Source organism: Mycobacterium sp. NGS50, from assembly GCF_059812545.1.
The window spans coordinates 1-55,926 of the sequence record NZ_JCALCW010000025.1; the positions used below are offsets into that span (position 1 = coordinate 1).

The 55,926-nt window shown below is 68.7% G+C and carries 55 protein-coding genes, 2 tRNA genes and 2 pseudogenes (1 of these 59 only partly in view); 34 read left to right on the top strand and 25 right to left on the bottom strand.

Features of this window, described 5'->3' with window-relative positions:
• Positions 1-39 precede the first annotated feature (39 nt).
• Positions 40-762, bottom strand: coding sequence for a PadR family transcriptional regulator (locus AC5Y36_RS17435; protein WP_500042194.1), 723 nt, complete (start codon positions 760-762; stop codon positions 40-42).
• Positions 763-858: 96 nt separating this feature from the next.
• Positions 859-1,689 (bottom strand): RDD family protein, encoded by an 831-nt coding sequence (locus AC5Y36_RS17440; RefSeq protein WP_500042195.1) that lies wholly within the window; start codon positions 1,687-1,689, stop codon positions 859-861.
• A 94-nt stretch (positions 1,690-1,783) separates the two neighbouring features.
• On the opposite strand from AC5Y36_RS17440, the gene AC5Y36_RS17445 reads away from it, so the two are divergent.
• A complete protein-coding gene (locus AC5Y36_RS17445; protein WP_500042196.1) occupies positions 1,784-2,776 on the top strand; it encodes a stage II sporulation protein M in 993 nt (330 codons plus the stop codon).
• 6 nt (positions 2,777-2,782) lie between these two features.
• Here the strand turns inward: AC5Y36_RS17445 and AC5Y36_RS17450 are convergent, their stop codons facing one another.
• From AC5Y36_RS17450 to AC5Y36_RS17470, 5 genes are read right to left on the bottom strand one after another with little or no spacing between them, the layout of a single operon-like run.
• Complete coding sequence (locus AC5Y36_RS17450; protein ID WP_500042197.1) at positions 2,783-4,105, bottom strand: DUF58 domain-containing protein; 1,323 nt, start codon at positions 4,103-4,105, stop codon at positions 2,783-2,785.
• A complete protein-coding gene (locus AC5Y36_RS17455; protein ID WP_500042247.1) occupies positions 4,105-5,154 on the bottom strand; it encodes an AAA family ATPase in 1,050 nt (349 codons plus the stop codon). The genes AC5Y36_RS17450 and AC5Y36_RS17455 overlap by 1 nt, the downstream gene beginning before the upstream one ends.
• Positions 5,085-6,221, bottom strand: a complete 1,137-nt coding sequence (locus AC5Y36_RS17460) for a DUF4350 domain-containing protein (protein WP_500042198.1) — start codon at positions 6,219-6,221, stop codon at positions 5,085-5,087. The genes AC5Y36_RS17455 and AC5Y36_RS17460 overlap by 70 nt, the downstream gene beginning before the upstream one ends.
• Positions 6,218-6,868 (bottom strand): DUF4129 domain-containing protein, encoded by a 651-nt coding sequence (locus AC5Y36_RS17465; RefSeq protein ID WP_500042199.1) that lies wholly within the window; start codon positions 6,866-6,868, stop codon positions 6,218-6,220. The genes AC5Y36_RS17460 and AC5Y36_RS17465 overlap by 4 nt, the downstream gene beginning before the upstream one ends.
• A 13-nt stretch (positions 6,869-6,881) precedes the next feature.
• Complete coding sequence (locus AC5Y36_RS17470) at positions 6,882-8,111, bottom strand: DUF7847 domain-containing protein (protein ID WP_500042248.1); 1,230 nt, start codon at positions 8,109-8,111, stop codon at positions 6,882-6,884.
• Positions 8,112-8,257: 146 nt separating this feature from the next.
• Here AC5Y36_RS17470 and AC5Y36_RS17475 point away from each other — a divergent pair, with 146 nt between their 5' ends.
• The gene (locus AC5Y36_RS17475) at positions 8,258-8,722 is read left to right on the top strand and encodes a GatB/YqeY domain-containing protein (RefSeq protein WP_500042200.1); all 465 of its coding nucleotides are present in this window, start codon (positions 8,258-8,260) and stop codon (positions 8,720-8,722) included.
• Positions 8,723-9,051: 329 nt separating this feature from the next.
• Positions 9,052-9,531: a hypothetical protein gene (locus tag AC5Y36_RS17480; protein WP_500042201.1), complete on the top strand. Its 480-nt coding sequence runs from the start codon at positions 9,052-9,054 to the stop codon at positions 9,529-9,531.
• 241 nt (positions 9,532-9,772) lie between these two features.
• On the opposite strand, the gene AC5Y36_RS17485 is transcribed toward AC5Y36_RS17480, so the two are convergent.
• Positions 9,773-9,846: transfer RNA gene (locus AC5Y36_RS17485), tRNA-Pro, on the bottom strand.
• A gap of 193 nt (positions 9,847-10,039) precedes the next feature.
• On the opposite strand from AC5Y36_RS17485, the gene AC5Y36_RS17490 reads away from it, so the two are divergent.
• On the top strand, positions 10,040-10,186 hold the full coding sequence (locus tag AC5Y36_RS17490) for a hypothetical protein (RefSeq protein ID WP_500042202.1): 147 nt from the start codon (positions 10,040-10,042) through the stop codon (positions 10,184-10,186).
• A 4-nt stretch (positions 10,187-10,190) separates the two neighbouring features.
• Here the strand turns inward: AC5Y36_RS17490 and AC5Y36_RS17495 are convergent, their stop codons facing one another.
• Entirely contained in the window at positions 10,191-11,147 is a 957-nt protein-coding gene (locus AC5Y36_RS17495) for a metallophosphoesterase (protein ID WP_500042203.1), read from the bottom strand.
• Between the two features lie 111 nt (positions 11,148-11,258).
• Between AC5Y36_RS17495 and AC5Y36_RS17500 the strand changes: the two genes are divergently transcribed.
• From AC5Y36_RS17500 to AC5Y36_RS17510, 3 genes are read left to right on the top strand one after another with little or no spacing between them, the layout of a single operon-like run.
• Positions 11,259-12,056: a prolipoprotein diacylglyceryl transferase gene (locus tag AC5Y36_RS17500; protein ID WP_500042204.1), complete on the top strand. Its 798-nt coding sequence runs from the start codon at positions 11,259-11,261 to the stop codon at positions 12,054-12,056.
• Complete coding sequence (locus AC5Y36_RS17505) at positions 12,053-12,466, top strand: hypothetical protein (RefSeq protein WP_500042205.1); 414 nt, start codon at positions 12,053-12,055, stop codon at positions 12,464-12,466. The genes AC5Y36_RS17500 and AC5Y36_RS17505 overlap by 4 nt, the downstream gene beginning before the upstream one ends.
• A gap of 8 nt (positions 12,467-12,474) precedes the next feature.
• Positions 12,475-14,085: a radical SAM protein gene (locus AC5Y36_RS17510; RefSeq protein ID WP_500042249.1), complete on the top strand. Its 1,611-nt coding sequence runs from the start codon at positions 12,475-12,477 to the stop codon at positions 14,083-14,085.
• Here AC5Y36_RS17510 and ponA2 read toward each other — a convergent pair.
• Positions 14,036-16,456, bottom strand: coding sequence for a transglycosylase/D,D-transpeptidase PonA2 (ponA2, locus tag AC5Y36_RS17515; protein ID WP_500042206.1), 2,421 nt, complete (start codon positions 16,454-16,456; stop codon positions 14,036-14,038). The two genes, AC5Y36_RS17510 and ponA2, sit on opposite strands and share 50 nt — an antisense overlap.
• 320 nt (positions 16,457-16,776) lie before the next feature.
• Here ponA2 and AC5Y36_RS17520 point away from each other — a divergent pair, with 320 nt between their 5' ends.
• Entirely contained in the window at positions 16,777-17,109 is a 333-nt protein-coding gene (locus AC5Y36_RS17520; protein WP_500042207.1) for a WhiB family transcriptional regulator, read from the top strand.
• On the opposite strand, the pseudogene bagB reads toward AC5Y36_RS17520, so the two are convergent.
• Together bagB and bagA are read right to left on the bottom strand one after the other, a co-directional pair.
• A pseudogene (bagB, locus tag AC5Y36_RS17525) lies at positions 17,082-18,303 on the bottom strand (ATPase BagB). The gene AC5Y36_RS17520 and the pseudogene bagB overlap by 28 nt on opposite strands.
• Entirely contained in the window at positions 18,300-19,322 is a 1,023-nt protein-coding gene (bagA, locus tag AC5Y36_RS17530) for an ATPase BagA (RefSeq protein WP_500042250.1), read from the bottom strand. Before bagA ends, bagB begins: the two are co-directional and overlap by 4 nt.
• 101 nt (positions 19,323-19,423) lie before the next feature.
• Here bagA and sp36 point away from each other — a divergent pair, with 101 nt between their 5' ends.
• From sp36 to AC5Y36_RS17545, 3 genes are read left to right on the top strand one after another with little or no spacing between them, the layout of a single operon-like run.
• Positions 19,424-19,585 carry a Sp36 family protein gene (gene sp36 / locus AC5Y36_RS17535; protein ID WP_500042208.1) on the top strand — a complete coding sequence of 54 codons (162 nt, stop codon included), beginning with the start codon at positions 19,424-19,426 and terminating at the stop codon, positions 19,583-19,585.
• On the top strand, positions 19,582-20,037 hold the full coding sequence (locus tag AC5Y36_RS17540) for a RidA family protein (RefSeq protein WP_500042209.1): 456 nt from the start codon (positions 19,582-19,584) through the stop codon (positions 20,035-20,037). The genes sp36 and AC5Y36_RS17540 overlap by 4 nt, the downstream gene beginning before the upstream one ends.
• Positions 20,034-20,804 carry an MBL fold metallo-hydrolase gene (locus AC5Y36_RS17545; RefSeq protein ID WP_500042210.1) on the top strand — a complete coding sequence of 257 codons (771 nt, stop codon included), beginning with the start codon at positions 20,034-20,036 and terminating at the stop codon, positions 20,802-20,804. The genes AC5Y36_RS17540 and AC5Y36_RS17545 overlap by 4 nt, the downstream gene beginning before the upstream one ends.
• Positions 20,805-20,881: 77 nt before the next feature.
• On the opposite strand, the gene crp is transcribed toward AC5Y36_RS17545, so the two are convergent.
• Together crp and AC5Y36_RS17555 are read right to left on the bottom strand one after the other, a co-directional pair.
• Entirely contained in the window at positions 20,882-21,556 is a 675-nt protein-coding gene (gene crp, locus AC5Y36_RS17550; protein ID WP_500042211.1) for a cAMP-activated global transcriptional regulator CRP, read from the bottom strand.
• 242 nt (positions 21,557-21,798) lie between these two features.
• Positions 21,799-21,879: pseudogene (locus tag AC5Y36_RS17555) on the bottom strand (hypothetical protein); the annotation flags it as partial.
• Between the two features lie 176 nt (positions 21,880-22,055).
• On the opposite strand from AC5Y36_RS17555, the gene nth reads away from it, so the two are divergent.
• From nth to marP, 4 genes are read left to right on the top strand one after another with little or no spacing between them, the layout of a single operon-like run.
• Complete coding sequence (gene nth / locus AC5Y36_RS17560; RefSeq protein ID WP_500042251.1) at positions 22,056-22,736, top strand: endonuclease III; 681 nt, start codon at positions 22,056-22,058, stop codon at positions 22,734-22,736.
• Between the two features lie 2 nt (positions 22,737-22,738).
• A complete protein-coding gene (locus AC5Y36_RS17565) occupies positions 22,739-23,380 on the top strand; it encodes a TlpA family protein disulfide reductase (RefSeq protein WP_500042212.1) in 642 nt (213 codons plus the stop codon).
• Positions 23,381-23,407: 27 nt separating this feature from the next.
• Entirely contained in the window at positions 23,408-24,169 is a 762-nt protein-coding gene (locus tag AC5Y36_RS17570) for an NUDIX hydrolase (protein WP_500042213.1), read from the top strand.
• The gene (gene marP / locus AC5Y36_RS17575) at positions 24,166-25,353 is read left to right on the top strand and encodes an acid resistance serine protease MarP (protein ID WP_500042214.1); all 1,188 of its coding nucleotides are present in this window, start codon (positions 24,166-24,168) and stop codon (positions 25,351-25,353) included. The genes AC5Y36_RS17570 and marP overlap by 4 nt, the downstream gene beginning before the upstream one ends.
• Before the next feature lie 57 nt (positions 25,354-25,410).
• Here marP and AC5Y36_RS17580 read toward each other — a convergent pair whose 3' ends face one another.
• Both AC5Y36_RS17580 and AC5Y36_RS17585 read right to left on the bottom strand, forming a co-directional pair.
• The gene (locus AC5Y36_RS17580; protein WP_500042215.1) at positions 25,411-26,361 is read right to left on the bottom strand and encodes an alpha/beta fold hydrolase; all 951 of its coding nucleotides are present in this window, start codon (positions 26,359-26,361) and stop codon (positions 25,411-25,413) included.
• Positions 26,362-26,874, bottom strand: a complete 513-nt coding sequence (locus AC5Y36_RS17585; protein WP_500042216.1) for a phage holin family protein — start codon at positions 26,872-26,874, stop codon at positions 26,362-26,364. It abuts the gene before it with no gap.
• Between the two features lie 174 nt (positions 26,875-27,048).
• On the opposite strand from AC5Y36_RS17585, the gene AC5Y36_RS17590 reads away from it, so the two are divergent.
• Positions 27,049-27,747, top strand: a complete 699-nt coding sequence (locus AC5Y36_RS17590) for a S1 family peptidase (RefSeq protein ID WP_500042217.1) — start codon at positions 27,049-27,051, stop codon at positions 27,745-27,747.
• Positions 27,748-27,821: 74 nt separating this feature from the next.
• Here the strand turns inward: AC5Y36_RS17590 and acs are convergent, their stop codons facing one another.
• Positions 27,822-29,819: an acetate--CoA ligase gene (gene acs, locus AC5Y36_RS17595; protein WP_500042218.1), complete on the bottom strand. Its 1,998-nt coding sequence runs from the start codon at positions 29,817-29,819 to the stop codon at positions 27,822-27,824.
• Between acs and AC5Y36_RS17600 the strand changes: the two genes are divergently transcribed.
• The 5 genes from AC5Y36_RS17600 to AC5Y36_RS17620 all read left to right on the top strand — a co-directional run bounded on the left by AC5Y36_RS17600 (position 29,818) and on the right by AC5Y36_RS17620 (position 35,684).
• A complete protein-coding gene (locus AC5Y36_RS17600; protein WP_500042219.1) occupies positions 29,818-31,440 on the top strand; it encodes a peptide ABC transporter substrate-binding protein in 1,623 nt (540 codons plus the stop codon). The two genes, acs and AC5Y36_RS17600, sit on opposite strands and share 2 nt — an antisense overlap.
• Positions 31,437-32,363, top strand: a complete 927-nt coding sequence (locus AC5Y36_RS17605; RefSeq protein ID WP_500042220.1) for an ABC transporter permease — start codon at positions 31,437-31,439, stop codon at positions 32,361-32,363. Before AC5Y36_RS17600 ends, AC5Y36_RS17605 begins: the two co-directional genes overlap by 4 nt.
• Complete coding sequence (locus AC5Y36_RS17610; protein ID WP_500042221.1) at positions 32,356-33,225, top strand: ABC transporter permease; 870 nt, start codon at positions 32,356-32,358, stop codon at positions 33,223-33,225. The genes AC5Y36_RS17605 and AC5Y36_RS17610 overlap by 8 nt, the downstream gene beginning before the upstream one ends.
• Positions 33,222-34,844 carry a dipeptide ABC transporter ATP-binding protein gene (locus AC5Y36_RS17615; RefSeq protein ID WP_500042222.1) on the top strand — a complete coding sequence of 541 codons (1,623 nt, stop codon included), beginning with the start codon at positions 33,222-33,224 and terminating at the stop codon, positions 34,842-34,844. Before AC5Y36_RS17610 ends, AC5Y36_RS17615 begins: the two co-directional genes overlap by 4 nt.
• 93 nt (positions 34,845-34,937) lie before the next feature.
• Positions 34,938-35,684, top strand: coding sequence for an oxidoreductase (locus AC5Y36_RS17620; RefSeq protein WP_500042223.1), 747 nt, complete (start codon positions 34,938-34,940; stop codon positions 35,682-35,684).
• A 383-nt stretch (positions 35,685-36,067) separates the two neighbouring features.
• Here AC5Y36_RS17620 and AC5Y36_RS17625 read toward each other — a convergent pair whose 3' ends face one another.
• On the bottom strand, positions 36,068-36,925 hold the full coding sequence (locus AC5Y36_RS17625) for an HAD-IB family hydrolase (protein WP_500042224.1): 858 nt from the start codon (positions 36,923-36,925) through the stop codon (positions 36,068-36,070).
• Positions 36,926-37,354: 429 nt separating this feature from the next.
• Between AC5Y36_RS17625 and ssd the strand changes: the two genes are divergently transcribed.
• The 7 genes from ssd to AC5Y36_RS17660 are packed head-to-tail and all read left to right on the top strand — an operon-like array spanning position 37,355 to position 41,872.
• A complete protein-coding gene (ssd, locus tag AC5Y36_RS17630; protein ID WP_500042225.1) occupies positions 37,355-38,449 on the top strand; it encodes a septum site-determining protein Ssd in 1,095 nt (364 codons plus the stop codon).
• Positions 38,446-39,609 carry a TadA family conjugal transfer-associated ATPase gene (locus AC5Y36_RS17635; protein WP_500042226.1) on the top strand — a complete coding sequence of 388 codons (1,164 nt, stop codon included), beginning with the start codon at positions 38,446-38,448 and terminating at the stop codon, positions 39,607-39,609. Before ssd ends, AC5Y36_RS17635 begins: the two co-directional genes overlap by 4 nt.
• A complete protein-coding gene (locus tag AC5Y36_RS17640) occupies positions 39,606-40,409 on the top strand; it encodes a type II secretion system F family protein (protein WP_500042227.1) in 804 nt (267 codons plus the stop codon). The genes AC5Y36_RS17635 and AC5Y36_RS17640 overlap by 4 nt, the downstream gene beginning before the upstream one ends.
• Positions 40,406-40,984 (top strand): type II secretion system F family protein, encoded by a 579-nt coding sequence (locus AC5Y36_RS17645; RefSeq protein WP_500042228.1) that lies wholly within the window; start codon positions 40,406-40,408, stop codon positions 40,982-40,984. The genes AC5Y36_RS17640 and AC5Y36_RS17645 overlap by 4 nt, the downstream gene beginning before the upstream one ends.
• Positions 40,985-41,011: 27 nt before the next feature.
• The gene (locus AC5Y36_RS17650) at positions 41,012-41,218 is read left to right on the top strand and encodes a DUF4244 domain-containing protein (protein WP_500042229.1); all 207 of its coding nucleotides are present in this window, start codon (positions 41,012-41,014) and stop codon (positions 41,216-41,218) included.
• A gap of 23 nt (positions 41,219-41,241) precedes the next feature.
• On the top strand, positions 41,242-41,544 hold the full coding sequence (locus tag AC5Y36_RS17655; protein WP_500042230.1) for a TadE family type IV pilus minor pilin: 303 nt from the start codon (positions 41,242-41,244) through the stop codon (positions 41,542-41,544).
• A 31-nt stretch (positions 41,545-41,575) separates the two neighbouring features.
• Positions 41,576-41,872 (top strand): Rv3654c family TadE-like protein, encoded by a 297-nt coding sequence (locus AC5Y36_RS17660; RefSeq protein WP_500042231.1) that lies wholly within the window; start codon positions 41,576-41,578, stop codon positions 41,870-41,872.
• Positions 41,873-41,885: 13 nt separating this feature from the next.
• Here the strand turns inward: AC5Y36_RS17660 and AC5Y36_RS17665 are convergent, their stop codons facing one another.
• Positions 41,886-42,923, bottom strand: a complete 1,038-nt coding sequence (locus tag AC5Y36_RS17665; RefSeq protein ID WP_500042232.1) for a PAS domain-containing protein — start codon at positions 42,921-42,923, stop codon at positions 41,886-41,888.
• 148 nt (positions 42,924-43,071) lie between these two features.
• The gene (locus AC5Y36_RS17670) at positions 43,072-45,405 is read right to left on the bottom strand and encodes a DEAD/DEAH box helicase (RefSeq protein ID WP_500042233.1); all 2,334 of its coding nucleotides are present in this window, start codon (positions 45,403-45,405) and stop codon (positions 43,072-43,074) included.
• Positions 45,406-45,773: 368 nt separating this feature from the next.
• Here AC5Y36_RS17670 and AC5Y36_RS17675 point away from each other — a divergent pair, with 368 nt between their 5' ends.
• From AC5Y36_RS17675 to AC5Y36_RS17690, 4 genes are all read left to right on the top strand, one after another.
• Positions 45,774-45,977, top strand: coding sequence for a cold-shock protein (locus AC5Y36_RS17675; RefSeq protein WP_003925183.1), 204 nt, complete (start codon positions 45,774-45,776; stop codon positions 45,975-45,977).
• Positions 45,978-46,108: 131 nt separating this feature from the next.
• Positions 46,109-46,687 carry a hypothetical protein gene (locus tag AC5Y36_RS17680; protein ID WP_500042234.1) on the top strand — a complete coding sequence of 193 codons (579 nt, stop codon included), beginning with the start codon at positions 46,109-46,111 and terminating at the stop codon, positions 46,685-46,687.
• Between the two features lie 133 nt (positions 46,688-46,820).
• Positions 46,821-49,631 (top strand): type I DNA topoisomerase, encoded by a 2,811-nt coding sequence (gene topA / locus AC5Y36_RS17685; protein ID WP_500042252.1) that lies wholly within the window; start codon positions 46,821-46,823, stop codon positions 49,629-49,631.
• A 199-nt stretch (positions 49,632-49,830) separates the two neighbouring features.
• A complete protein-coding gene (locus AC5Y36_RS17690; RefSeq protein WP_500042235.1) occupies positions 49,831-50,133 on the top strand; it encodes a hypothetical protein in 303 nt (100 codons plus the stop codon).
• A 19-nt stretch (positions 50,134-50,152) separates the two neighbouring features.
• Here the strand turns inward: AC5Y36_RS17690 and AC5Y36_RS17695 are convergent, their stop codons facing one another.
• Positions 50,153-51,736: an adenylate/guanylate cyclase domain-containing protein gene (locus tag AC5Y36_RS17695; RefSeq protein WP_500042236.1), complete on the bottom strand. Its 1,584-nt coding sequence runs from the start codon at positions 51,734-51,736 to the stop codon at positions 50,153-50,155.
• Between the two features lie 105 nt (positions 51,737-51,841).
• Here AC5Y36_RS17695 and AC5Y36_RS17700 point away from each other — a divergent pair, with 105 nt between their 5' ends.
• Positions 51,842-53,056, top strand: a complete 1,215-nt coding sequence (locus AC5Y36_RS17700; RefSeq protein ID WP_500042237.1) for a DNA polymerase III subunit delta' — start codon at positions 51,842-51,844, stop codon at positions 53,054-53,056.
• Between the two features lie 30 nt (positions 53,057-53,086).
• Positions 53,087-53,162 (top strand) — tRNA-Thr (locus AC5Y36_RS17705).
• A gap of 51 nt (positions 53,163-53,213) precedes the next feature.
• Here the strand turns inward: AC5Y36_RS17705 and AC5Y36_RS17710 are convergent.
• The 4 genes from AC5Y36_RS17710 to AC5Y36_RS17725 form a co-directional block, all read right to left on the bottom strand.
• Positions 53,214-53,981 carry a maleylpyruvate isomerase N-terminal domain-containing protein gene (locus tag AC5Y36_RS17710; RefSeq protein WP_500042238.1) on the bottom strand — a complete coding sequence of 256 codons (768 nt, stop codon included), beginning with the start codon at positions 53,979-53,981 and terminating at the stop codon, positions 53,214-53,216.
• A gap of 113 nt (positions 53,982-54,094) precedes the next feature.
• On the bottom strand, positions 54,095-54,751 hold the full coding sequence (locus AC5Y36_RS17715; RefSeq protein WP_500042239.1) for a maleylpyruvate isomerase family mycothiol-dependent enzyme: 657 nt from the start codon (positions 54,749-54,751) through the stop codon (positions 54,095-54,097).
• 142 nt (positions 54,752-54,893) lie between these two features.
• Positions 54,894-55,184, bottom strand: coding sequence for a YiaA/YiaB family inner membrane protein (locus tag AC5Y36_RS17720; protein WP_500042240.1), 291 nt, complete (start codon positions 55,182-55,184; stop codon positions 54,894-54,896).
• A gap of 49 nt (positions 55,185-55,233) precedes the next feature.
• On the bottom strand, positions 55,234-55,926 hold the 3' end of the coding sequence (locus AC5Y36_RS17725; RefSeq protein WP_500042241.1) for a hypothetical protein. 1,095 nt of this gene lie beyond the right edge of the window; 693 of the gene's 1,788 nt are visible here — the last part of the coding sequence; its start codon lies beyond the right edge, outside the window; its stop codon occupies positions 55,234-55,236.

Here is a 55,926-nt window from a genome sequence, read left to right on the forward strand (position 1 = left end):
TGAGGCGTCGTGAAAGTGCCACTCGGCGCGCAAAGAGGATCAGTCTTCGCCGAGGATGTTGTACACATCGCGACGAGCACTGTTGAGGATCTCGACGATGCGCTGCTGCTGCTCGGGTGTGGCGGCGTGCGCCGACTGCCCAACCGCTCCGAAGAGCTGCCCGACGGCCTTGCGCAGGCTCAGGTGGCCCGGGTCGGCGCCTTCGGCGATCTCCTCCCAGGGCGGGGTTTCGATCTTCTCGGCCGCGGCGCGGCCCTCCTCGGTCAGCTCGAAAAGCTTCTTGCTGCCGCGGGTGTCGTTGCCGACGATCAGGCCTTCATCGACCAGCAGCTGCAGCGTCGGGTACACCGAGCCGGGGCTGGGCCGCCAGAGGTCCTGGCTGCGTTCGGCGATCTGCTGAATCATCTCGTAGCCGTGCATGGGCTGCTCGGCGAGCAGGGCGAGGATCGCGGTGCGCACATCGCCGCGGCGACCGCGGTGGCCGCCGCGGCCGCCGCGACCGCGCCGTCCACGGGGCCCGGGACCGAAGCCGAAGCCCGGGCCGAACCCGGGACCGAAATCCGGGCCGAAGCCGGGACCGAAGCCCAACGGCGGGCCGTCGTGGCCGGGGCCGTGGTCACGCAGCTGGGCCCGCAGATCGCGGCGGGCCTGACGCCGGGCCTGGTGCAGCACACGCCGCTGCGCGGGCCCGAAGCCGAAACCGAAGTCGTCGCCCGGACGGTCCGCGAAGGGGCCGCCGAACGGGGGAAAAGGAGTGGTCATAGAGGTGTCTCACTTCTGGGTAGGGAAGCGCCGTCTGCGCCTCCGATATGATCACGATATATCGGAAACTATCGACTGGCAACCCTGGGCGACCGGCTACCCGGGTGGAACGAAGCCCTCGGAGGTCGCGACCGGTACCGCGGGCTGTGCGGGAGGTGGCGACCAGCTGGCCGGATCGGATGGCGGTGTCGGGCGCAGTCGCATCAGTTCCCGACGATGCCGTTCAGCCAGCACCGCCGCCAGCATGTACTGCGGCGGCGTGCCGGGTGGCGGGGGCGGTGAGATGCGGGACACCACCTCGCCGGCCAGCTGGTAGGCCAGTTGATCACGCATGCGGGGGTCGAGTTGTGGTGCGCGGGCGAGGAATTGGCGTGCTCGTTCGGCCTGGTCGGAACTGAGCCCGGACAACTGCAACGAGGATGCCCACACCGCCAGCGACGGCGGCATCACCGGAGGAGGCGCCATCCGCGGCCCGCGCTCGCTGATCACGACCGTGCCCGCGAAGATGTCACCGATCCGCTTGCCGCGCGGCGACAGCAGGCTGCAGATGACCGCCGGGCTGCCGGCGAAACCCCAGATCTCCACCACCGAGGCCAGTGCGCGAAACAGCGCTTGCCGGAAGCGTTCCGGGCCGCCGTCATCAGAGACCACGCGCAGACCCATCACAAGCTTGCCCAGCGTGCGGCCGCGGGTCGCGGTTTCGAAGACAACCGGATAGCCGATCAGGGCCAGCACCGTGAAGATGATCAGCAGTGCGGCGGACAGCGCGTCGTCGAACTGGCGCAACGTGAACGCCCACAGCGTTATCCCGACGAAATACGCCGTGAAGATTACCGCGATGTCGATCACCGCCGCGACCGCGCGAACCGGCAGCTGGGCGACCTTCACGTCGAGTTCGACGGCGTCCCCGGTCACCACCTTCGACATACCGACACGGTACCGCCAGCCGACTACGCCGTGTCGGCGCCGACTCGCTGCGCTCGGCTGCGCCGCGCTGGCCACTCCCGTTAGGCTTGCCCGCGTGGACGTCGACGCGTTCGTGCTGACGCACCGCGGCACCTGGGACCGGCTTGACGGGCTGATCAAACGCCGCCGGCGGTTGGACGGCGCCGAGATCGACGAGCTGGTCGAGCTGTATCAGCGGGTGTCGACGCACCTGTCGATGTTGCGGTCCGCGTCGGCGGATTCCGCGCTGATCGGTCGGCTGTCCAGCCTGATTGCCCGTGGGCGGGCGGCGGTCACCGGCGCCCACGCGCCGCTGAGTCAGGAGTTCATCCGGTTCTGGACGGTGTCGTTCCCGGTTGTGGCCTACCGCGCCTGGCGGTGGTGGCTGGCCACGGCAGTAGCGTTCTTCGCGGTGGCCGTGGTGATCGGGTTCTGGGTGTCGGGAAGCCCCGAGGTGCAATCGGCGATCGGGACTCCGGCGGAGATCGACGACTTGGTCAACCACGACTTCGCCTCCTACTACAGCGAACACCCCGCGGGGGCGTTCGCGCTGCAGGTCTGGCTCAACAACTCGTGGGTGGCGGCGCGCTGTATCGCCTTCGCCGTCCTGCTGGGAATTCCCATCCCGCACCTACTTTTTCAGAACGCCGCCAACCTCGGACTGATCGGCGGGCTGATGTTCGACGCCAACAAGGGTGACATCCTGCTGGGCCTGCTCACCCCGCACGGCTTGCTGGAGTTGACGGCGGTGTTTCTAGCCGGCGCCGTCGGGATGCGGTTGGGCTGGACGGTGATCGCTCCCGGGAACCGGCCCCGCGGCCAGGTGCTCGCCGAGCAGGGTCGCGCCGTGGTCGCGGTTGCCGGGGGACTGGTGGTGACGCTGCTGGTGTCGGGCCTGATCGAGGCATTCGTCACGCCGTCGCCGCTGCCCACCTTCGTGCGCATCGGTATCGGGGCGCTGGCCGAGGCGCTGTTCCTCGGTTACATCGTGCATTTCGGGCGCAAGGCGATCGCCGCGGGTGAGACCGGCGACATCGACGACGCTCCCGACGTGGTGCCGACGGGTTAGCGCGCGCTACAACTTGCCGGTGGCTTTCATCGCCAGGTAACGATCGGCCAGCGCGGGCGCGATGTCTTCGGGCGGGGCGTCGACAACCTCCACGCCGGCGGCCCGTAACCGCGAGGCCATCGCCCGCCGGTCGTTGCGGGAGCGTTCGGCGGCCGCGGCGTCGTACACCGCCGCGACATCGGATCGCCCGCCGGCCAGCCGGTCGACGCGGGGGTCGGCGACCGCGGCCAGCAGCACGTGGTGTTTGGCCGACAATTGCGGCAGCACCGGCAGCAGTCCCTCGTCCAACGCGGCCGGGTTGAGGTCGGTGAGCAGCACCACCAGTGCGCGGCGTCGCACCCGACGTCCGATGGCGGCGACCATTGCGGTGGCGTCGGATTCGACCAGCGTCGGCTGCAGTGGGGCCATCGCCTCCACCAGCCGGGCCAGCAGTTCGGTGCGCGACGCCCCGAACACCCCGGCCCGTGTCACCCGGTCGTGGGCGAGGAAATCGACGTGGTCACCGGCGCGGGCGGCCAACGCCGCCAACAACAGCGCAGCATCCATCGACCAGTCCAACCGAGGCCACCCGCTCGGGTCTCCGGCGGTCGGGTCCACGCCGACGCGACCGGCCGCCGTGCGGCCGGTGTCGAGCACGATCACCACCCGCCGATCCCGTTCCGGGCGCCAGGTGCGCACCACCACGTCCGAGCGCCGGGCGGTGGCCCGCCAGTCGATGGAGCGGACATCGTCGCCGACGACGTATTCGCGCAGCGAGTCGAACTCGGTGCCCTGGCCGCGGATCAGCACCGGCAGCAAGCCGTCGATCTCGCGTAACCGGGCCAGCCGGGACGGCAAATGCTTGCGGGACAGGAACGGTGGCAGGATCCGCAGCTGCCCAGGCACCGACGTTGCGCGCTGTCGGCCCGCCAACCCCAGTGGCCCGATCGAGCGGGCGGTGACCGCGGCAGCGCGCTGGTCACCGCGACGGATCGGGCGTAGCCGGGTGCTCACCTGCCCGCCCGAGCCGGCCGACAGGTCGACGCGGTGGCTGCGTGGTTCGGCCCGCGCACTGGGCGCCCAGGCGTCGCGAATCTGCCCGCGGAACCGGCGACGGCCGCCGTTGCGGATCGTCAGCGCGGCGTCGACCGGCTCGCCGAGGCGCGCCGAGCCGTCCGGGGACCGGCTGAACTGCAGCGCCCGCGGACTGGCCGCCAGCGCGACGTCGAGGCCCACCAAGATCAACAGTGCGGCCAGCAGCACCACGAAAGCCGTCTGCGGCCAGGGTGATACCACGATCGGCCACCCGCAGATCAGTGCGACCAGCGCGGTACGTCCGGTCAGGATCACTAGCGGGGTACCGGGACCGACGCCAGGATGCCGTCCAGCACGGCATCGGGGGTGGCGCCTTCGAGTTCGGCCTCCGGGCGCAGCGCGACCCGGTGTCGCAGCGTCGGGCGCGCCATCGCCTTGATGTCGTCGGGGGTGACGTAGTTGCGGCCGGACAGCCAGGCCCACGAGCGTGCGGTAGCCAGTAGCGCGGTCGCCCCGCGCGGCGAGACACCCAGTTGCAGTGCGGGGGACACGCGGGTCGCCCCGACGATGTCGACGGTGTAGGCGAGCACGTCGTCGGCGACCAGGACATGGCGAACCGCGTCGCGGCCGGCAGCAAGCTCGGCCGGCCCGGCCACCGGGCTGATCGCCGACAGGTCGCGCGGATCGAACCCCTGAGCATGCTGGGCCAGGATTGCGATCTCGGCGTCCCGCGACGGCAGCGGCACATTGAGTTTGAGCAGGAACCGGTCCAGCTGGGCTTCGGGAAGTTGGTAGGTGCCCTCGTATTCGATCGGGTTCTGCGTGGCGGCCACGATGAACGGATCGGGCAGTGGCCTCGGCTCGCCGTCCACGCTGACCTGACGTTCCTCCATGGCCTCCAGTAGCGCGGCCTGAGTTTTCGGTGGGGTGCGGTTGATTTCGTCGGCCAGCATCAGGTTGGTGAACACCGGCCCGGAGCGGAACGTGAACGCCGCGGTGCGGGTGTCATAGACCAGCGAACCGGTGATGTCTCCGGGCATCAGGTCCGGGGTGAACTGCACCCGTTTGAACTCCAGCCGCAGCGCGGCGGCCAGCGCGCGAACCAGCAGCGTCTTCGCCACACCCGGGACGCCTTCGAGCAGCACATGACCTCGGCACAGCAGGGCGATCACCAGCCCGCTGATGATGGGATCCTGCCCGACAACCACTTTGGCGATCTCTGCGCGCAACGCCAGCAGCGCTTGGCGTGCCGCCTCGGCTGCCTGAGGGTCGCTGGGGGCCGACGGAGTTTGGGTCACGAGCGGCTGACCTGCCTTTCGATGTGGTCGAGTTGGTGGGCGAGCTGAACCAGGGCAGCGTCGGATTCCGGTGTCGGCCCGAAGAGTTGGTGGTGCAGCACGGTGGGGTCGACGCCGCTGCGGGCGGCCGCCGCCATCACCACCGCCGGAGGCGGGTCGTTGACCGCGAGTCCGAGCCGGGGTCGAAGCCGCTGCAGTGCGGCGGTGCGCAACGCCTGGGCGGCGCGATCCCGGGCGCGTCGGGACCGATACAGCCGACCGCGGCCTTCGACGGTTTCCGACGCGCGCACCACCACCGGGAGCTCCTCGGTCACCAGCGGGCCGATCCGTCGTCCCTTCGCCAGCGCCAGCAGCACCACCACCAGGGTGAGCTGCCAGACCAGCCAGGTCACGGCATCCGGGATCAGATCAGAAAGGGTTGCCGCATCCGATGATTCGCCCTGTGCGTGTTGGGGTGCATACCACAGCAGACGGGACTTGGCGCCGGCGAGATTCATCGCCAGCGCCGCGTTCCCGTCGGTCAGCAGGCCCTCGTTGGTCAGGAAGTAGTCGCTGCCGACCACCGTTACGGTGCGTCCGTTGTCGCGGTATTGGACCAGTACGCCATCGTAGCAGCTGGTCACCGGCACGGCGGCCCGGTAGGTCTGGGCGGTGCGAAAGTCCACTGTTCCGGCCCGGTTCGCCGCGCGCAGCCCGCAATCGGGCTGATGGGTGAACATCAGGGTTCCGTCGGTGTCGATGGCGGGGGCCAGTGCTTTGCGGGCACGGCTGGTGGGCTCCACCAGCAGCAGGTCGCCGGGAACGTGCGCCAGCCGCCGCATCAATCCGTCGTCGGACAGTCGACGGGTTTCAGCGATCAGCAGCAGTGTGTCGGTGCGGGATTCGCGTTCGACGTCGGCGAGTTCGTCGGCGACGACGACCTGCACGCCGTGATCACGCAGCAGCGCAACCAAAGCGTGGGTGCCCTGGGGCTCGGTGGATGCCGGGTCCATGCGGCCGCCGGAGCGGGGGGCACTGAGGTAGGCGCCCAGAGCCGCGGCCGCGGTGATCATCGCCACCGCGATCGAAACCCACAGCCAGGTGCGCCATCGGCCGGTGCGTGGGGACGGTTTCCGTTGCGCGACATCGGTCATCGGACGTGCGCCCAGGTCTCTGGGGTCGGATGCGCGGTGGCGGGCTCGCCGGCGGGTGCCCGCGACCGCAGATGGTCGTCGAGGTCGACGATCATCCGGTAGCCGGTTTCGGTGCCCGGCACAGAGCCGTAGGTAACGTCGTTGAACGTGTTTGCGGCGCTGACCAATTCGGAGGCCAGCTGGGGGAGCGCGGCGCCCGCATCCTGGGCCAGCTCGTTGGCGGTGCGGCCCGGCACAGGGCCGAGCACCGCGGACTCCTCCAATTGGCGGGCCACCGCGCGCAGCCGGTGCCGAATTGCAACGGCCCAGTCCCCTGCCGCCGCATATCCTTCGGCGGTGGCGCGATGTTGAGCCGCACTGAGCACCGTCGGCCCGAACAACTGGCGGTTGCCGCCCCGGTTGGTCCGCAAGGTGTTGCGTGCGATCCGGATTGCCACCACGGCGGCGATCACCAGCAGGATCAGCAGGACGGCGAGGGTGAACCAGCCACCGGGGACCTTGGCGCTCTGCACCAGGATGTGCCGCAGCAGCTCCTCGACCCAGTTGATGAATTGTTGGGATAACGAGTCTTTGGGATAGATCGGTTTGGCGAGCTCGTGCTGCGCCGCATCGCGGGCGCCGTCGCGGTCGATGTCGATACCGGACATGCTCAGCGGAGCCTCACATCGGCCGGGTCAGCCACAGGCTGTCGCTGGACTGCGTCTCGGCCGGCCCGCGCGCGGCGCCGGTCTGCAGCACCAGGTCGAACGCTTCGGCGCGGATTCGGCGGTCGGTGTAGAGCAGCACCGTGACGCCGGCGGTAAAGGGAGCGGTGATGATCTCGCCGATCGTCGACCCCACCGCGGACAGCACGGCCGAGGCTATCGTCGGCCCGGGCGCGCCGGCGTTGACCGTCATCAGTGCACCGGCGATGGTGAACGGTGAACCCACCACACCGGCGATCAGTGATGCCACCAGACCGGCCAGCACGATGATGCCCAGCACCCGCCAGAAGCTGTTGCGTACCAGCTTGAACGACCGCTGGATGGCGGCCATGATCGGCAGCTGTTCCAGCACGATCACCGGCGACGCGAAGCACATCATGATGGCCAGGTAAACGGCGCCGGCGATCGCCGCGGGGACCAGCAGGATGCCCAGCAGGATGGCCGCGGGTGGCCCGCCCGCGGCGGCTGCGGCGATCAGCACCAGTCCCACCACTCCGGCGAGGACGCCGGCGCCGACGGCGATCAGCGCCGCCAGACCGATGAGCGGCAGCAGTCGGCCGCGGACTTTTTCCCATGCCTCGCCGATGGTGATCGACGACCCGAACACCGCGCGGCCGACGACCACGGTCAGCATGCCGCTCAGCAGGATGCCGCCCAATCCGGTGGTGATGAACCCGGCGAGGGCGGTGGCGGACTGGACCGCCAGATCGGTGCCGGAGTAGGTGGCCGAGGGATCCATCGCCGACCGGCGCAGGCTGGCCAGCGGCCCGATCTGGACCACGAGCATCGCCAGCTGCATGACCACCACCACGACGACGGTCAACCCCAGGGTGGTCTTCGGGTTGGCCCGGACGTAGCCGACCGCACCGTTGAAGATGTCGCTCAACGTCAGTGGACGCAGCGGGATCACACCGGGCTTAACCGCCTGTGGGGGCCCGTAGCCCGGTGGTGGGTAACCCGGGGGTGCTCCGTAACCCGGCGGTGGACCATACCCCGGCGGCGCGCCGTACGGCCCGTAACCCGGGGGCGGATAGCCCGGCCCGTAACCCGGGGGTGGATAGGCGGGCGCGTAGCCCGGCGGCGGACCGTAGCCAATCGCCGGGTAGTTCACCGGCGGCCCATAGCCGGGCGGTGGCCCATAGCCGGGTGGCGGTTCGGTGGGATAGCCGGGTGGCGGCGGGCTCACCACGCGGGGCGGCCAGCGGGGTCGACGGCGGAAACCATGGCTCCATCCTGTCGATCGCGACGGCATTTCTCAACGCCCCGGCGACGCGGCCCCTACCGACCGGAGGTGTCGCGGGGCTGTGTGCACACCGGCGTAGCGTTCCTGGCATGGCGGATCTCAAGGCCCAATTGCGGGCGGACCTGACGGCGGCGATGAAGGCTCAGGACAAACTGCGCACCGCGACGTTGCGGATGTTGCTGGCCGCGGTCCAAACCGAGGAGGTGTCGGGAAAGCAGGCGCGAGAACTCTCCGACGACGAGGTGCTCAAGGTCTTAGCCCGGGAATCGCGCAAGCGTGCCGACGCGGCCGAGATCTACACCCAGAACGGCCGCGGTGAACTCGCCGCCGCCGAACACGCCGAAGCCCGCATCATCGACGAGTACCTCCCCACGCCGCTGACCGACGCTGAGGTGGCTGACGTCGTGGATACCGCGGTCGCTCAAGTGGCGGAGCAACTGGGTGAGCGACCGGGCGTCAAGCAGATGGGCCTGGTGATGAAGGCGGCGACCGCCATCGCGGCGGGCAAGGTCGACGGCGCACGGCTGGCCGCCGCGGTCAAAGACCGCCTCTGAGCGCACCTGGCCGATCCCGCAACGGGAAAGCGGTGGACAGCCCAACCGCCCGCTTAAGGCATACACTCGCGACATCATGACCAGTGTGAACGAGCCGTGCCCCGACGGTTTGCAAGGCTAACGCCTGATGTGATGGAAACCGATTTGGATTCCGAGGGTTTGTTTCGGCGCTGGGCCCTACACGGCAGATGGGTAGTGGGCAATGCCGGTGTCGACGATTACGACAACGTCGGCCCAGGCAGCCCATTCAGCGGCCTCAACGATATGCATCGCGCCGGATGGGCGCAGAACTTTGGTGTCATCGGCACCCCCACCCCCAGGGCCACCGCATGGGCTTGAACAAACGCCTCGCGTGGGTCATGACGCTGCTGATTGCCTGTCTGCTGTCTGGGTGCGACAACTTTCGCAACTGGCACGGCGACCAATGGGCAAACCCCGAGTATGTCTTGAAAATCGATATTCCCTCGGAAGCAACAGATGCCGAAAAGCAGTTTGACCCTGCCATCGCTTACGACATCAAGTTTCTGATGCCTGATGACCAGTGGCGCAACTACGCCGCCAAGTATTACTCGGCCGACGAGCTCACCGCGAAACAGATTGCCGGCGAGGAACTTCCTCCGGTGTGCTCCCCACGAGACCGTGTGAAACTCACCGAATGGTCCGCGTCCGGGCGCACCCCGTACATGAAGTCCGCGGACATCACGGCGCGCCGCTTCCTGTGGACGCTGCCGGGCTGCAAGCCGGGCCAGGCGTACGTGCACTGGAGGCTTATACCGCCCAAAGAGACGACCACATCTCGGAGCACCTGACGGGACTCTGTCGCGGGACCAGTACGAGCGCAGGTCTTCAACACGTCGGTCAGCCACCGTGAAGGGGTTTCCGGTGGTCACACCGCACGACCTCCGCCGCCTCGCGGCTTCCCTGGCAACCAATGCAGGCGCCAACGTCGAGGCTGTCCAGACCATGCTCGGTCACACCTCGGCAGTGCTGAACGCAAGAAGGCCCCGACCGGATTGACCGGTCAGAGCCCTCTACCTGCAACAACCTGAGTCGGGGTGGCGGGATTCGAACCCACGACCTCTTCGTCCCGAACGAAGCACGCTACCAAGCTGCGCCACACCCCGCGTGAAGCCACGACAGCGTATCGCACCGGCCCGCCGCCGCACCAAATGCGGTGCTGGGCTGCGCCGACGCGACGCGGGTCACACCGGCGAAGCGGCGGGAAATGCCTCACAGTACGGCGCGGGAACAGAGCTCTGACCGGCGGTGTTGGGCAGACTAGTGGATAGCGCTTGAGTCAGGACGAGGGAGCGGATCATGACGGTTTTAGGCGGAGCCCTCTACGCCGGATTCTTCGGCGTGGCAGCCCTGTGGCTGGCGGCGACATCTCCCGACCGCGACACCACCGACACCGGGGAAGACGTCCCCCAGCCGGAACCGGTTCGGGTCGGGTCGGGCCGCTAGACCCTCAGCGCACCGAGACGGTGGGCTGCGACTGGTCCAGCGTGGTCACCGAGTCGAAACCACCGGTGGGTGCGCCGACCAGGGTGAGCAGGGTCGCTTCCGGGCGACAGCAGAACCGCACCGGCGCGAACGGCGAGGTGCCGATCCCCGCAGACACGTGCAACCCCATCGTCGCCCCCCACCGCGACGCGCCTTTGGCGCGAGACCGATCCAGCCCGCAGTTGGTGACCAGGGCGCCGTAGAACGGCAGACACAGCTGCCCGCCGTGCGTGTGCCCGGCCATGACCAGCTGGTAGCCGTCGGCGGCGAAGCGGTCCAACACCCGCGGCTCGGGGGCGTGAGTCAGTCCCAACCGCAGGTTGGCGGCAGGACCGGCGGGGCCCGCGATGGTTTCGTAGCGATCCCGTTTGATGTGCGGGTCGTCCACCCCGGCCGCTGCGATGTGCAGCCCGGCCACCTCGAATTCGCGGCGGGTGTGGGTCAGATCCAGCCAGCCGCGCTCGGTGAACGCCGCCCGCAGATCCTGCCAGGGCAACGGCTCACCGTGTATCCGATGGGTGGGCTTGACCAGGTAGTTGGCCGGATTCTTCGGCCGCGGCCCGAAGTAGTCGTTGCTGCCGAAGACGAACACGCCCGGCACCGAGAGCAGGTCGCCCAGCGCCTGCACGACGGCGGGCACGGCCTTGGGGTGCGACAGGTTGTCACCGGTGTTGACCACCAGGTCGGGCTCCAGACGGGCCAGTTCCCGCAGCCAGGCCTGCTTATAGCGCTGTTGGGGCCGCATGTGGATGTCACTGATGTGCAGCACCCGCAGCGGTGACGAACCGGGCGTCAAGACCGGCATGGTCACGTGGCGCAGCGCGAACGCATTGCGCTCGATGACCGAGGCGTAGCCGATTCCGAGCGCTGCCACTCCCAGTGCGGCGGCGGCGGTTCGTGTCAAAGCGGGTGGTGCGGACATGGAGAAATCCTACTGCCTGGCGGGGACCCGCGTGGCCGCTCGCGCGGCGACTCGGATGACCGGGCCGCCGGCTTGGGCGGTGCCCGGCCCCACCGCCCATAAGCTGTCGGAATGATTCCGCACTGGCGGATCGGCCCGCTCACGCTGCCCGTCCATGGGGTGTTCGTCGGCCTGGGTGTAGTGGCGGCCCTGGCGGTGTTCCTCATCGAGGCCCGCCGTCGTGGCGCGATGAGTGAGCAGTCGCTGGTCGCGGTCACCGGCGCGCTGGTCGGTGGGGCGATCGGGATACGGCTCTCGGGTTGGGCGCGGCATCTGGATGTGCGGCTGAACCCGACGCTGGTGCAGGCGTGGGAGTTCGGGGCCCGCAGCATCCTGGGCGGGTTGCTGGGCGCCTACCTGGGCGTCCTGATCGCCAAACGACTTGGCGGCTATCGCGGCAAGACCGGCGACCTGTTCGCCCCGGCGGTTGCGCTGGGCATGGCCGTCGGCCGGATCGGCTGCCAGCTGACCGAGGCGCCCGGACGCCCGACCAGCCTGCCCTGGGGGATTCACGCCCCCGCCGACACACCGCACTGTCCGGGATGCCTGTCCGGGCAGCCGATGCATCCCTCGTTCCTCTACGAGATCGCGTTCCAGCTGTGCGCATTCGCCGTTTTGCTGTGGCTGCGTCCCCGGGTCGCCCAGCCCGGTGAACTGTTCGTTCTCTACCTCGCCGGCTACGCGGTGTTCCGGTTCGCGGTCGAGTTCACCCGAGCCAACGACACCGTCTGGCTGGGACTGACCCGCCCGCAATGGTTTCTGCTGCCGTCGCTGGCCATCGTCGCCGTCCGGCTTGGCTACGGCTACCGGCGCGGCTTCTACGACAGACTCTGGAACACACGGCCCACCCGGGAGGAAATCCCCGCATGACCAATCCGCCGCCCCCCGAGGGTTGGCCACCCCCGCCCGGCGGGTGGCCGCCACCTTACGGCTCGCAGCCGCCCTACCCGTACGGCCCACCGCCACCCCCGTCCAACGACACCGCCCTGGTCGTCGGATTGGCGGTCGTCGGCGCGTTCATCTACTTCGTCATCAACTTCGTCGCCGGGCTGATCGTTCTCGTCGCCGCGGATGCCGCCGGCAATCAGCAGGCGGTCATCGCAGCCGGAGCGGTGCTGTTGGCGCTGCTGGCGTTCGGCGGCGGCGGGGGTCTGCTGGCGCTGCGCAAACCCTGGACGAAAGGACTGGGACTCGGTTTGATGATCGGCTGGGCGCTGACGTCGCTGGTCACCGTGGGTATTTGCACCGGCCTGAATCCCTCGCTCTACCAGGGCCTCTGATGGGCGGCATGGAACTGCGCGGTGACCGGATCCTGCGCTATGTCAACGCGTTCTGCCCGCGCTGCCATGACGCACAGCCCGACCGGCCGCTGGCCGAGGTCGCGCGGCTCAGTGGCCGGCTGGCCGAACGTGACGGGCGGGTGTGGCTGGAGCGGGGCTGCGCCACCCACGGCATGGTGCGCACCCTCTATGACGAGGATCCCGAGATCCTGGCGTATCTGGAGGAGTGGACCGCACCGACCAAAGCCCACATTCCTGACGCCGCAGGCAATTTCGACCCGATCCCGTCGGCGTATCTGCGTGGACTGCCGGAAATGCAGACCCAGCACACCTGCATCCTGCTGCAAGACATCACCGAAACCTGCAATTTGCGCTGCCCCACCTGCTTCACCGACTCCTCACCCGAGCGGTCCAGCGTCGTCGCGCTCGCCGATGTACTCGCCAACGTCGACCAGCGCATCGAGCGGGAGAACGGCCACCTCGACGTGCTGATGCTGTCCGGTGGCGAACCCACCCTGCATCCGCAGTTGCCGCAGCTACTCGCCGAGCTCACCGCCCGGCCGATCACCCGAATCCTGGTCAACACCAACGGTGTCCGGATCGCCTCCGACGATCGGCTGCTCGATCTGCTGAGCGAACATCGGGAACGCGTCGAGACCTACCTGCAGTTCGACGGTCTGTCGGAGGCGGCGCATCGCCACCACCGGGGCGGCGACCTGCGTCGCACCAAACAGCAAGCACTGCACCGACTCTCCGACCGAGAGATCTTCACCACCCTGGTGATGACGGCCGCGCTCGGCGTCAACGACGGCGAGATCGGGGATGTCGTCCGGGTGGCGCTGGACACCCCCTTCGTGGGCGGAGTGTCGATCCAGCCGCAGTTCGGCTCCGGACGCTCGGGCGTCATCGACCCGCTGGACCGGCTCACCCACACCGGGGTGCTCAAGCGGCTCGGCCCGCAGACCGGCGGCCTGGTCGGCTGGCGCGACCTGACCGCGCTGCCGTGCTCGCATCCGCACTGCTGCTCGGTGGGCTACCTGCTGCGCGACGACAGCAACCGGTGGCGGTCGTTGGTTTCGCTGATCGGCCATGACGTGCTCAAACAGAAGCTGGGGCTGGTTGCCAACCGCATCGCCGACACCGACGTTCCCCGGGAACTGCAACTGGCGGTGCGGGAATCGCTGCTGGGTCTGCTCTCCGAGCGCTCCTCGCTGTCGGACCCGCAGATCGGCCAGATCTGGCACACCATCTGCGCCAACTGCGACCTGGGCCCGGCCACCTTGCTGACGCTGGCATCGACCGCCCTGCCCGGGCGCCGGCGCAAGCTACGACGAATGTTCGGGGAGCGGATGGTCCGGATCACGGTCAAACCGTTCATGGACATGTCGACGATGATCGAAGAACGCCTCACCCAGTGCTGCGTGCACGTCGGCACCCGTGCAGCTGAGGGTCCCGGATCGTCCGGCGAGCAGTGTGCGCCGTTCTGCGCGGTGCAGGCGTGGGGGCCGTTGAGTCGTCAGCGGGTATCCGCGGCGCGGACACTGCCGATATCCGCTGATCCGGCGCCGGTCAGGGCGGCGGGTTGGCGCCCGGCGGCGGGGGCAGGATCGGCACCGTGATCGGGGGCAGACCCGGGATTTCGATGACCGTCATCTCCGTCGGCGGCAGGTCCATCGGCGGTGGCGGCGGTGGCGGCGGGATCCCGTTGCTGATGTCGATGGTGATGATCGAACCCGGAATGGTCTGTCCGCTCGGCGACGTCCCGACCACCGTGCCCGACTTGGCGACGCTGTTCACCCAGTTGGACTGTTCGGCGACCTGGAATCCGGCTTCGGTCAACCGCTGCCGGGCCTGATCGATCTCCAGCCCGCTAACGCTGGGCACCCGGGAGTTGGGGCCGCCCTCGACGTAGCGCGGGTCGGTCGGCGGCAGGGCCACGTCACCGAAGGAGGTCGCGATCGGCTTCATCGCGGCGAACCAGGTCCGGGCCGGCTCATTGCCGCCGAACAGATTGCCGTCACCGCAGTGGCGCAGCGGGAAGGAGCACAGGTCGCCCGGGGACAGCGAGTCGTCGTAGACGTAGTTGGCGGCCGCGTATTGGTTGGTGAACCCGACGAAACTCGAGGAGCGGTGCGCCTCGGTGGTCCCGGTCTTGCCCGACATCGGCAGATCCCAGCCGACCGAACCGGCGGCACCCGACGCGGTTCCGCCCCCCTGGGAATCCTTGCTCAACGCGTTGGCCAGCGTGTTCGCCAAGCCTTGGGGCACCACCTGCTCACAAGCTTCGGAGTTCACCGCAACTTCCTTGCCGTCGCGGTCGAGCAGCTTGTCGATCGGGCTCGGCGGGCACCACATACCACCGGACGCCAGCGTGGCCGCCACATTGGACAATTCCAAGGCGTTCACCTGAATCGGCCCCAACGTGAACGACCCGATGTTCTGCCGCTTGACGAAGTCGGCCAGACTCTCGTCGCTGTCGGGGTCGTAGGCGCGCGCGGTACCGGGGTCGCTGTAGGACCGCAGCCCGAGTTTGACCGCCATGTCGACCGTCCGCGGCACGCCGACCTGTGAGATCAGCTTGGCGAACGCGGTATTGGGGGAGGTGGCCAGCGCGTCGGTCACGCTCATCGGCGAGCGGTAGTTCCCGGCGTTGACCACGCACCAGGTCTCCTTCGGGCACCCCTTGGCCCCGCCGCTGCCCATGCCCTTGGTCTGGAACCGCGGCGGCACGTCGAGTTGGGCGTTGATCCCCATCCCCATTTCCAGGGCGGCCGCGGTGGTGAAGATCTTGAACACCGACCCGGCCCCGTCGCCGACCAGGGAGAACGGCTGCGGCCGCATCGTCTCGTCCAGGTCGGAATTGAGCCCGTAGGTGCGGTTACTGGCCATCGCCACCACCTGGTGGCTGGTCTTGCCCGGCTTGATCACGCTCATCACGCTGGCCGCGCCCTCGACGGTGGGGCTGGCGAACTGGTCGACCGCGGACTTGATCGGAACCTGCACGTTGGGATCCAACGTGGTGCGGATCTGGTAGCCGCCACGGGAGAGCTGTTCCCGGCTGATCCCGGCGCGGGCCAGATACTCCTGGACGTAGTCGCAGAAGAACGCCCGGTCACCGGCGGCGATGCAGCCGCGGGGCAGCTGGTTGGGCTGCGGCAGGATGCCGAGCGGCTGCGCCCGCGCAGCGCGCAGGTCGGCGACCGGTCCGGCCTCGTTCTCGATCATGGTGTCGAGCACGACATTGCGCCGGGCCAGCGCCCCTTCCGGGTTGGTGTAGGGGTTCAATGCACTGGTCGACTGCACCAACCCGGCCAACAGCGCGGCCTGATGCCAGTTGAGGTCGGAGGCGTCCACCCCGAAATAGGTCTGTGCGGCGTCCTGGATACCGAAGGCGCCGTTGCCGAACGACACCAGGTTCAGGTAGCGCGTCAGGATCTCGGGTTTGGTCAGCGTCTTGTCCAGGGTGAGCGCCATCCGGATCTCGCGCAGTTTGCGTGCCGGGGTGGTTTCGATCGCGGCGCGCTTCTCAGCGTCGGTCTGGGCGGTGACCAGCAACTGATAGTTCTTCACGTACTGCTGCTCGATCGTGGAGCCGCCGCGGGTGTCGACGTCACCGGATGCGTAACCGGCCAAGCCGGTCAGGGTGCCCTTCCAGTCCACCCCGCTGTGTTCGGCAAACCGCTTGTCCTCGATCGAGACGATTGCCAGCTTCATCGTGTTGGCGATCTGGTCGCCGGGCACCTCGAACCGGCGCTGTGAATACAGCCAGGCGATGGTGTCGCCGTTGGCGTCGAACATCGTCGTCACCGCCGGCACCTCGCCCTCCAGCAGCTGAGCCGAGCCGTTGGCGACCACGTCCGAGGCGCGATTGGACATCAGGCCGATGCCGCCGACCGCGGGGAACAGCAGCGTCGCGACAAGAACGCCGGCGAGCAGGCAGCAACCAGCGAGCTTGATCACCGTGACACCGGCCGCGGGGCGCTCCGACATGGGTACTACAGTAGCGACGCGCCTTCACCGGCCGTGCGGATGACCCCGGCCAGATGGGCCCTCGGATGTCCAGCGCATCACCGGCCGGCGCGTCGTCAGCCGCTCAGGGTATCTCCCGGGGGCCATCTTCATGATCGGACGGCACGGTCGTCCCAAAAAAGAGCTTTCAAACTGTTGCGCAAATGCAACCTGACCACCTAACTTATACACACACTGCGATTCAGGTAACACTGAACTGTGTAATGTGGCGCAGATCGCACTCAGGGTCTGCACGACGTCGGGTAGCCGTCCCAGCGACGGCCTAGAGGAAGGGGTTGCTGGTGTCAGCTACACGGCCCGTGGTGAGCAGGACAACCGTCCAAAGCGCCGAGTCCGAGACCCGAATCGCCTGGGTGTCCAAGGCCTTGTGCCGGACCACCGACCCTGATGAACTCTTCGTCCGCGGCGCTGCTCAGCGCAAGGCCGCGGTGATCTGCCGCCACTGCCCGGTGATCCTGGAATGCGGCGCCGATGCGCTGGACAACCGGGTCGAGTTCGGCGTTTGGGGCGGCATGACCGAGCGCCAGCGCCGTGCCCTGCTCAAGCAGCACCCCGAAGTCGTCTCGTGGGGAGACTTCTTCGCTGGTCAGCGCAAGCACCGCAGCGCCGGCTGACCTCGCTCAACCTGGCGTCCCGCGGCGATGCCGCGGTCAGGCGCTTGCGGTGAGCTGGTCGGCGATCACCCGCAGCGCCTCCAGATCGGAGACCTCGAACGGCAACGACGGCACCCCGACGATCGAGACGTGCGGGTTGGCGCCGGTGAACCGTGACAACAGCCGGACCTCCCGCTTGGCGGTCAAACCCCGGTTGGCATGAATCCGCAGCACCGCCGCGGCCAGCGCGTTGGCGTCGGCGCCGTCGGTGGCGCTCTCCGATGAGCTCTGCAGCGTGTCGATACCGTCGACGGCCCGCTCGACGGGCAACTCGCACAGGGTGGGATGGGTGCGGTTCAGGATCAGGCCGGCCAGCGGCATGTTCTCCTGCGACAGCCGGTCGACAAAGAACGACGCCTCGCGCAGCGCGTCCGGTTCGGCGGCCGACACGACCACGAACTGGGTGCCGCGCCGCTTCAACAGGTCATAGGTGCGGTCGGCCTTTTCCCGGAACCCGCCGAACGTGGCATCCAGGGACTGCACGAAACTGGCTGCATCGGAAAGCATCTGTGAACCCAGAATGGTCGACATGGCCTTCATCGCCAGCCCGACGGCACCGGCGACCAGCCGCCCGATGCCCCGCCCGGGCCCCAGCAGCATCTTCCATAGCCGGCTGTCCATGAAGCTGCCCAGCCGCTTCGGGGCGTCCAGGAAGTCCAGCGCGTTGCGCGACGGCGGGGTGTCCACCACCACCAGATCCCAGCGGTCCTGGCCGAGCAACTGGCCGAGCTTCTCCATCGCCATGTACTCCTGCGTGCCGGCGAGCGAGGTGGCCACGGTCTGATAGAACTGGTTGTTCAAGATCGCGTCCGCCCGTTCGGGTCCGGAGTACTGAACCACCATCTCGTCGAACGTGCGACGCATGTCGAGCATCATCGCGTGCAGCTCGCCGGGAGTGTCGTCGGGCAACGGCACCCGTTGCGGCGTGTTGCCGAGGTCGTCGATGCCGAGCGCCTGCGCCAGCCGTTTAGCCGGGTCGATGGTCAACACGACGACGGTGCGGCCGTACTCGGCGGCCCGCAACGCCATCGCGGCAGCGGTGGTCGTCTTACCGACACCGCCGGCCCCGCAACACACCACCACCCTGTTGCTGGTGTCGGCCAGGATCGAGCCGATGTCCAGGGCTGCGGGTTTGGCACTGCTTTGCGGCGTCATCGAACCCCCTGTTGGGCGAGAATTTCGGAAAGCTCGTAGAGACTGCCGAGGTCGACGCCGTCGGCGATGGTCGGCAGCTCCAGCCGCGGCACGTGCAGGTGCTCGAGTTGCTCGGCGGCCTCGGCGCGGGCGCTGATCCGGGTGGCGTGCTGGATGGCTTCGGTGAGCAGACCGGCGAAATCGGCGTCGTCGAGGGTGATGCCGGCCGCGGTCAGCCCGGCCCGCACCCGGTCGGCGTCCACCACGCCCTCGGCCGCCTTGGCCAGGTCGTCGGGCGCCAGGTAGGCCGGGATGGTGCGGTTGACGATCACGCTGCCGATCGGCAGGTCCAGTTCCCGCAGCTCGTCGATCGCCTCGAGCGTCTCCTGGATGGGCAGCGCCTCCAACAGGGTGACGAGGTGGATCGCGGTCTGCTCGGAGTGCAGCAGCTTGACCACTCCGTCGGCCTGCGAATGCACCGGGCCGCCCTTGGCGAGGTCGGAGACCGCCTTGGTGACGTCCAGGAATCGGGCGATCCGGCCGGTCGGTGGGGCGTCGACCACGATCGCGTCATACGTCGGCTTCTTGTTCTTGTCGACGCTGCCCACCGCATATTTGATCTTGCCGGTGAGGATCACGTCACGCAGACCCGGTGCGATCGTGGTGGCGAACTCGACGGCCCCGATGCGCCGCATCGCCCGGCCCGCCAGGCCGAGGTTGTAGAACAAATCGAGGTACTCCAGGAACGCGGCCTCGATGTCCATCGCCAGCGCATCGACTTGACCACCGCCCTCGGCGGTGGCGATCTTGACTTCGCCATACGGCAGCGGCGGCACGTCGAAGAGCTGCGCAATGCCCTGGCGCCCTTCGACTTCCACCAGCAGAACCTTGCGACCGCCGGCGGCCAGGGTCAGCGCCAGGGCTGCCGCGATCGTTGACTTGCCGGTGCCACCCTTGCCGGTGACGAAATGCAGACGCGCTTTGGACAGCCGGGAGGGCCAGCCGACGGCGCTCTCGGTGCTGGATGTGGTTGCCACCAGTGCATGCTAACCAAACTGCCCGGCTTCTCCTCCCGCCGCTACGCGGCGCGCATCGGCGCCGGGCGCCAAGCAGGTCCCGCTGCTACCGATAAGCTCTGGCTATGAGCCAACCGACGCAGTGGGAGTACTCGACTGTCCCGCTGATCACACACGCGACCAAGCAGATCCTCGACCAGTGGGGCGAGGACGGCTGGGAGCTGGTCTCGGTGCTGCCGGGCCCGACCGGTGAGCAACTCATCGCGTTCCTCAAGCGACCGAAATGACCGCGTCCGCCCGGCTGGCCGAACTCGGTATCGAACTGCCCGAGGTGGTGACGCCGCTGGCGTCCTATCTTCCGGCGGTGCGCACCGGCAACCTGGTCTACACCTCCGGCCAGGTGCCGATGCAGGCCGGCAAGCTGGCCGGCACCGGCAAGGTGGGCGGTGATGTGAGCCCGGAGGAGGGCGCGGCGCTGGCGCGCATCTGCGCACTCAACGCGCTGGCCGCGGTGGACGCGCTGGTGGGTATCGACGCGGTGACCCGGGTCGTCAAGGTGGTCGGCTTCGTCGCGTCCGCGCCGGGATTTCACGGCCAGCCGGGTGTCGTCAATGGAGCGTCCAATCTGCTCGGTGAGGTGTTCGGTGACCGCGGGGCGCACGCCCGATCGGCGGTCGGTGTCGCCGAGCTGCCGCTGGACGCACCCGTTGAAGTCGAATTGATCGTCGAGGTCGAGTGACCCATCCGGCGTACGGTCTGCTGCGGCCGGTCACCGAGACCGCCTCGGTGCTGCTCGCCGACAACCCGGGCCTGATGACGCTGGACGGAACCAACACCTGGGTGCTGCGCGGACCCGGCAGCGACGAGGTGGTCGTCGTCGACCCGGGTCCCGACGACGACGCGCACATCTCCCGGATCGTCGAGGTCGGCAAGGTGGCGCTGGTGTTGATCAGCCACCGCCATTTCGACCACACCGACGCGATCGACAAGCTGGTCGACGCGACCGGTGCCACCGTGCGCTCGGTGGGCAGCGGATGGCTGCGTGGGATGGGCGGACCGTTGAGCGACGGCGAGGTGATCGACGCCGCCGGGCTGCGGATCACCGTGATGGCCACGCCCGGGCACACCGCCGACTCGCTGTCCTTCGTGCTCGAGGACGCGGTGCTGACCGCCGACACCGTGCTGGGCCGCGGCACCACCGTCATCGACACCGAAGACGGCAACCTGGGCGACTATCTGGAGTCGCTGCACCGGCTCGGCGGGCTGGGCCCGCGGATGGTGTTACCCGGACACGGGCCGGAGCTGCCGGATCTGCGTGCGGTCGCAGCGGGTTACCTGGCGCACCGCGAGCAGCGACTGAACCAGGTTCGCGGAGCGCTGACCGAGCTGGGCGAGGACGCCACGGCGCGCCAGATCGTCGAGCATGTCTATGTCGACGTCGACGAGGAACTGTGGGGCGCCGCCGAATGGTCGGTGCAAGCCCAGCTGGACTACCTGCGCCGCTAGCCCCCCAGCGCGAGCGTGCGCAGAATGCCAGATTTTCGGCGCGCGAGCGTGCAACTGCGCACGCTCGGGGGAAGGTGTTAGCGGGCGCGCCTCGCCAACCGCTCCGAGTCGGAGATCAGCACACTCTTGCCCTCCAGGCGGATCCAGCCGCGGTGGGCGAAGTCGGCCAGCGCCTTGTTCACCGTCTCCCGCGAGGCGCCCACCAGCTGGGCGATCTCTTCCTGGGTCAGGTCGTGGGTGACCCGCAGCGCGCCACCCTCCTGGGTGCCGAAGCGCTGGGCCAGCTGCAGCAGCTGCTTGGCGACCCGACCGGGCACGTCGGTGAAGATGAGATCAGCCAGGTTGTTGTTCGTGCGACGCAACCGGCGGGCCAGCACCCGCAGCAGTTGCTCGGCGATCTCGGGGCGGTCGGCGATCCAGGCGCGCAGCGCGTCGCGGTCCATCGACACCGCCCGCACCTCGGTGATGGTGGTCGCGCTCGACGTCCGCGGCCCCGGGTCGAAGATCGACAGTTCACCGAACATATCCGACGGTCCCATGATGGTCAGCAGGTTCTCCCGCCCGTCGGGGGAGCGGCGACCGATCTTCACCTTGCCGGTGATGATGATGTAGAGCCGGTCGCCGGGCTCGCCCTCGGCGAACACGGTGTGCCCGCGCGGAAAGTCGACGGGTTGAAGTTGCTTGGTCAGCGCGGCGACGGCGCTGGGCTCAACCCCCTGGAAGATTCCGGCCCTGGCCAGGATCTCGTCCACGTTGCCCCTTAGATGCTGTTCTGACGGTGTGTCACGCGACGGCTCAACCACTGCCGCTTAGAGAATCTAAGCATAAGAGGCAGGGCTGTTGATCGACGTGCCAACGCTACACACGATCAGCCTGGTTAGTTGCGTGAAACTACAGATTCGCTCGCGAATGTGTACCCCGGGTGTGGAACGGCGAACACCTGCCCGGTGCGGCTGCCCTCCTCGGTCGAGGAGAACAGTTCGGTGACGTCGTCGAGGCCGGTTTCGAGTCGTTCCAGCCCGATGGCGGCCGCCATCAGCAACCCCGGGATGAGAGCCACGAGCAACCAAGACACACGCAGCAGTAAACACGCGCAAAGTCTCAGCGGGATCACGAATCAGTACCCTGTCGTAGGTGATTGTGGACAAGCCTTCTTCGGGTGCGCGAGCGGCGCGCGCCCAGTCCGCTGGGGTCGCCGCCCGGCGGTTCGCCGGCGAAACCCGGCTCGGTCTGGTCCGTCGAGCGCGCCGGATGAATCGTGCGTTGGCGCAAGCGTTTCCGCACGTGTACTGCGAACTGGATTTCGCCAGCCCCCTCGAGTTGACGGTGGCGACCATCCTGTCGGCGCAGAGCACCGACAAACGCGTCAACCTGACCACGCCCGCGCTGTTTGCGCGCTATCAGACCGCGCTGGACTACGCGCAGGCGAACCGCGCCGAGCTCGAAGAGCTCATCCGCCCCACCGGTTTCTTCCGTAACAAGGCAACGTCGCTGATCGGGCTCGGTCAAGCTCTGGTCGAGCGGTTCGACGGGGAGGTGCCGGCCACCATGGCCGAGTTGGTCACCCTGCCCGGGGTCGGCCGCAAGACCGCCAACGTCATCCTCGGCAACGCGTTCGACATCCCCGGGATCACCGTCGACACCCATTTCGGTCGGCTGGTGCGGCGCTGGGGTTGGACCACCGAGGAGGACCCGGTCAAGGTCGAACACGCGGTCGGCGAACTGATCGAACGCAACCAGTGGACGCTGCTCAGCCACCGGGTGATCTTCCACGGCCGCCGGGTGTGTCATGCCCGCAAACCCGCCTGCGGCGTCTGCGTGCTCGCCAAGGACTGTCCATCATTCGGCACCGGCCCCACCGATCCGGTGATCGCCGCGGCCCTGGTGAAGGGACCGGAGACCGACCACCTGCTGGCGTTGGCCGGACTGTAGCGGTGCGCATCCCGATCCGGTGGACGATCGCGGCCGTGACCGTGGTGGCCGTCCTGATCGCGGCCCTGCTCGTCGCGTTGCGCGATACCCCGGACGATGCGGCGACCGGCGGATCGCCCGCGGTCGCCCGCGAACACCGCGACGCCGACACCGCCGCGGCGCTGGCTGAACCACGCCGTCGCGCCGACCTGCCGCCGTGTCCGGCCGGGTCGCACGCCCCCGGCCCGAGCGCGCTGCGCGGGGTCACAGCCGAATGCGCGGCTGACGGTACGTCGGTGGATGTCGCGCCTGCGCTGGCCGGCAGACGGGTGGTGCTGAACCTGTGGGCGTACTGGTGTCAGCCCTGCCGGGACGAGCTGCCGGCCATGGCCGACTATCAACGGCGCGCGGGCCCGGCGGTGACGGTGCTGACGGTGCATCAGGACGAGAACGAGACCGCCGCCCTAATGCGGCTGGCCGAGTTGGGGGTGCGGCTGCCGACCCTGCAGGACGGGCAGCGTCGGATCGCGGCGGCGCTGCGGGTTCCCAACGTGATGCCCGCGACGGTGGTGTTGGCCGCGGACGGTAGCGTTGCCCACGTCCTGCCGCGAGCCTTCGCCAGCGCTGAGGAGATCGCCGAGGCGGTCGAAGGCGGGGACCGATGAAACCCGAAAAAGAGAGGTGAGGCGTCGGTGAGCGCTAAGGCGATTCAGCTGACGCCCGACGCTTCGCCGACCTGGCTGCGCCGACTCGTCGACAATATCGGCGACATACCGGCCGTCTACCGGCGTCGCCTGCCGGCCGACGTCCTGGCCATGGTCACCGCCGCCCGAGCCAGCGCGGCGATACGCGGCCACGGCCGCGACGCGGCGGTGCTGGTGCTGTTCTCCGGGCCGGACTCGCCCGACAGCGGTCCCGAGGACGCTGATCTGCTGGTGACGGTTCGGGCGTCGAGTCTGCGTAATCATGCGGGTCAGGCCGCGTTTCCCGGGGGAGCCTCCGATCCCGGCGACGGCGGGCCGGTGGCCACCGCGCTGCGTGAGGCATGGGAGGAGACCGGGGTGGACCCGGGCCGGCTGCACCCGTTGGCCACCATGGAGCGGACGTTCATCGCACCGTCGGGGTTTCACGTGGTCCCGGTGCTGGCGTATTCGCCCGATCCTGGACCGGTGACCGTGGTTGACGAGGCCGAGACGGCGATCGTGGCGCGGGTTCCGTTGCGGGCCTTCATCAATCCGGAGAATAGGCTGATGGTGTACCGCAGCGAACACGGTCGGCGCTGGGCTGGTCCGGCATTCCTGCTCAACCAGATGCTGGTGTGGGGATTCACCGGTCAGGTGATTTCGGCAATGTTGGATGTGGCCGGCTGGGCCCAGCCGTGGGATACCACCGATATGCGGGAACTGGATTCGGCGATGGCGCTGGTCGATAACGGAGGCGGTACTGCGCGATGACCTCGTCACAGTGGTTGGACATGGCGGTGCTGGCGGTCGCGTTCATCGCGGCCGTGTCCGGGTGGCGCTCCGGCGCGCTCGGCTCGGTGCTGTCGTTCATCGGAGTGGCGCTGGGCGCTGTGGCGGGTGTGCTGATGGCCCCGCACATCGTCAGCCACGTCAGCGGGACACGGCCCAAATTGTTCGCCGCGCTGTTCCTGATCCTGGCGATGGTGGTCATCGGTGAAGTGGCCGGTGTGGTGTTGGGTCGCGCCGTGCGCGGGGCCATCCACAGCCCCGGCATCCGCGGCCTCGATTCGCTGATCGGCGTCGGGCTGCAACTGGTCGTGGTGTTGCTGGCGGCCTGGCTGCTGGCGACCCCGTTGACCTCCTCGGACCAGCCGAGTCTGGCGGCGGCGGTGCGTGGTTCGCGGGTGCTGGCGGAGGTCAATCAGGCTGCCCCGGCCTGGCTCAGGATGGTGCCCAAACGGATCTCGGCACTGCTGAACAACTCCGGCCTGCCCGATGTGCTGGACCCCTTCAGCCGCACCCCGATCGCGGCGGTGGATGCGCCGGACGCGGCGCTGGGCGGGGACCCGGTGGTGGCGGCCACCGAACCCAGCGTGGTCAAGGTTCGCGGCGTCGCACCCAGCTGCCAGAAGGTGCTGGAGGGCACCGGATTCGTGGTGGCTCCCAACCGGGTGATGACCAACGCGCACGTGGTGGCGGGCTCCAACGAGGTCAGCGTGGACGTCGGGACCAAGTCGTATGACGCCACCGTGGTGTCCTTCGATCCAGACGCCGACATCGCGATCCTCGCCGTCGCCGATCTGCCGCAGGCACCGCTGGTGTTCGCGGACTCGCCGGCCAAAGCGGACACCGACGCGATCGTGCTGGGCTATCCGGGTGGCGGCATCTTCGAAGCGACGCCGGCCAGAATTCGCGAGATCATCCAACTCAACGGTCCCGACATCTACCAGAAGGACACCGTCACCCGCGAGGTGTACACGATTCGTGGCCTGGTGCGGCAAGGGAATTCCGGCGGTCCGCTGATCGACGTGAACGGCAAGGTGCTCGGCGTGGTGTTCGGTGCGGCCGTCGACGACAGCGACACCGGGTTCGTGCTGACCGCCAAGGAAGTGGCGCGCCAGATGATCCGGATCGGCGACACCGCTGCGGTGTCGACCGAGACGTGCATCGGCTGACTCAGCGGCGATCGCGAGCGCGGCGGAGCCGGGCGTGGCGGGTCGCCGCCGTCGAACTCAGCGGCTGTGCACCTGGGCCAGGAACCGGTTCAGGTGGTCGTTGACCTGCTCGGGTTGCTCCTCGTGGCCGAAATGTCCTGCGCCCGCGATGGATACGTAGCGCCCGTGGGGTGCGTAGTGCCGGGTGCGTTCGACCGGGTCGGCCAGCACGTAGGGGTCGGCGTCACCGCGTAAGTGCAAAATCGGACCGCAGGTGCGTCGGCTCATGGACCGCATGAACCTGCGGCCCTCCTCGCGGAACTGGCTGCGCACCGCCCAGCGCTGGTACTCCAGTGCACTGTGCGCCGCCGACGGGATCTGGATGGCCCGGCGCAGATGCCCGATTGTCTCGGTAAAGTCCTCGCTGGCTTGCCATTTGGCGCCGGACCGGCTGCGCACGATCCGTTCCAGCTCGGCTGCGTTGTCCCGGGTCAATACGTGTTCGGGCCAAAACGGCAGTTGATAGCGCAGCAGCCAGGGCACCAGGGCGCGCCCCTGATCGCGGCGGGTCAGCGCCGAGGCCCGCAACGCCGCGGGATGCGGTGAGCTGACCACTGCGATGGCGCGCACCAACCGCGGATGCAGGACGGCGGTAGCCCAGCACACCAGTCCACCGTCGGCGTGGCCGACCAGCGTCGCCGACGGGTGTCCGAGCGCACGGATCAGCCCGGTGATATCGCCGGCCAACGTCCACCCGTCGTACCCGCGCGGCGGCTTATCGCTGCCGCCGTAGCCGCGCAGGTCGACGGCGACGACCCGCGCACCGGTCAACCCGCGCAGTTGGTGGCGCCAGGACCACCAGAACGACCCGAAGCCGTGCAGCAGGATCACCAGCGGCCTGGACACCGCGGCCGGGTCCTCGCCGGCCGGAGCGGCCTCGACCACATGGAACCGAATGCCGTTGGCGTGAATATCCAGATGGCGCCATGGCCCGTCGATGCGGGTGATCGACGGATCCGGTGCGGGCATTTACCAGCCCGACGGGTCGGTGGCGGTGGTGCTGGCCGGGGCGCTGGACTTGCTGTGATCGGGGATGAACGCGCTGCGGGTCTCTTTGACCGATTCGATCGTCTGCTGAGGCCCGCGGATACGCCTGACCTTCAGATAGCCGAACAACACCAATGCCACGGTGACCAGCATCATGATCCCGAACACGATCGCGAACGCCACCCAGCGCCACAGCCAGGTGTCCAACAGTTCGGCGAGGAAGAAGAAGAAGAAGAACGTCGAGTAGAACAGCACGACCAGGGCGGCGATGAAAAAGATGCTGCCGGTCAGGCCCTTCTTGACATCGCGGGTGATCTCGGCGCGGGCGAGCTCGACCTCGGCCCGAACCAGGGTGGACAGCTGCGCCGTCGCGTCCTTGACCAGGTCGCCCAGCGACGGGTCGCCTGCTGTGGCGTGCGGGTCCGCCAGGGGGATCGTGGTCAGGGTGGCTGGCACCACGCTTTTGCGGTCGCCGTTGCTTCGGGCCTTACTCACTCCACGGTCCTCCCGGGTTGGCTGTCCTCGCGGTTTATGTTGCCATGCGGTGCCAGGGCAGACGACGCCAACCAGCAACACCCGCTACACCCGCTGCAAGCCGGCGCTGTTACTGCTGTGGTCACGCTAGACTGCGCGCAAGGACGGGTGGGGGCCATCGACGGGAGTTGCGCATTGCAAACGGCATACCGCTGGGCACGGTTCGGTGTCGCGGCACTGGTCGCCCTGGCCGCGCTGGCGGCCCCGATCGTCCCCACGGCGGCCGCGGACAACAAGGTGCAGTTGGGTGGTGGCGCCGGGATCGTGGTCGACGAAGACACCCTGTGCACCCTGACCACGATCGGCCACGACAACACCGGCGCGCTGATCGGGTTCACCTCCGCCCACTGCGGCGGCCCGGGAGCCCAGGTCGCCGCGGAAGGTTCCGAAGGCAACGGCACGGTGGGCACGATGGTGGCCGGCAATGAGAACCTGGATTACGCGGTGATCAAATTCGACCCGGCCAAGGTGACACCGGTGAACACCGTCGCCGGCTTCACGATCACCGGCATCGGCCCCGACCCGGCATTCGGCCAGGTCGCCTGCAAGCAGGGCCGCACCACCGGCAACTCGTGCGGGATGACTTGGGGACCCGGGCAGGACCCCGGCACCATCGTGATGCAGGTGTGCGGGCAGCCCGGCGACTCCGGCGGACCGGTCACCGTCGACAACATGCTGGTCGGCATGATCCACGGGGCGTTCAGCGATGCGCTGCCGACGTGCGTGATCAAGTACATTCCGCTGCACACCCCCGCTGTGGTGGTGTCGATGAACGCCGTCATCGACGACGTCAACGCCAAGGGCCGCCCCGGCGCCGGCTTCGTACCGGTCTAGTCAACTGCCGAGCAGACGCAAAGGTGCCCTTTTCAGGCCGAAAAAGGGCACCTTTGCGTCTGCTCGCCCATGGGCTATTTGGCGGCGCGGATCGCCTCGAACACGTTCGGGTCCAGCAGCGTTGAGGTGTCACCGAGCTCGCGGCCATCGGCCACATCACGCAGTAGGCGGCGCATGATTTTGCCGCTGCGGGTCTTGGGCAGCTCCGGGACCACGTGGATTTCGCGGGGTTTGGCGATCGGCGAGATCTCGCGGGCAACCTCGGCGCGCAACTCCTCGACCATCTCGGTACCGCGGTCGGCGTGCGAGCTCTCGAGCACGACGAACGCGCAGATGCCCTGGCCGGTCTGCTCGTCGGCCGCGCCGACCACCGCTGCCTCGGCCACCCCGGAATGACCGACCAGCGCCGATTCGACCTCCGCGGTGGAGATCCGGTGCCCGGACACGTTCATCACATCGTCGATGCGACCGAGTACCCAGATGTCGCCGTCGGCGTCGTAGCGGGCGCCGTCACCGGCGAAATACCAGCCCTGCTCGGCGAACCGGGACCAATAGGTCTCCACGAACCGCTCCGGGTCACCCCAGATGCCGCGTGCCATCGCCGGCCAGGGCTCGTCCAGCACCAGGTACCCGCTGGGCTGTTCGCCGTGGCCGCTGCCCGGAGCCAGCCGGTTGCCGTCGTCGTCGACGATGCGGGCGGAGATGCCCGGCAGCGGGGTCATGGCCGCACCTGGCTTGGCCGCGGCGATCCCGGGGAGCGGGGTGATCATCGTTGCACCGGTTTCGGTCTGCCACCAGGTGTCAACGACCGGCGTGCTACCCGAGCCGATCACTGTTCGGTACCAGCGCCACGCCTCGGGGTTGATCGGCTCACCGACCGATCCCAGCAGCCGAAGGCTGGACAGGTCGTGCGCGTCCGGGATCTCGCGACCCCATTTCATGAACGTCCGAATCAGCGTCGGCGCGGTGTAATAGATTGTTACACCATATTTTTCGATGATCTGAAAGTGACGGTGACTGCCCGGGAAGTCCGGGGTCCCCTCGTAGAGGACCTCGGTGACGCCGTTGGCCAGCGGGCCGTACACGGCGTAGGTGTGGCCGGTGACCCAGCCGACGTCGGCGGTGCACCAGAACACGTCGGTGTCGTTCTTGACGTCGAAAATGTAGTGCTGGGTGTAGGCGGCCTGGGTGAGGTAGCCGCCGCTGGTGTGCACGATCCCTTTCGGCTTGCCGGTGGTACCCGAGGTGTACAGCAGAAACAGCGGTTGCTCGGCGTCGAAGGCTGCCGGGGTGTGTTGCGGCGACGCGACGTCGACGAGGTCGTGCCACCACAGGTCGCGGCCCGCCGTCCAGGACACCTGGCCGCCGGTACGACGGACCACCAGCACATGCTGCACGGGGCATTCGGACTCGGTGATGGCCTGCAGGGCCTCGTCGACGGCGTTCTTCAGCGGTGCGGGCTTGCCGCGCCGGTACTGCCCGTCGGCGGTGATCACCAGCTTGGCCTCGGCGTCGTCGATGCGGGCCCGCAGCGCGGTGGCGGAGAAGCCGGCGAACACCACGCTGTGCATGATGCCCAGCCGTGCGCAAGCCAGCATCGCCACGACCGTCTCGGGGATCATCGGCATGTAGATCGCCACCCGGTCACCGGCGGTCAGGCCCAGATCGGTCAGCGCGTTGGCGGTGCGGCAGACCTGGTCCTGCAGTTCGGCGTAGGTCACGCTGCGGGCATCGCCGACCGGCTCACCCTCCCAGTGGATGGCGACCCGCTCACCGTGGCCCGCCTCGACGTGGCGGTCCACGCAGTTGTAGGCGACGTTGAGCCGGCCGTCGGCGAACCAGCGGGCGAACGGCGCCCCCGACCAGTCCAGCACCTCGGAGAACGGCGTCTCCCAGGACAGCCGCTGGGCCTGGGCGGCCCAGAACGCCAACCGGTCCTGGTCGGCCTCGCGATACAACTCCGGACCCGCGTTCGTCTGCGCAACGAACTCGGGGGACGGCGGAAACGATGACAGTTCGGCGGTCACGTCTGTGAGCGTAGTCACCGGTGGAGGCCTTAATGTCGCTGGCATGCATTCGATGTTCAGGGCGGTACTCGCCGCTGGGCTGCTGGCAGCCGCGACGCTGACCGGCTGCGGCGGCGGTCCCGGCGTGGATGCCCAGGTGGTCACCGTCAACGGTGGTGAGCCGCAGAATCCGCTGGTCCCGACCAACACCAACGAGCACCAGGGCGGACGGGTCATGGACCGGTTGTTCGCGGGACTGATGTCCTACGACCGCGCCGGCACACCGCAACTGGAGGTGGCCCAGTCCATCGAGACCACCGACAACATCAACTACCGCATCGTGCTGCGACCGGGGTGGACGTTCACCGACGGCTCGCCGGTGACCGCCCACTCATTCGTCGATGCCTGGAACTACGGGGCCCTGGCCAGTAACGCCCAACTGCAGCAGAGCTTCTTCGCGCCGATCGCCGGCTACGACGATGTCGCCGGCCTGCGTGGGGACGGAAAGCCCACCGTGCGGACCATGTCCGGGCTGACGGTGGTCAACGACCGCGAATTCACCATCCGGCTGAACGCGCCGACCATCGACTTCACCCTGCGGCTGGCGTTCTCACCGTTTTATCCGCTGCCCGCGCGCGCGTTCGAGAACATGGCCGCGTTCGGACAGCGCCCCGTCGGCAACGGACCGTACCGGCTCGCCGACGGCGACTCTTGGCAGCACAACGTCAAGATCGATCTGGTGGCCAACGCGGGCTACCGCGGCAACCGGATGCCCCGGAACACACGGTTGCGATTCGTCTTCTACGCCAATCTCGATACCGCGTACGCCGATCTGCTGTCCGGCAATCTCGATGTGCTGGACACCCTTCCGCCCAGCGCGTTACCGACCTATCGTCGCGACCTCGGCGATCGGGCGGTCACCGGGCCCGCGGCCGTCAACCAGAGCCTGGCCACGCCGCTGCGGCTGGCACACTTCGGCGGCGAGGAGGGTCGGCTGCGTCGGCTCGCGCTGTCCGCCGCCGTCAACCGCGCGCAGATCTGCCGAAAGATCCTGTCCGACAGCCGTACTCCCGCCCGCGACTTCACCGCCGATTCGCTGCCCGGATACGACCCGAACCTGCCGGGAAACACCGCGCTGGATTTCGACCCGCAGCGGGCTCGTCGACTGTGGGCACAGGCCGACGCGATCTCGCCATGGACGGGACGCTATGAGATCGGCTACAACGCCGACGGCGGTCATCAGGAATGGGTCGACGCGGTCGCCAACAGCATCAAGAACACCCTGGGCATCGATGCCACCGGCACCCCGTTTCCGACGTTCGCCGGATTCCGCACCCAGATCACCAACCGCACCATCGGCACCGCGTTCCGGGCCGGATGGCAGGGCGACTACCCCTCGATGCTGGAGTTCCTGGATCCGGTGTTCGGCACCGGGGCCGGCGCCAACGACGTCGGCTACACCAGCGCGCAATTCGACGCCGCGCTGGCCCGCGCCGAAGCCGCGCCTACCCTGCCGCAATCCCATGCGCTGACCAATGCCGCCCAACAGATCCTGCTGCACGACATGCCGGTGGTGCCGCTGTGGACCTACGTGAGCCAAGCCGGACGGTCGCACCAGGTCAGTGACGTTGCACTGAGCTGGAACGGTGTGCCCGACTATGAACACATCGTGAAGGTCCCGACATGATCGGCTACATCCTGCGCCGCCTGGCGATCATGGTGCCGGTCTTCCTCGGCGCCACCCTGCTGGTGTACGGCATGGTGTTCCTACTACCCGGCGACCCGATCGCCGCGCTGGGCGGTGACCGCCCGCTCAGCCCCGAAGTCGCCGCCCAGCTGCGCGCCCAGTACCACCTCGATCAACCGTTCTGGCTGCAGTACCTGCACTACCTGGGTGGTCTCGGGCACGGCGACCTGGGTCGCTCCTATTCCGGCTTGCCGGTCAATGACGTGCTGGCCCAAGCGTTTCCGGTGACGCTCCGGTTGGCGTTGATCGCGCTGGCGGTTGAGACGGTGCTCGGGGTCGGGTTCGGGCTGATCAGCGGACTGCGCCAGGGCGGCATCTTCGACGCGGCGGTGCTGGTCGCCAGCCTGGTGATCATCGCGGTGCCGATCTTCGTGCTGGGATTCCTGGCGCAGTTCGTGTTCGGGGTGCGACTGGGTATCGCACCGGTGACCGTCGGCAGCCAGGTGACGTTCGGAACCCTGCTGATGCCCGGCATCGTGCTGGGCGCGGTGTCGTGTGCTTACGTGGTGCGATTGACCCGCTCCGCGGTGGCCGCGAACGCCCACGCCGACTACGTGCGCACCGCGACCGCCAAGGGATTGTCCCGGCCCCGGGTGGTCGTCGTGCACATCCTGCGCAACTCCCTGATCCCGGTGCTGACGTTCCTGGGCGCCGATCTGGGCGCGTTGATGGGCGGGGCCATCGTGACCGAAGGCATCTTCAACGTCCCCGGTGTCGGCGGCGTGCTCTATCAGGCGGTCAAGCGGCAGGAAACGCCGACCGTGGTGTCGATGGTGACGGTGCTGGTGCTGATCTACCTGGTCACCAACCTGATGGTGGATCTGCTGTACGCGGCGCTGGATCCCAGGATCCGCTATGGCTGAGCCGACGGTCAGCGGGTTCTGGCGCGACACCTGGCGGGGCCTGGCACGCAGCCCCAAGTTCGTGGTCGCCGCGGCATTGATCGTGTTCATCCTCGTGGTGGCGGCCTTCCCCGGATTGTTCACCGGCATCGACCCGAACTACGCCGACCTGGACCAGAGCATGCTCGGACCATCCGGGGCGCACTGGTTCGGCACCGACCTGCAGGGCCACGACGTGTACGCCCGCACGGTCTATGGTGCGCGGGCGTCGATCGTCGTCGGAGTCGGGTCCACCGTGGTGGTGTTCGTCATCGGCGGTGCGCTGGGTGCGCTCGCGGGTTTCTACGGCGGGGTCCTGGACACGGTGATCTCGCGGATCAGCGACGTCTTCTTCGGCATCCCGCTGCTGCTGGCGGCGATCGTGTTGATGCAGGTGATGCACCACCGCACGGTGTGGACCGTGATCGCCATCCTGGCGCTGTTCGGGTGGCCGCAGCTGGCCCGGGTCGCTCGCGGAGCGGTCCTGGAAGTCCGTGGCAGCGACTATGTGCTGGCCGCAACAGCGTTGGGGCTGAGCCGGTTTCGCACTCTGGTGCGGCACGTGGTGCCCAACGCCATCGGCCCGGTGATCGCGGTGGCCACCATCGCACTCGGGATGTTCATCGTCACCGAGGCCACCCTGTCCTACCTCGGGGTCGGATTGCCGCCCACCGTGGTGTCCTGGGGCGGCGACATCAACCTGGCGCAGAGCCGGCTGCGGTCGGGGTCGGCCATCCTGTTCTACCCGGCCGGGGCGCTGGCAGCGACCGTGCTGGCGTTCATGATGATGGGTGACGCGCTGCGTGACGCCCTCGACCCGGCGTCCTGGGGGCGACGGGCATGACCGCACTTCTGACGGTGGACGGCCTCGAAGTCCGGTTCGGCGATGATCCCCCCGCGGTCCGCGCCGCCCAGCTCCGCGTCGACGCCGGGCAAACCGTCGCCGTAGTCGGCGAATCGGGATCGGGGAAGTCGACCACCGCCGCTGCGGTGTTGGGACTGCTCGCTCCGGGCGGGCGGATCACCGCCGGACGCATCGTGTTCGACGGTGTCGACATCACCGGCGCGAGCCAGCGTCAGATGCGCTCGCTACGGGGCAACGCCATCGGCCTCGTGCCGCAGGATCCGATGACCAACCTCAACCCGGTGTGGAAGGTGGGTTTCCAGATTCGGGAGGCGTTGCGTGCCAACGGGGTAGACGGCAGACGGACCGTGCGCCGCCGGGCAGTTGAACTGCTCGCCGAGGCCGGCATGAGCGACCCCGAAACCCAGGCCAGGCGATACCCGCATGAGTTGTCGGGTGGGATGTGTCAGCGCGCGCTGATCGCCATCGGTCTGGCCGGCCGCCCCCGCCTGCTGATCGCCGACGAGCCGACATCCGCGCTGGACGTCACCGTGCAACGACAAGTCCTCGATCATCTGCAGCGCCTTACCGGCGAACTGGGCACTGCGGTGCTGTTGATCACCCACGATCTGGCGCTGGCCGCCGAGCGGGCCGAGCAATTGGTCGTCATGAACCAGGGTGCGGTCGTGGAATCCGGTGCCGCACAAGATATTCTGAATAATCCTCAGCATCCCTACACCCAGAAACTGGTGGCCGCGGCGCCGTCGCTGGTCGTCCGCGACAGTGGATTGGTCCGCGCCCGACAGCGGATCGTTCGCCAGGCTGCCGAGCACACCGCTTTACCCGCCGGCGACATCCTCGCCGTGACCGGGCTGAGCAAGTCCTACCGGCGCGAGGAGGTGGCTGCCGTCGCTGACGTCTCGTTCCGGGTGCCGCGGGCCACGACCTTGGCGATCGCCGGCGGGTCGGGTTCGGGCAAGTCCACCCTGGCGCGCATGGTGCTCGGGCTGCTACAACCCAGCTCGGGCAGCGTGGTCTTCGACGGTCAGCACATCGCCGCCCTGGACCGACGCGATGCGCTGGCGTTTCGCCGCCGGGTGCAACCAATCTTCCAAAACCCGTACAGCAGCCTCGATCCCATGTACTCGGTGTTTCGGATCATCGAGGAGCCGCTGCGCATCCACCGGATCGGCGATGGCCGCGCGCGTGAACATGCGGTGCGCGAACTGCTGGACCAGGTTGCACTGCCGGCCTCGGTGCTCAGCCGGCGGCCCCGCGAGCTCTCCGGCGGTCAACGCCAGCGGGTGGCGATCGCGCGGGCGCTGGCGTTGCGACCGGAGATGTTGGTGTGCGACGAAGCGGTCTCGGCGCTGGACGTGGTGGTGCAGGCGCAGATCCTGGACCTGCTCACCGAGCTGCAGGCTGCCCTCGGCCTGACCTACCTGTTCATCAGCCACGATCTGGCGGTGATCCGCCAGATCGCCGACGACGTGCTGGTGATGCGGGGCGGGAAGGTGGTGGAGCACGCGTCCACCCAGGAGGTGTTCACCGCGCCTCGCGACGACTACACCCGCACCCTGCTGGCGGCGATTCCCGGGCCGCCCCGGCGCCCAGCGTGACCGCTTTCCCACGTCGAGGGTGAGCTTTCTCGCACCGCGTTCAGGTTCTGCACGGTGGCGGCCCGGCGGCCCCGGCGACTATCGTCACAGCCCGTGACTTCCGACCCGTTGGCCCCGCTGATGGATCTGCCCGGCGTGGCCGCCGCCAGCGATCAGGCCCGCGAGGCGCTGGGCCGGGCGCACCGGCATCGGGCCAACCTGCGGGGTTGGCCGGTGACGGCGGCCGAGTCGGCGCTGCGGGCGGCGCGGGCATCCTCGGTGCTCGACGGTGGGCCGGTGCAGCTGGACGAGGCCGCGACCGCTGATCCGGTGTTCGCCGGCGCGCTGCGGGTGTCTCAGGCGCTCGAAGGAGGCGAGACCAACCTGGTGGGTGTGTGGCAGCGCGCGCCCCTGCAGGCGCTGGCCCGGCTGCACATGCTGGCGGCGGCCGATGAGGTCGACGAGAGCCGGTTGGGGCGCCCCCGTGGCGAGGACGACGTCGGGCCGCGTCTGGAACTGCTGGCCCAGATCGTCACCGGGGGCACGCGAGCGCCTGCCCCGGTTGTGGCGGCCGTCGCGCATGGCGAACTGCTGACGCTGGCGCCGTTCGGCAGCGCTGACGGCGTTGTCGCACGGGCGGTGTCGCGACTGGTGACGATGGCCAGCGGGTTGGACCCGCACGGGCTGGGCGTGCCGGAGGTGGCGTGGATGCGGCGGGCCGAGGACTATCGCACCGCTGCGAGTGGATTCGCGGCCGGCACACCCAACGGCGTTGCCGCGTGGTTGGTGCTGTGCTGCCGAGCATTGAAAGACGGTGCGGCGGAGGCATTGTCGATCGCCGAGGCAACCACCGCAAAGTGAAGCGGGCGGCGAGCCGATGTATCGGCGCGCCGCCCGCCAGCACGGAACTCGGTTACCAAGCGTGCAACGAGGGTTGCGTGGGTGGCCTCGGCGAGTTTGCGATGCGCTCCGGCTGCGACCCCACCCAAAGGGTCGTCGGCACCGTCCGCCTTTCGCAATTACGCAGGCCCGCAACACTTCTGCCATATTCGCGGCTGTGGGCTCCGCGTGGGTTCCGAGATCCGTGCTGGGTCGCCGGGTTCGGGAGATCGATCCTTCTCTTCCGGATCGGCCTTGGCCTCGCCTGGCTTCCGTGCTTCCTTTGTACTACGTGACTCCAGTCACATCAAGGCCTAATTGTGGAGTGTCGTCGAAGGCGAGATTCGATCGTGATCGGCGCGCCCTCAGAAGGCGAATCGGCGCAGCAGCGCATAGGTGAGCGCGCCGGCGGTGAGCGCGCTGGCAGCCACCGCGGCGGTCGTCGCCACCGCGGCGCCCGAGGGTGCGGGCAGTCGGTCGCGTAGCGACACCGCCCGGGAGAACGTCAGGACCGGCCATTCGCGGGCGGCGGCCTCTTTGCGCAACGCCCGGTCGGGGTTCACCGCGGTGGGATGGCCGACGGCCTCCAGCATCGGCAGGTCGGTGACCGAGTCGGAGTAGGCGTAGCAATGTTCGAGGGGGTAGCCCTCGCGGGCGGCGAGTTCCCGGATGGCCTGCACCTTGCCCTCGCCGTAGCAGTAGAACGCCACGTCGCCGGTGTACTTGCCGTCCTCGACCACCATCCGAGTGGCCATCGCGTGGGTGGCCCCCAGCGCGCGGGCGATCGGGGCGACGATCTCTTCGCCGGATGCCGATACCACCACGACGTCGCGGCCGCACAGTTTGTGGTCGGCGATCAACTCCGCGGCCTCGGCGAACACCAGCGGGGCGGCGATGTCGTGCAGCGTTTCGCCGACGATCGCCTTGATCTGCTCCACATCCCAGCCCGTGCACATGTTGGTCAGATGGGCGCGCATACGGTCCATCTGATCGTGGTCGGCCCCCGAAAGCAGGAACAGGAACTGGGCGTAGCTGGACTTGAGAACGGTTCGCCGGTTGATCAAACCTTGATCGAAGAAAGGTTTGCTGAACGCCAGCGTGCTGGACTTGGCGATCACCGTCTTGTCGAGGTCGAAAAAGGCCGCTGTACGGGCAGGATCGGCGGGATTCGCCGGTGGGTGCGCGGAGGTTTGCTGAGGGGCGCCCGAATCGGAGGCGATCACCGCTTCAGCATAGGGCTGCACCCCCTCATGTCGCGACGGTGCAGCGGAAATGCCAGTTCACCGCCGGTTCAGACGGGCGACGTTTGTGATCGGTAGCGGCTACATCCGACCGCTGGTCAGGCAATCGGCACTTGCGCTTGCCCCGAGTGTCGTGTGTATAGTGAGCATTACTCGGCTTATGCCGAGGGTGTATCAGTCCGACCCCCCGGGGCTGATATACGACGACCTCCGCCTCCTCCCCCCCTGGCGGAGGTCGTCCCTTTTGTTGGGGTAGATCTTCGCCAGAGCAGATTAGACGTCTCCCATATCCGGGAGACGTCTATCACCTGGGAAAATGTGCTCCCGCCGCGTTGTACACAGCTTTCGCACCATCCACAACTGCCCCGTTCTGACTGGCGTCGGGCCGCTCGGCTGCCGCACCGTGGGGACGTGGATTCCGCCTTAGGTGTGCTCGCCGCCGTCACCGACCGCGCCCTGCGCGATGAGGTGGATCGGGTCGGCGCGGCGGTGGGCATGCGTGTTGTGCACGCCGGGTTCGGCCCGGACGGACAGCTCAGCGTCAGCCGGAAGGCCTGGTCGGCAGCAGCGGCGGCGGTTCTCGACGAGCCGGCGGCGCACCGGTGCGCGCCGGGCTCGCTGCCGCGGCGCGCCCACGTCGTCGTGGTCACCGGCGCCGCACCACAGACCGCCACGTTCCAAGCCGCGCTTGCGGTCGGTGCGCAGCGCCTTGTCACGTTGCCCGTCGACGCTGAAGCACTGGTGCGTGAATTCGCCGAAGCCGCCGAATCGGCCCGTGGCGAGGGGAGGCACGGCCAGGTCGTGGCCGTCGTCGGAGGTCGTGGGGGAGCCGGTGCATCGGTGTTCGCCACCGCCCTGGCGCACACGGCCGGCGACGCACTGCTCGTCGACCTCGATCCGTGCGGTGGCGGCATCGACCTCTTGGTGGGCAGCGAGAACACCGCCGGCCTGCGCTGGCCGGACCTGGCGCTGCGGGGTGGGCGGCTGGACTGGTCGGCGGTGCGTGCGGCGCTGCCCAGACATCGCGGAGTCAGCGTGCTCTCCAACGTGCGGCGCGGCTACCGGATGCAGGCCGCAGCGGTGGACGCGGCAATCGACGCGGGCCGCCGTGGTGGTGTCACCGTCATCTGCGATCTGCCGCGCAGCTGGAGCGACGCCGGCGAATCCGCGCTGGACGCGGCTGACCTGGTGGTGGTGCTCAGTCCGTGCGATGTGCGCTCCTGCGCGGCCACCGTATCGATCGCGACGGCGGTGACCGCTGTCAACCCCAATGCCGGGCTGGTGATCCGCGGGCCGTCGCCCGGCGGGCTGCGGGCCACTGAGTTCGCCGGCATCGTCGGCATGCCGCTGCTGGCATCCATGCGGGCCGAGCCGGGCATCGCCGACCAGCTTGAACAGGACGGCCTGCGGATGCGGCGGCGGTCGCCGTTGGGCACCGCGGCCCGCCGAGTCCTGGCGGTGCTGGCCTCCGGTCCACCGGTGCCGCGGGCGGGAACGGCGGCATGACCGGTTCGCTGGTCGATCGCGTCCGGGAGCGGCTGGCCGCCGATTCCGCGCCGCTGCGGGCACCGGTGGTGGCCGCAGCGATCCGGGCCGAATCCGGGGGCGTGCTCGGCGACACCGAAGTGCTGACCAGTCTGCGGGAGTTGCAGACCGAGCTGACCGGTGCGGGGATCCTGGAGCCACTGCTGTGCGCCGCGGGCACCACCGATGTGTTGGTCACCGCCCCGGACGCGGTCTGGGTCGACGACGGCGAAGGCTTGCGGCGCAGCTCGATCCGGTTCCCCGACGACGCGGCGGTGCGGCGCTTGGCGCAGCGGCTGGCGTTGGCCGCCGGTCGGCGGCTCGACGACGCGCAGCCGTGGGTGGACGGCCAGCTGCGCGGCATCGGCACCGGCGGGTTCGCGGTGCGGCTGCATGCCATCCTGCCGCCCGTGGCGGCGGCCGGGACCTGTCTGTCGCTACGCGTCCTGCGGCCCGCCAGTCAGGGCCTGGGCGCACTGATCAACGCGGGCGCGATCGCTCCGCACGCCGCCGAACTGCTGAACCGGATCATCGCCGCCCGGCTGGCGTTCCTGATCTCCGGAGGTACTGGGGCGGGAAAGACCACCCTGTTGGCCGCCCTGCTGGGCGCGGTGGCCGCCACCGAACGCATCGTCTGCGTGGAGGATGCCGCGGAGCTGGCCCCCCGCCATCCCCACCTGGTCAAGCTGGTGGCCCGGTGCGCCAACGTCGAAGGCGTCGGCGAGGTGACGGTACGGCAGCTGGTGCGCCAAGCGCTGCGGATGCGCCCGGACCGCATCGTGGTCGGCGAAGTCCGCGGCGCCGAGGTGGTCGATCTGCTTGCGGCGTTGAATACCGGCCACGACGGCGGCGCCGGCACCGTGCACGCCAACAGCCCGGCCGAAGTTCCGGCCCGTCTGGAGGCGTTGGCCGCGCTCGGGGGTCTGGACCGTGCCGCGCTGCACAGCCAGCTGGCGGCCGCGGTCCAGGTGCTCCTCCACGTCGGGCGTGATCCGTCCGGCCGGCGCCGGCTCGCCGAGATCGCGGTGCTCCGGCGAACCGAGACCGGTCGGGTCGGTGTCGTGACGGTTTGGCACGCCGATCAGGGCATTGTCAACGACGCCGCTCTGACCCTGCTGTTGGACGGCCGGGCACCGGTATGAGCGGCCCGATCGTGGCGGCGGTGGCTTTGGCAGCCGCCCTGGTCGCGATCCCGCCGGCCGGGCGGCGGATCGCGCCGGTGCCGGCCGGCCGGGCGCGCATCCCCCCCGGCGGTGTCGCCGGATGCGCCGCGGGAGTGGTCGGAGTAGGTGTGCTGGCCGCCGCCACGCTGCCACCGGCAGCCGTGCTGGCCGCCGCGATGCTGGCGGTGACGGGGGTGACGCGACATCGGCGCCGACAGCGGATCCGGTGCGCGCTGGGTGAGGTCAGGGAACTCGAGACCGCGTTGGACATCCTGATCGGCGAACTGCGGGTCGGGGCGCATCCGGTGCGGGCCCTGTCGGTCGCGGCCGCCGAAACCGCGGGGACAAAGGTGGGGGCCGCACTGCACGCGGTTGCGTCACGCGCCCGGCTCGGCGCCGACGTGGCCGCCGGCCTGCGTAGCGTGGCAGCGGACTCGGTTGTGAGCAGCCAGTGGGAGCGGTTGGCGGTGTGCTGGCGGCTCGCCGAGGAGCATGGACTGGCCATTGCTGCCCTGATGCGCGCAGCCCAGCGCGATATGGCTGAGCGACAGCGCTTTTGGGGACGCGTCGCGGCCGGCATGGCCGGCGCCCGCGCCACCGCCGCCATCCTGGCAGCGCTGCCGGTGTTGGGGGTGCTGCTGGGCCAGATGATCGGGGCAGCGCCAGTCGGCTTTTTGCTCGGCGGGCACGTCGGCGGCTGGTGCCTGGACGTCGGGGTGGCGCTGAGCTGTGTCGGGCTGTGGTGGTCGGACCGGATCACCGATCGGGCGACGGCATGAGTGCGGCGGCGGCGTTGTTGGCCTTGGCCGTACTGACCGGCCCGGGCCCGACCCTGGTCCGGGCCCGGGCCGGGCTGCCGCTTTCTATCCGGCTCGTGCGTCCGCCGCGCAGCGGCGTAGAGCCGCTGGCGGTGGCGGCGAATCTGGATCTGCTGGCGGTGTGTCTGTCAGCCGGCATGGCGGTGTCGGGCGCGGCGGCGGCAACGGCTGCAGCTGCTCCGCCCCGGCTGGCCGTGGTGCTGCAGCGGGCCGCGGATCTGCTTGCGCTGGGCGCTGATCCGGATACCGCGTGGGCTCAGCCGCACGCGCCTCCGGACCGGCCGATCGACACCCTGCTGCGCCTGGCGCGACGGTCGGCGCACTCCGGTACGGCGTTGGCCGACGGCGTGACCGAGCTGGCCGCACAGTGCCGCGAGGACGCGGCGCAGACGGCGGCCGCCGCAGCCGAACGTGCCGGTGTGCTGATAGCCGGCCCACTGGGGCTGTGCTTCCTGCCGGCGTTCGTCTGCCTCGGCATCGTTCCGGCGGTGGCCGGCCTTGCCGGCCAGGTGCTGAAATCGGGGCTGCTGCAGTGAGCTCACGCAATGATGAAGGGGGAAAGTATGAAGGGATCCACGATGTTTCGGACCGTGCAGGCGCGCCTGATGCTGCTGGCGGTGGACGAATCGGGAATGTCGACGGTCGAGTACGCGATCGGGACGATCGCCGCCGCCGCCTTCGGCGCCATCCTGTACACGGTGGTCACCGGCGATTCCATCGTGTCGGCACTGACACGCGTCATCAGTCGCGCGTTGAACACCGCGGTGTAGCAGGTGATTCCGGCACCGCGACGGTGGAGGCCGCGCTGGCGATCGCCGCGCTGGTTGTTGTGCTGGTGTTGTGTGTGGCCGGTGTTGCTGCGACGGCGCTGCAGATCCGCTGTATCGACGCAGCCCGCGAAGCCGCCCGGCTATCCGCCCGCGGGGACGACCGCTCGGCGGTGGCGGCCGCCCACACGATCGCACCGATCGGCGCGGCGGTGGGGCTGCGCCGCGACGGCGGGTATGTCGTTGCGACGGTCACCGCCCGGTCACCCCTGCTCCCGGTGTTGGCCATCACCGCAACCGGGGTGGCTGCGGCCGAGCCCGGCCGGTGAACGGGGCTCGGTCAGCCTGCTGGCAGCGGCGATGATCGCCGCGCTGGTCTGCATCGCCGGTGGCGGCGTATGCCTGGGCGCGGCGGTGGCCGCCCGGCACCGGGCGCAAGCGGCGGCCGACCTGGCCGCAGTGGCGGCCGCGATGGCGCTACCCGCCGGGGCCGCGACGGCCTGCGGGCGCGCGGCGGGGGTGATCTACCAAATGCGCGCGCGACCGCTCGACTGTGTCGTCGACGGCCTCGACGTCGTCATCACGGCCGAGGTGGCGGTGATGCTGGCCCGACCGGCCGCGGCACGGGCAGTGGCCCGGGCCGGGCCACTCGGCTAGGCCGGACCACCGCTTAGGACGGCGGGGTGTCGGGGTCGCGGGCCTGCGCCTCGGCGACTTCCTCGGCGGTGGGCAGACGCAAGGCGATGAGTCCGGTGGCCCCTTCTTCGCCGATCTCCACACGATTCACGGTGACGTGCACGGGGACCCAGGTTCCGCGCTGCCCGCATAGTCGCAGCACCCGGGAGGTGGCGCCGACGGTCAGTTCTTCGGTCATGGGCGGCAACAGGTGCTCGTCGTCGGGGTGAATCCGTTGCTCGTTGGCGTCAGGGGTTCGCCAGTCGTAGAACGGGCAGGGCTCGTCGAACCACTTCAACAGCGTCCACTGGTCCAGGTCGACCAGCGCTCGGTAGACGCCGGGTTGCGCCAAGCCGTCGAGAACCTGCCACGCCAACTCGTCGGGCGGCATCGCCGGCCCCTCGAGTTCCTCACGCCAGTTCATCCCGCGCGCGATCAGGTGCTCGGGGCCGCCGGCTGGGGTCTCCAGGCCAATGCGCACCACAAAACCCACCCGCACGGTGTCGCCCTGCTCATCAGTGACATCCCAGCTACTGCACAGTGTTTGACCTGGTTCGGTCTTGATCGCCAGCTCCACGACCTTGTTCTCGTTCGGGCTGAAGTCGCGGGTCGGCAGGTCCTCGGGGAACGCCCCGCCACCGGTGGCTCCGGCGTGGGGATGGCGGCCGCTGTTGTACAGCGACTCCGGGGTGTCGGTGGCCACACCGAGGGTCAGATCCCAGATCAACGCGCCGGGTATCGACCGGTCGGGTGGCTCGGTGTCGGGGGCCCCGCGCCAGACCTGGACCCCGTGCACCTTCCCATCCGACATCCGCACCGGCTCGGTGCGGATCACCCGATCGTTCTTGGGGGTGATGCTGGCCAGGCTCTGACCAGTCTGCACCGTCTCGGCGATCGCGGTCCGGATGGCGGCGATATGCGGGCTGCGCCGCAAGAACGCGGAGAGCGGGACGAGGTTCTTCGGCGTAGTGCCTTCGGCAACCACGACGGGTTCGATGCCCAGTGTTTCCACGAGCAGCCAGTCGTTGGCCATAACCGAGAATCTTAGCGGCTCAGGTCCGATCAGTGGATCGACGATGCCATCAGCTGAGTTGCATCCAGGCGATGCGGCCGGGTAGTTTTCGGCTGTACCCGTCGTAGTCGACCGTTCGAGGGGTCCGGTCGTCGTCCAGCTGTGGTTCTCAGGTGTGGCGCGCTAATTCGTTGAGCACCAGTCGCAGTATCCGCACGGCGCCGGGCTTGTCCAGCGGCTCGTTGCCGTTGCCGCATTTGGGGGACTGCACGCAGGACGGACAGCCGTGCGGGCACTCGCATGAGTCAATGGCCGCCGCGGTCGCGTCCAACCAGGTAGTCGCCGAACGGAATCCTCGCTCGGCGAATCCCGCCCCGCCCGGGTGACCGTCGTAGACGAACACGCTGGGCAGCCCGCCGAGGGCGTCGGGTCCCACCGCGGTGGACAGGCCGCCGATGTCCCCGCGGTCGCAGCTGGCCACCAACGGCAAAAGGCCGATCGCCGCGTGCTCGGCGGCGTGCAACGAGCCCGGGATCCGTGAAATGTCAATGCCGTTGTCTTCCAATGATTTTGGAGTAATCGTGTATACGACCGCGGTGGTGGGCAGGGTGCGTGCGGGCAGATCCAGCTCGATGAAGTCGATCACTTCGCCGTCCAGGCCGCGGCGCAGGTATCCGACGGTCTGGTTGGTCACCGTGACCGGGACCAGTCCGAGCCGCACCGACCCGAACGTCTGCAGCTCGCCGACGCCGGTGACGGCGATGTCGGTGAGTTCGCGTGCGAATGTCGAATATCCCGGATCCTCGCCGTGTACGAACGCGACACCGCTCTCCAAGTCCAGCGAGTCAACCAGGTACACCTCGCCCTGATGCAGGTACACGGCGCCGGGGTGCACCTGCGCCGGAGCCTGACCGGCACCCACGCCGCCCAACAGCCGGCCGGTGCCGGCCTCCACGATGGCGATCTGACCCCCCGCGGTGCCACGGATGTCGACGGCGGCATGCGGATCGACATCGGGTGCCGGGTAGTACCGGCCCGATCGCAGCCGCAGCAGCCCGTCGTCCACCAGGGACGCCGCCACCTGCTCGGCGCCCAGCGCCCGGACCTCGACATCGTCGAGCGGAAGTTCGGTGGCTGCGCAGAGCACCTGCGGCCCCAACACGTAGGGGTTGGTCGGATCGATCACCACCCGTTCGATCGGCTTGGCCAGCAGCGCCTCGGGATGATGCACCAGATAGGTGTCCAGGGGGTCGTCGCGGGCGATCAGCACGATCAGCGAGCTCTGGCCACGGCGCCCCGATCGGCCGGCCTGCTGCCAGAACGACGCGACCGTTCCCGGGAAGCCCGCGAGCACGACGGCGTCCAGGCCGGCGATGTCGACACCCAATTCCAGGGCGTTGGTGGTGGCCAGCCCGCGCAGCTCACCCTCGGCCAGTGCCCGTTCCAGGGCGCGGCGGTCCTCGGCGAGGTAGCCGGCCCGATAGGAGGCCACCTTGTCGGCCAGATCCGGGGCAATGTCGTGCAGCCTCGCGCGGGCCCCCAGCGCGGTCAGCTCGGCGGTGCGGCGCGACCGCACGAACGTCAGCGTATGGGCACCCTCGGCTACCAGGTCGGCCATCACCCGGGCGGCTTCGGCGCCGGCGGACCTGCGGACCGGGGCACCGTTTTCGCCGTTGATGTCGGTGCGCAGGGCGGGCTCCCACATCGCCACCGTGCGCGAACCCTGCGGCGAACCATCGTCGGTGACCTCCTCGACCGGCTGGCCGATCAGCGCCGAGGCCGTCGCACCCGGCGCGGCGGTGGTGGCGCTGGCGAAGATCACCGTCGGCAACGTCGCCCGGTCGGCTGAATACCGTGCGCACAGGCGCAGCAGGCGGCGCAGCACCATCGCCACATTCGAGCCGAAAATTCCCCGGTAGTAATGGCATTCGTCGACGACAACGAAACGCAGACCGCGCAGGAAGACCGCCCAGCGGGCATGGTTACGCAGCAGCGACAGGTGCACCATGTCCGGGTTGGAGAACAACCACCGGGACCGCTCGCGGGCAAAGCGGCGCACCTCGGTGGGGCTGTCGCCGTCATACGCGGTCGGCGCCACGTCCTGCAGCCGCGGAACCGCCGTGGACAGCGCGTGGGCGGCGCGCAGCTGGTCGTGGCCGAGGGCCTTCGTCGGTGACAGGTACAGCGCGCGGGCAAGCGGGTCGACGGCCAGTGCGTGGAGGACCGGCAGTTGATAGGCGAGCGATTTGCCCGAGGCGGTACCGGTGCTCACCACGACGTGTCGGCCACCGTGGGCGAGGTCGGCGGCGCGCAACTGGTGCGACCAGGGCGCGCTGACACCCCGCTCGGTGAAGGCGGCGACCAGAGTGGGGTCGGCCCAATCCGGCCACCGCTGCCGGTCGCCGGGGCGTGCCGGCAGCTCTGCGATATGCCGCAGCGGATTCTCACCCTGCTCCGTGCCGGCCAGCGCGGCGCTGAGCAGCTCGGCGCCGAAGTCAGCCATCACCGGTCCCGCGGGTCCGGTTCGGATCGATTCGAGCCACCCGCCGACGGTATCGGGTGGCCACGACGCCGCGCCGGGCTCGCGTGACGGGCGAGCGGGGTAAGCCAACCGGTTGTTTGCCCAATCCGGCACCGAGACTGTCGCTGGCGCGATGAACGTGATTGACTGATGGCGGTCGTAGCTTCTGTGGTCGTGTAACACTTTCGCAGGATCTTTCGTTGCGGTCGCAGTTCCTGCGAGGGCGGGTCGGTATGTCCGACGGCACCACAAGGGTTAGGGCGGTCACGACGGGGCCCGGGGCACCGAAAGACGGTGCGCCGACCAACGGTGCACCGCACCGGGTACGAAGAGAAGGAAAAGATCGACAAATGCCACAGGGAACTGTGAAGTGGTTCAACGCGGAAAAGGGCTTCGGCTTCATCGCACCCGAGGACGGGTCCGCCGACGTGTTTGTCCACTACACGGAAATCCAGGGATCCGGCTTCCGCACCCTTGAGGAGAACCAGAGGGTCGAGTTCGAGGTCGGCCAGAGCCCCAAGGGTCCGCAGGCGACCGGCGTCCGCTCCATCTGAGCGAACGCCGCCGACAACAGCCCCCCGTGCAGTCCCCCTGATCAGGGGTCGGCCGGGGGGTTTCCTGTTTTCGGGGTGTCGCGCCCGCACCGGCAGGCCATCCCGCCCCGGACTGGCCTACTGTCGGTGACGTGAGCCAGCTGTCCTTTTTCTCCGCTGAGTCGGTGCCGCCCGCGGTCGCCGACCTCACCGGGGTGCTGGCGGCCGCCGGTCAGATCGTTGTGGTCGGTGACGGGGCCCGGTTGTCGGTGGTCGTCGACGAGCTCTGGCGGGCGTCGGCGCTGGCGGACATGATGGTGCAGGCGGGACTGCCCGCCGAGATCAGTCGCACCGATGAGGACACCCCGCTGGTGCGCACGGCGGTGGATCCGCAGCTGCGCACCATCGCCGCCCAATGGACGCGCGGCGCGGTCAAGACGGTGCCGTCGCAGTGGCTGCCCGGGTCGCGGGAGTTGCGGGCCTGGACGCTGGCGGCCGGTGAACCCGAGGCCGACCGCTATCTGCTGGGGCTCGACCCGCACGCCCCGGACACCTATACACCGCTGGCGTCGGCGCTGATGCGGGTCGGGATCGCTCCGACCCTGATCGGCACCCGGGGTGCGCGACCGGCCCTGCGGATCAGCGGTCGGCGCCGGCTGATGCGGCTGCTGGAGAACGTGGGTGAACCACCGGAGATCGCCGAGGCGAAGGCCTGCTGGCCGGAGGTTTAGCAGGTGTCCAGGGGGTGTTCACGGGGGGTTTGGGTAGCGACCGCACGCCGAGCCGGTTTGCGTCGACTCGCCCGAGGTGTCAAATTGTCAGGTATCCACAGGCGAAACGCGTCCGGTCGCTCGACCTGCTGGGATAGAAGTGGAGCGTAAGCGCAAGGTGGCTAACCCTGCTGGAAGCGTGCGGCGACTCGTCATTGTCGAGTCGCCGACCAAGGCCCGCAAAATAGCAGGCTACCTGGGCTCGAACTATGTCGTCGAGTCCTCGCGCGGCCATATCCGCGACCTGCCGCGCAACGCGGCCGACGTGCCGGCGAAGTACAAAAGTGAGCCCTGGTCGCGGCTGGGCGTCAACGTCGACTCCGACTTCGAACCCCTCTACATCGTCAGCCCCGACAAGAAGGCGACCGTCAGCGAGCTCAAAAGCCTGCTCAAGGACGTCGACGAACTGTATCTGGCCACAGATGGTGACCGCGAAGGCGAGGCGATCGCCTGGCATCTCCTGGAGACGCTGAAGCCGCGTATCCCGGTCAAGCGGATGGTCTTCCACGAGATCACCGAACCCGCGATCCGGGCCGCCGCGGAAAACCCCCGTGACCTGGACATCGACCTGGTCGACGCGCAGGAGACCCGGCGCATCCTGGACCGGCTGTACGGCTACGAGGTCAGCCCGGTGCTGTGGAAGAAGGTTGCACCCAGGCTGTCAGCGGGGCGGGTGCAGTCGGTGGCGACCCGCATCATCGTGGCGCGCGAACGCGAACGGATGGCGTTCCGCAGCGCCGGCTACTGGGATGTGGTCGCTGAGCTGGACGCCAGTGTGTCCGACCCGAATGCCGTCCCACCCACCTTCAGCGCGCGGCTGACCAGTGTCGACGGCCTGCGGGTGGCAACCGGCCGGGACTTCGACTCGCTGGGGGTGGTGCGTAAACCCGGCGAGGTGGTGGTGCTCGACGAGGCCGCGGCCAACGGGTTGGCCGAGGGCCTACGCGGCGGACAGCTGTCGGTGGCGTCGGTGGAGGAGAAGCCCTACACCCGCAAGCCGTATCCGCCGTTCATGACCTCGACGCTGCAGCAGGAGGCGGGCCGCAAGCTGCGGTTCTCCGCCGAGCGGACGATGAGCATCGCCCAGCGGCTCTACGAGAACGGCTACATCACCTATATGCGTACCGACTCGACGACGCTGTCGCAGTCGGCGATCGATGCCGCCCGCACCCAGGCGCGCCAGCTCTACGGCGACGAGTACGTGTCACCGTCGCCGCGGCAGTACACCCGCAAGGTGAAGAACGCCCAGGAAGCGCACGAGGCGATCCGGCCGGCCGGCGAGACCTTCGCCACCCCCGACGCGGTGCGACGTGAACTCGACGGCGACGAATTCCGGCTCTACGAGCTGGTCTGGCAGCGCACGGTGGCCTCCCAGATGGCCGACGCGCGCGGCACCACGCTGAGCCTGCGGATCAGCGGTGCGTCGAGCGGCCAGGACGTCGTGTTCGCGGCCAGCGGACGCACCATCACCTTCGCCGGGTTCCTCAAGGCCTATGTGGAGACCGTGGACGAGCTGGCCGGCGGCGAGGCCGACGACGCCGAACGGCGGCTGCCGCAGCTGTCGCAGGGTCAGCGGGTGGATGCCACTCAGCTGACCCCGGACGGTCACGCCACCAACCCACCGGCCCGCTACACCGAAGCGTCCCTGGTCAAAGCCCTCGAAGAGCTCGGTATCGGGCGGCCTTCGACGTATTCGTCGATTATCAAGACCATCCAGGACCGTGGCTACGTGCACAAGAAGGGCAGCGCCCTGGTGCCGTCGTGGGTGGCGTTCGCCGTCATCGGATTGCTGGAGCAGCATTTCGGGCGACTCGTCGACTACGGGTTCACCGCCGCCATGGAAGACGAACTCGACTCGATCGCCTCCGGACAAGAGCGCCGCACCAACTGGCTGAACAACTTCTACTTCGGTGGCGATCACGGCGTCGAAGACTCGGTGGCGCGTTCCGGCGGGCTGAAGAAGCTGGTCGGCGTCAACCTGGAAGGGATCGACGCCCGCGAAGTCAACTCGATCAAGCTGTTCGACGACGAGCAAGGCCGGCCGGTGTATGTGCGGGTGGGCAAGAACGGGCCCTACCTGGAGCGCATGATCACCGGGGATGACGGCGAGCCGACCCCGCAGCGGGCCAACCTCAACGATGCGCTAACGCCCGACGAACTGACCCTCGACATCGCCGAACAGCGGTTCGCGACGCCGCAGGAAGGGCGCGTGCTGGGCGTGGATCCGGAGACGGGCCACCAGATCGTCGCCAAGGACGGCCGGTACGGACCCTACGTCAGCGAGATCCTGCCCGAACCGCCCGAAGACGAAGGGCCCGGCGACGAGTCCGGCAAGGCCGCGAAGAAGGGTAAAAAGCCCACCGGCCCGAAGCCCAGGACCGGCTCGCTGCTGCGCAGCATGGACCTGGAGACGGTCACCCTGGAGGACGCCCTGCGGCTGTTGTCGCTGCCCCGGGTGGTGGGAGCGGACCCGGCCTCCGGTGAGGAGATCACCGCGCAGAACGGCCGATACGGCCCATACCTGAAGCGCGGCACCGACTCTCGCTCGCTGGCAACCGAGGACCAGTTGTTCACCGTCACGCTTGAGGAGGCGTTGAAGCTCTACGCCGAGCCGAAGCGTCGTGGTCGGCAGGCCGCGTCGGCTCCGCCGCTGCGCGAGCTGGGCAACGACCCGGTGTCCGGCAATCCGATGGTGGTCAAGGACGGCCGTTTCGGGCCGTATGTCACCGACGGCGAAACCAACGCCAGCCTGCGCAAGGGCGACGACGTCACCACCATCACCGACTCGCGTGCCGCGGAACTGCTGGCCGACCGCCGGGCTCGCGGGCCGGTCAAACGTGCCGCGAAGAAGACGACCCGCAAAGCCGCGGCCAAGAAGCCGGCGAAGAAAGCCGCCAAGAAGTAGGACGCGTCAACCGGTCCGCTGATGCGACCGGTCTCAGCACAGGCGCAGGCAGCCGCGTTCAAAAATGGCTTGTTACTCAGCCAGTTCTTAGTTATGCTGGAGTGGTTGAGGGCGACGCCAGTCGTCCCGGCGACTCCGAGGGGGAGAAATGCGGATCGCCGTTTGTTGCGGCATTGCCGCAGGAATGGCACTTGCGGGGGTGAGTGCTGTCGCCGCGACCTCGGATCACACGACGCTGCCGACCGTTGCGGTCCCGGCCGTTCAGCTTTCCGCCGGCTCGTCACAGGACATGGATCAGGCATTTCTCAACCTGCTGCAACTGATCGGGCCGGACGCGGACAACCTGGTCAGCGGAACCGTGCAGTTCCCTGAGCTGGTCCCCGTCGACGGCACCGGCTTCGACGGACTGGACGCGGCGAACCTGCCGCCCAGCCTCGGCGACGACCTCAATAACTTCACCCCGCCGACATCGCTGTGGCGGGACGTCTTCGAACGCGGCTAGATCCGCCTACGGTCCGTCGCTAGCTGTCCGGCGTATTGCCGTCGTTGGCGGCCAGATGCAGTGGGCGCGCCAACTGGGTGGGCGCCGCGCGCCCGCGCAGTTCGACGATTTCGCCGACATCCCACTGCAACGCCTCGGCGTCCAGCGCGCCACTGACGGCGATCGCCGATGCCAGCACGTGCTCGTTCTCCAGCTTGGCCAGCTCGGTGAGTCGGGCGGCCTCGTTGACCGGGTCGCCGATGACCGTGTACTCGAAACGGGCCTGCGCCCCGATATGCCCGGCGATCGCCCGACCCGATGACACCCCGATGCCGAACTCGGTGGCATCGAGTACCGGGAGCAGTTCGTCGTGCAGCTCGCGGGCGGCGGCAAGTGCCGCGCCGGCGGCGTCGGGGTGCTCGATCGGTGCGCCGAAGATCGCCAGCGCCGCGTCGCCCTGGAACTTGTTGACGAAGCCGCCGTGGCGGCCGATGGTGTCGACCACGACCCGGAAGAACTCGTTGAGCAGGTTGACGACCTCGCTGGGCGGTCGGGTCGCCGCGAGCTGGGTGGAGCCGACCATGTCGACGAACAGCACCGCGACGTCGCGCTCCTGGCCGCCCAGCTCGGTGCCCCGCTCCAGTGCCCGTCGGGCGACGTCTTCGCCGACGTAGCGGCCGAACAGGTCCCGCAGCCGCTGCCGCTCGGACAGGTCGCGCACCATGTCGTTGAAGCCGGCCTGCAGCAGGCCCAGTTCGCTGGCGTCGTAGATCTGCATGTGCGCGTTGTAATTGCCGCGCTGTACCTCGCCCAGCGCCCAGCGCAGCTGCCGCAGCGGGTCGGCGATCGACATGGCGACCAACGCGGTGCTGGCCAGGCCGATCCCCAGCGCGGCCAGCGCCATCAGCAGGATCGGGGCGAACAGCTTTTCCGGGTCGGCCTGCAGCAGCGCCGCCTTGTCGGCCACCACCGCCAGCACGATCGCCAACAGCGGGACACCGGTGGACAGCGCCCACGTCATCATCTGGCGCCAAATCACCCCGGGCGCATGGACATTCTCCGGGATGCCGCCACGCAGCGCCGCGACCGCCACCGGGCGCAGCACCCGTTCGGATTGCAGGTAGCCCATGATCGAGGTCGCGGTGGCGCCCAGGCCGGTCGCGACCGCGACGACCGGAACGGCGTGCTCGGCGACCGGCCAGCTGGTGATGATGAATACGACGCCGCCCACGCACCAGTAGCCCAGGCTGATCAAGGTCCGGTAGAACGGCATCCGCAGCGCCCGGGAGCGCGCCAGCTCGGTGGCTTCCGGGTCGTCGTCGGTGAGCAGACCGTCACGGCGCTGCCACCGGAACACCGGCACCAACAGGCGCAGGCTCACCGTGAAACCCACAAGGAACAGCGCCACCACCGTGCTCACGAAGATGACCAGGTTGGTGGTGGGCAAATCCTGCAATTCGATGCGATCCTCGGGCGGCAGACCGAAGCGCAGAAAGCCAACCACGAACAGGCCGCCGATGATGTCGGCCTGCAGGATGCTCAGCGAGAACACCGGCCACGGGGTGCGGACCACCCACCGTATGAACGCACTGACCCGGGCGGGCAATGCTGCTGCGGTGCTCACTTGCACACCGTATCGGGCGGTGCCGACGAAAACGTAGCCAAATAGCTACCCGCAAGCCTTGCCGGGGGTCGGAGCTGTCGCACCCGGCCACTACTGTTGCCGGTGATGTCCGGGGTTTTTGCGCGGCTGGTGGGCCAGGAATCGGTGGAAGCCGAGTTGGTGGCCGCTGCGCAGGCGGCGCGAGGTGATTCCACTCACAGCGCCACCGCGTCGGGTGCCATGACGCATGCCTGGCTGATCACCGGGCCGCCGGGTTCCGGGCGATCGGTGGCGGCGCTGTGCTTCGCGGCCGCGCTGCAGTGCACGTCAGACGGTGTGCCCGGGTGCGGCCAGTGCCATGCCTGCACGACGACGATGGCCGGCACCCATGCCGATGTGCGACGGGTGATTCCCGAGGGGTTGTCGATCGGCGTCGACGAGATGCGCGCCATCGTGCAGACCGCGTCACGGCGACCCAACACCGGTCGCTGGCAGATCGTGCTGGTCGAGGACGCCGACCGGTTGACCGAGGGGGCCGCCAACGCGCTGCTCAAGGTCGTCGAGGAGCCGCCGCCGTCGACGGTGTTCCTGCTGTGTGCGCCGTCGGTGGATCCCGAGGACGTGGCGGTCACCCTGCGCTCGCGATGCCGGCACGTGGCCCTGGCCACGCCGTCGAGTGCGGCGATCGCCGCCGTCCTGGCCGACATCGACGGGCTGTCCGCCGAGGACGCGCAGTGGGCGGCATCGGTCAGCGGGGGCCATGTGGGCCGGGCCCGCCGGCTGGCCACCGATCCGCAGGCGCGCCAGCGCCGGCTGCAGGCGTTGGGGCTGGCACGGGATGCGGCGACGCCGGCGCGTGCGTACTCGGCGGCCGAGGAGCTGGTGTCCGCCGCCGAGGCCGAGGCCCGCGACCTGACCGCCGGGCGGGCCGAAGCCGAAACCGAGGAGTTGCGGACCGCGTTGGGTGCCGGGGGTACCGGAAAGGGCGCCGCCGGGGCGATGCGTGGGGCGGCCGGGGCCATCAAGGAGCTGGAGCGGCGGCAGAAGTCGCGCCAGACCCGGGCCTCGCGCGACGCCCTGGACCGGGCACTGATCGACCTGGCCACCTACTTTCGCGACGCGCTGCTGGTGTCCTCCGGGGCGGGAACCGTGCAGTCCAACCACCCGGATCTGGCGGAGAAGGTGGCGGCGCTGGCCGCACATGCCAGCCCGGAACGGCTGCTGCGCTGCATCGAGGCGGTGCTGGCCTGCCGCGAGGCGCTCAGCGTCAACGTCAAGCCGCGTTTCGCCGTGGACGCCATGGTCGCCACCATCGGTCAGGCCCTGCGAGCCGACCTGTAAACTCTCCTGGTCCCGGTCCTACCGGGGCGTGCCGCCTTAGCTCAGTCGGTAGAGCGATTCACTCGTAATGAATAGGTCAGGAGTTCGATTCTCCTAGGCGGCTCCATAGCGGCTCCGATGCACGGACACGATCTGTGGGCGATTGCTTGAGCCGCGATCATTCGACAAGGTCGTCGCTGGGCGGTCGTATGGCGTGATTTCTGGCGGCGGGCGGCGGATTTGGTGGATCTCCGTGCCAGGGCAGCACCGACAATTGATGCACGCTGCGCCGTCCACCGAAAGCCCGCAGTGCCTCGAAATCGGAGATCTCGATAACCAGCTGATCCGTGGCGGCGCCGGGATCACCGAGTTGCACAGTTCCGATCGACGGGGTGGTGAGCCTCATCGCTGATCGGCCGGTGTGTCGGAAGTTCAGATCGAACATCGTCGCCAAGAACCCCAGCGCTGCCTGGTAGCCGAGATCACCGGTGCGGGAGCCCGGTTCGGCCAGGGCGCCGCGGATGTCGTGTTCGTGGGTGAGCAGGTCGAAAACGAGCTGCCCGATGGCAAGTTCCGGGGTTGCCTGGGTGAGCCGTTCCATCAGCAGGTCGACCGACTCTGCCCACAGGTCGAGCAACTCGTCGATGCAGTGCTGACTGAGGCGGTCGACCTGTGCCTGGGTCCACAACTCGGAGGCCACCCCTTCCAGGTTGGCGGACACCACGTCCTGTGCGACACCGACCAGGTGGGCAACCGTTTGGTGGACGGTCCACGCGGGACACGCCGGCACCATCAGCTCGGCGACGTCTGCCCGGTCGCGGACCAGCGTGTCGACACGCTGATGGACGAGGCGATACGCGGCGGCGGCCTCGGAGACCCGCAACAGCCGAGGTGCTTGGGCATCTTGGCCGGTGTCGAGCAGGGGAGGCTCCGGGTCGTTGGGCATCTGGCTGACCTTTCGGCGGAGATGTAGACGGACTGCGTAGTGCTGTAATGAGCGACCATACAGAAAAAATAAGAAAATTAAACGTACTCTAAAGTAACACTAAAATGTGGTGATCAAACCGACCGTCTTCCGGATCGGGGCGAACAAATCGCCGCAGTGCGCAGCTGCGCCACCCCCGGGCCGCTCAACTCGTGGCGCACCGCGGCCAGCCGTCCGGTCATTGCCAACAGCAACGCCTCGCCAGGTCCGTTCACCTGCGGGCCGCGGCCCGCGGACCAGTCCAGGTCGGTTGCCATCAGCCGCACCCCGCGGGTGCGGCGGGCACCGGCGATGACCGGGCTGATTCGGGCGTAGCTCAGCGAGACCCGCAGCGCCTCGGGGTCGATGGTCCGGGGCAACCCCAGCGGCCTGCGGATGTCCTGCTGGTGGATCAGGCACTCGATCAACGCCACCCGCCCGCCGTAGAGGGCCGCTGCGCCGGACGGTTCGATGCCTTGGCGCATCAACTGCACCAGCCGGTCGGTGCTCAGCGCGGTGTATGTCGGCAACGCGTGCGCGTTGAGCCGATCGACGTTTCCCCGAAAGCGCAGCATGTCGACGAACACCCGGGTATGGCTCTGTCCGAGGTAGGCCAAGGTGTGGGCGGTTACCTCGCGGACCGTCCATCCGTCGCACAGGGACGCTGAATCCCATTGTCGGGGAGTCAATTCCGACAGCAGTTCGGCAAACGCGATCCGCTCGCGCCGGGCGAGGGCGCGAACATCGGTCATGCGGGCATTATGCCGACCGACCGCCGCGGGCTCGGTGCCGGCCGCGGACACGTTGCGAGCAGACGCAGAATCGCACGCAGAGGGCTTTGCCCATGCGATTGTGCGTCTGCTCGCGAGGGGACCTGCTCAGTTGAACCGGCTGTCAGCCGACGCCTTTGAGTGGATTGTGGTCGACGTACATCTGCTCCATCCGGGCCTCATCGACTCGGTTGCGGATCTGCTGGGCTTCGTGCTGGTCGCGGATCACCTTGGCGAGGTTGAAGCAACTGGTCACCAGGAACAGTCCGCAGACCGCAAGGAAACCGCGTTGCCACACCGTGATTGGCAAATAGGTGATGCCGATGGCCAGGGCAGCGAACGACACCCCGAAGGAGATCGCGGACTGGGTGAAATAGGCCGTGGTGGTACGCAGCAGTGGGTGTGGTGTTTGCATATCGAGAATGTTCGCAACCCGGTCAGCTGCCAAGGGTGCGTATTCCTACTCAACTTCGCGGCGCCAGGTATCCGACTGGTCCGGCGGCAATGCATACCGACAGTGCGGCGGTGTCGGCGCGGGCGGTGATGTCGTCGCCGGCGCCGGGCAACCGCGCAAAGACCTTGTTGAGCCCGGGATGGACTGGAACCTTCACCGCGGGACCCTGTGACAACGACAGCGTCATCGAGCCGTCCAGGTTCGCCAGGTAGTTCAGTTCGACGGTCCAATCCGCCGGGAGCAGCGGCCCATCGAGCGCCAACCGGGCCGGTTGGTCGGGCTGCGTGAAATACCCGCACCGTGGCACGGGTCCTGCCACGATGGTGCGCACCCAGGTCACCTGGGCGTCAACCACCCGGCCGGTGCTGTCGAACATCCGTAAGTCCGTTGTCGCCGAGGCGAATTGCGGCCGGTTCGGCAGCAATGCGAACAGGTGACTGGCCAGGTTCTCCGGCCCGACCACGCGCTGCAGCACCAGCGGGTCGACCTCCTGGTCAAGCAGCGGTGCCGGTGAGACGGCCCGCGCGGCAGCCAGGCTCTGGCGGGCGTTGCGCAGGTAGGGCTCGGCCGGGTTGTCTTGCCAGGACGCCAGAAATGTCGACGTCGAGTACAGGCTGCTGGCCACGAACGCGACCGCCAGACCCGCCGTCGCAGCGGTGCGGGTCGGCGACGCGTCGAGCCAGCGGAGAGCGGCACGGTTCGG

Excerpts from the sequence above, each read along its gene's own strand:
- AC5Y36_RS17435 (WP_500042194.1), bottom strand. The coding sequence starts at position 762 with ATGACCACTCCTTTTCCCCCGTTCGGCGGCCCCTTCGCGGACCGTCCG.
- AC5Y36_RS17440 (WP_500042195.1), bottom strand. The coding sequence starts at position 1,689 with ATGTCGAAGGTGGTGACCGGGGACGCCGTCGAACTCGACGTGAAGGTC.
- AC5Y36_RS17460 (WP_500042198.1), bottom strand. The coding sequence starts at position 6,221 with ATGACCGATGTCGCGCAACGGAAACCGTCCCCACGCACCGGCCGATGG.
- AC5Y36_RS17465 (WP_500042199.1), bottom strand. The coding sequence starts at position 6,868 with ATGTCCGGTATCGACATCGACCGCGACGGCGCCCGCGATGCGGCGCAG.
- AC5Y36_RS17475 (WP_500042200.1), top strand. The coding sequence starts at position 8,258 with ATGGCGGATCTCAAGGCCCAATTGCGGGCGGACCTGACGGCGGCGATG.
- AC5Y36_RS17480 (WP_500042201.1), top strand. The coding sequence starts at position 9,052 with ATGGGCTTGAACAAACGCCTCGCGTGGGTCATGACGCTGCTGATTGCC.
- AC5Y36_RS17490 (WP_500042202.1), top strand. The coding sequence starts at position 10,040 with ATGACGGTTTTAGGCGGAGCCCTCTACGCCGGATTCTTCGGCGTGGCA.
- AC5Y36_RS17495 (WP_500042203.1), bottom strand. The coding sequence starts at position 11,147 with ATGTCCGCACCACCCGCTTTGACACGAACCGCCGCCGCCGCACTGGGA.
- AC5Y36_RS17500 (WP_500042204.1), top strand. The coding sequence starts at position 11,259 with ATGATTCCGCACTGGCGGATCGGCCCGCTCACGCTGCCCGTCCATGGG.
- AC5Y36_RS17505 (WP_500042205.1), top strand. The coding sequence starts at position 12,053 with ATGACCAATCCGCCGCCCCCCGAGGGTTGGCCACCCCCGCCCGGCGGG.
- AC5Y36_RS17510 (WP_500042249.1), top strand. The coding sequence starts at position 12,475 with ATGGAACTGCGCGGTGACCGGATCCTGCGCTATGTCAACGCGTTCTGC.
- ponA2 (WP_500042206.1), bottom strand. The coding sequence starts at position 16,456 with ATGTCGGAGCGCCCCGCGGCCGGTGTCACGGTGATCAAGCTCGCTGGT.
- sp36 (WP_500042208.1), top strand. The coding sequence starts at position 19,424 with ATGAGCCAACCGACGCAGTGGGAGTACTCGACTGTCCCGCTGATCACA.
- AC5Y36_RS17540 (WP_500042209.1), top strand. The coding sequence starts at position 19,582 with ATGACCGCGTCCGCCCGGCTGGCCGAACTCGGTATCGAACTGCCCGAG.
- nth (WP_500042251.1), top strand. The coding sequence starts at position 22,056 with ATGAATCGTGCGTTGGCGCAAGCGTTTCCGCACGTGTACTGCGAACTG.
- marP (WP_500042214.1), top strand. The coding sequence starts at position 24,166 with ATGACCTCGTCACAGTGGTTGGACATGGCGGTGCTGGCGGTCGCGTTC.
- AC5Y36_RS17580 (WP_500042215.1), bottom strand. The coding sequence starts at position 26,361 with ATGCCCGCACCGGATCCGTCGATCACCCGCATCGACGGGCCATGGCGC.
- AC5Y36_RS17600 (WP_500042219.1), top strand. The coding sequence starts at position 29,818 with ATGCATTCGATGTTCAGGGCGGTACTCGCCGCTGGGCTGCTGGCAGCC.
- acs (WP_500042218.1), bottom strand. The coding sequence starts at position 29,819 with ATGCCAGCGACATTAAGGCCTCCACCGGTGACTACGCTCACAGACGTG.
- AC5Y36_RS17605 (WP_500042220.1), top strand. The coding sequence starts at position 31,437 with ATGATCGGCTACATCCTGCGCCGCCTGGCGATCATGGTGCCGGTCTTC.
- AC5Y36_RS17610 (WP_500042221.1), top strand. The coding sequence starts at position 32,356 with ATGGCTGAGCCGACGGTCAGCGGGTTCTGGCGCGACACCTGGCGGGGC.
- AC5Y36_RS17615 (WP_500042222.1), top strand. The coding sequence starts at position 33,222 with ATGACCGCACTTCTGACGGTGGACGGCCTCGAAGTCCGGTTCGGCGAT.
- AC5Y36_RS17635 (WP_500042226.1), top strand. The coding sequence starts at position 38,446 with ATGACCGGTTCGCTGGTCGATCGCGTCCGGGAGCGGCTGGCCGCCGAT.
- AC5Y36_RS17640 (WP_500042227.1), top strand. The coding sequence starts at position 39,606 with ATGAGCGGCCCGATCGTGGCGGCGGTGGCTTTGGCAGCCGCCCTGGTC.
- AC5Y36_RS17645 (WP_500042228.1), top strand. The coding sequence starts at position 40,406 with ATGAGTGCGGCGGCGGCGTTGTTGGCCTTGGCCGTACTGACCGGCCCG.
- AC5Y36_RS17650 (WP_500042229.1), top strand. The coding sequence starts at position 41,012 with ATGAAGGGATCCACGATGTTTCGGACCGTGCAGGCGCGCCTGATGCTG.
- AC5Y36_RS17660 (WP_500042231.1), top strand. The coding sequence starts at position 41,576 with ATGATCGCCGCGCTGGTCTGCATCGCCGGTGGCGGCGTATGCCTGGGC.
- AC5Y36_RS17665 (WP_500042232.1), bottom strand. The coding sequence starts at position 42,923 with ATGGCCAACGACTGGCTGCTCGTGGAAACACTGGGCATCGAACCCGTC.
- AC5Y36_RS17670 (WP_500042233.1), bottom strand. The coding sequence starts at position 45,405 with ATGGCTGACTTCGGCGCCGAGCTGCTCAGCGCCGCGCTGGCCGGCACG.
- AC5Y36_RS17675 (WP_003925183.1), top strand. The coding sequence starts at position 45,774 with ATGCCACAGGGAACTGTGAAGTGGTTCAACGCGGAAAAGGGCTTCGGC.
- AC5Y36_RS17700 (WP_500042237.1), top strand. The coding sequence starts at position 51,842 with ATGTCCGGGGTTTTTGCGCGGCTGGTGGGCCAGGAATCGGTGGAAGCC.
- AC5Y36_RS17710 (WP_500042238.1), bottom strand. The coding sequence starts at position 53,981 with ATGCCCAACGACCCGGAGCCTCCCCTGCTCGACACCGGCCAAGATGCC.
- AC5Y36_RS17715 (WP_500042239.1), bottom strand. The coding sequence starts at position 54,751 with ATGACCGATGTTCGCGCCCTCGCCCGGCGCGAGCGGATCGCGTTTGCC.
- AC5Y36_RS17720 (WP_500042240.1), bottom strand. The coding sequence starts at position 55,184 with ATGCAAACACCACACCCACTGCTGCGTACCACCACGGCCTATTTCACC.